This is a genomic window from Metabacillus sp. YM-086 (assembly GCF_048059995.1).
Classification (GTDB): domain Bacteria; phylum Bacillota; class Bacilli; order Bacillales; family Bacillaceae; genus Metabacillus; species Metabacillus litoralis_B.
Genome location: NZ_JBLUOI010000008.1, coordinates 57672 through 115342 on the forward strand (window position 1 = coordinate 57672; position 57671 = coordinate 115342).

The 57671-nt window shown below is 35.6% G+C and carries 45 protein-coding genes (1 of these 45 only partly in view); 37 read left to right on the top strand and 8 right to left on the bottom strand.

What is annotated here, in order from left to right; genetic code table 11:
* The 3 genes from fba to ACEWK1_RS05555 form a co-directional block, all read left to right on the top strand.
* On the top strand, positions 1-774 hold the 3' portion of the coding sequence (fba, locus tag ACEWK1_RS05545; protein WP_247339283.1) for a class II fructose-1,6-bisphosphate aldolase. The gene continues 99 nt to the left of window position 1, outside the view; only the last 774 of its 873 coding nucleotides appear in the window; the start codon falls outside the window, past its left edge; it ends in the stop codon at positions 772-774.
* A 61-nt stretch (positions 775-835) separates the two neighbouring features.
* Positions 836-2572, top strand: coding sequence for a solute:sodium symporter family transporter (locus ACEWK1_RS05550; RefSeq protein WP_379053539.1), 1737 nt, complete (start codon positions 836-838; stop codon positions 2570-2572).
* A gap of 135 nt (positions 2573-2707) precedes the next feature.
* Positions 2708-3097 (top strand): tautomerase family protein, encoded by a 390-nt coding sequence (locus ACEWK1_RS05555; RefSeq protein ID WP_247339285.1) that lies wholly within the window; start codon positions 2708-2710, stop codon positions 3095-3097.
* Between the two features lie 50 nt (positions 3098-3147).
* On the opposite strand, the gene ACEWK1_RS05560 is transcribed toward ACEWK1_RS05555, so the two are convergent.
* Positions 3148-3897, bottom strand: coding sequence for a DeoR/GlpR family DNA-binding transcription regulator (locus ACEWK1_RS05560; RefSeq protein ID WP_247339288.1), 750 nt, complete (start codon positions 3895-3897; stop codon positions 3148-3150).
* Positions 3898-4367: 470 nt separating this feature from the next.
* On the opposite strand from ACEWK1_RS05560, the gene ACEWK1_RS05565 reads away from it, so the two are divergent.
* The 3 genes from ACEWK1_RS05565 to ACEWK1_RS05575 are packed head-to-tail and all read left to right on the top strand — an operon-like array spanning position 4368 to position 9616.
* Positions 4368-7037, top strand: coding sequence for a response regulator (locus ACEWK1_RS05565; RefSeq protein WP_379053536.1), 2670 nt, complete (start codon positions 4368-4370; stop codon positions 7035-7037).
* Positions 7038-7070: 33 nt separating this feature from the next.
* Positions 7071-7946 (top strand): CheR family methyltransferase, encoded by an 876-nt coding sequence (locus ACEWK1_RS05570; RefSeq protein WP_247347089.1) that lies wholly within the window; start codon positions 7071-7073, stop codon positions 7944-7946.
* Between the two features lie 35 nt (positions 7947-7981).
* On the top strand, positions 7982-9616 hold the full coding sequence (locus ACEWK1_RS05575; protein WP_379053534.1) for a response regulator: 1635 nt from the start codon (positions 7982-7984) through the stop codon (positions 9614-9616).
* 102 nt (positions 9617-9718) lie between these two features.
* On the opposite strand, the gene ACEWK1_RS05580 is transcribed toward ACEWK1_RS05575, so the two are convergent.
* Positions 9719-10573, bottom strand: a complete 855-nt coding sequence (locus tag ACEWK1_RS05580) for a formate/nitrite transporter family protein (RefSeq protein WP_247339299.1) — start codon at positions 10571-10573, stop codon at positions 9719-9721.
* Between the two features lie 315 nt (positions 10574-10888).
* On the opposite strand from ACEWK1_RS05580, the gene ACEWK1_RS05585 reads away from it, so the two are divergent.
* Together ACEWK1_RS05585 and ACEWK1_RS05590 are read left to right on the top strand one after the other, a co-directional pair.
* Positions 10889-11704 carry an alpha/beta fold hydrolase gene (locus tag ACEWK1_RS05585; protein WP_247339300.1) on the top strand — a complete coding sequence of 272 codons (816 nt, stop codon included), beginning with the start codon at positions 10889-10891 and terminating at the stop codon, positions 11702-11704.
* Positions 11704-12903 carry a SpoIIE family protein phosphatase gene (locus tag ACEWK1_RS05590; RefSeq protein WP_247339303.1) on the top strand — a complete coding sequence of 400 codons (1200 nt, stop codon included), beginning with the start codon at positions 11704-11706 and terminating at the stop codon, positions 12901-12903. Before ACEWK1_RS05585 ends, ACEWK1_RS05590 begins: the two co-directional genes overlap by 1 nt.
* A 78-nt stretch (positions 12904-12981) precedes the next feature.
* On the opposite strand, the gene katG is transcribed toward ACEWK1_RS05590, so the two are convergent.
* The 3 genes from katG to ACEWK1_RS05605 form a co-directional block, all read right to left on the bottom strand.
* Positions 12982-15162 carry a catalase/peroxidase HPI gene (gene katG, locus ACEWK1_RS05595; protein WP_379053532.1) on the bottom strand — a complete coding sequence of 727 codons (2181 nt, stop codon included), beginning with the start codon at positions 15160-15162 and terminating at the stop codon, positions 12982-12984.
* Positions 15163-15485: 323 nt separating this feature from the next.
* The gene (locus ACEWK1_RS05600) at positions 15486-16247 is read right to left on the bottom strand and encodes a hypothetical protein (RefSeq protein ID WP_212138158.1); all 762 of its coding nucleotides are present in this window, start codon (positions 16245-16247) and stop codon (positions 15486-15488) included.
* Complete coding sequence (locus ACEWK1_RS05605; protein WP_212138157.1) at positions 16219-16791, bottom strand: RNA polymerase sigma factor; 573 nt, start codon at positions 16789-16791, stop codon at positions 16219-16221. The genes ACEWK1_RS05600 and ACEWK1_RS05605 overlap by 29 nt, the downstream gene beginning before the upstream one ends.
* A 253-nt stretch (positions 16792-17044) precedes the next feature.
* On the opposite strand from ACEWK1_RS05605, the gene ACEWK1_RS05610 reads away from it, so the two are divergent.
* The 3 genes from ACEWK1_RS05610 (at position 17045) to ACEWK1_RS05620 (ending at position 20157) form a co-directional block, all read left to right on the top strand.
* Positions 17045-17536 carry a DUF1456 family protein gene (locus ACEWK1_RS05610; protein ID WP_212138156.1) on the top strand — a complete coding sequence of 164 codons (492 nt, stop codon included), beginning with the start codon at positions 17045-17047 and terminating at the stop codon, positions 17534-17536.
* Between the two features lie 10 nt (positions 17537-17546).
* On the top strand, positions 17547-18254 hold the full coding sequence (locus ACEWK1_RS05615) for a M48 family metallopeptidase (protein WP_416635760.1): 708 nt from the start codon (positions 17547-17549) through the stop codon (positions 18252-18254).
* A gap of 382 nt (positions 18255-18636) precedes the next feature.
* Positions 18637-20157, top strand: coding sequence for a glycine betaine uptake BCCT transporter (locus tag ACEWK1_RS05620; protein WP_247339317.1), 1521 nt, complete (start codon positions 18637-18639; stop codon positions 20155-20157).
* Positions 20158-20213: 56 nt separating this feature from the next.
* Here the strand turns inward: ACEWK1_RS05620 and ACEWK1_RS05625 are convergent, their stop codons facing one another.
* On the bottom strand, positions 20214-21707 hold the full coding sequence (locus ACEWK1_RS05625; RefSeq protein ID WP_247339319.1) for a peptide MFS transporter: 1494 nt from the start codon (positions 21705-21707) through the stop codon (positions 20214-20216).
* Positions 21708-21827: 120 nt separating this feature from the next.
* Between ACEWK1_RS05625 and ACEWK1_RS05630 the strand changes: the two genes are divergently transcribed.
* From ACEWK1_RS05630 to ACEWK1_RS05655, 6 genes are all read left to right on the top strand, one after another.
* On the top strand, positions 21828-22676 hold the full coding sequence (locus ACEWK1_RS05630) for a glycosyl hydrolase 53 family protein (protein WP_247339325.1): 849 nt from the start codon (positions 21828-21830) through the stop codon (positions 22674-22676).
* A 339-nt stretch (positions 22677-23015) separates the two neighbouring features.
* Entirely contained in the window at positions 23016-24308 is a 1293-nt protein-coding gene (locus ACEWK1_RS05635) for an ABC transporter substrate-binding protein (RefSeq protein WP_247339326.1), read from the top strand.
* A gap of 83 nt (positions 24309-24391) precedes the next feature.
* Entirely contained in the window at positions 24392-25243 is an 852-nt protein-coding gene (locus ACEWK1_RS05640; RefSeq protein WP_247339328.1) for a carbohydrate ABC transporter permease, read from the top strand.
* A gap of 1 nt (position 25244) precedes the next feature.
* Positions 25245-26087: a carbohydrate ABC transporter permease gene (locus ACEWK1_RS05645; RefSeq protein ID WP_379053525.1), complete on the top strand. Its 843-nt coding sequence runs from the start codon at positions 25245-25247 to the stop codon at positions 26085-26087.
* A gap of 42 nt (positions 26088-26129) precedes the next feature.
* Positions 26130-28220: a beta-galactosidase gene (locus ACEWK1_RS05650; RefSeq protein ID WP_379053523.1), complete on the top strand. Its 2091-nt coding sequence runs from the start codon at positions 26130-26132 to the stop codon at positions 28218-28220.
* Positions 28221-28316: 96 nt separating this feature from the next.
* Positions 28317-29156: an AraC family transcriptional regulator gene (locus ACEWK1_RS05655; RefSeq protein WP_247339332.1), complete on the top strand. Its 840-nt coding sequence runs from the start codon at positions 28317-28319 to the stop codon at positions 29154-29156.
* Positions 29157-29203: 47 nt separating this feature from the next.
* On the opposite strand, the gene ACEWK1_RS05660 is transcribed toward ACEWK1_RS05655, so the two are convergent.
* Entirely contained in the window at positions 29204-29539 is a 336-nt protein-coding gene (locus ACEWK1_RS05660; protein ID WP_379053521.1) for a hypothetical protein, read from the bottom strand.
* A gap of 271 nt (positions 29540-29810) precedes the next feature.
* Here ACEWK1_RS05660 and ACEWK1_RS05665 point away from each other — a divergent pair, with 271 nt between their 5' ends.
* The 19 genes from ACEWK1_RS05665 (at position 29811) to ACEWK1_RS05755 (ending at position 53886) form a co-directional block, all read left to right on the top strand.
* Positions 29811-31787: a methyl-accepting chemotaxis protein gene (locus ACEWK1_RS05665; RefSeq protein ID WP_247339336.1), complete on the top strand. Its 1977-nt coding sequence runs from the start codon at positions 29811-29813 to the stop codon at positions 31785-31787.
* A gap of 202 nt (positions 31788-31989) precedes the next feature.
* Positions 31990-32703, top strand: coding sequence for a GntR family transcriptional regulator (locus ACEWK1_RS05670; protein WP_247339337.1), 714 nt, complete (start codon positions 31990-31992; stop codon positions 32701-32703).
* A 230-nt stretch (positions 32704-32933) separates the two neighbouring features.
* Complete coding sequence (locus ACEWK1_RS05675; protein WP_247339339.1) at positions 32934-33773, top strand: ABC transporter permease; 840 nt, start codon at positions 32934-32936, stop codon at positions 33771-33773.
* Positions 33774-33809: 36 nt separating this feature from the next.
* Positions 33810-34913, top strand: coding sequence for an ABC transporter ATP-binding protein (locus ACEWK1_RS05680; RefSeq protein WP_247339341.1), 1104 nt, complete (start codon positions 33810-33812; stop codon positions 34911-34913).
* Positions 34900-36060, top strand: coding sequence for an extracellular solute-binding protein (locus ACEWK1_RS05685; protein ID WP_379053514.1), 1161 nt, complete (start codon positions 34900-34902; stop codon positions 36058-36060). The genes ACEWK1_RS05680 and ACEWK1_RS05685 overlap by 14 nt, the downstream gene beginning before the upstream one ends.
* Positions 36057-36929 carry an ABC transporter permease gene (locus tag ACEWK1_RS05690; RefSeq protein ID WP_247339345.1) on the top strand — a complete coding sequence of 291 codons (873 nt, stop codon included), beginning with the start codon at positions 36057-36059 and terminating at the stop codon, positions 36927-36929. The genes ACEWK1_RS05685 and ACEWK1_RS05690 overlap by 4 nt, the downstream gene beginning before the upstream one ends.
* Before the next feature lie 22 nt (positions 36930-36951).
* A complete protein-coding gene (locus ACEWK1_RS05695; protein ID WP_247339346.1) occupies positions 36952-38229 on the top strand; it encodes a hypothetical protein in 1278 nt (425 codons plus the stop codon).
* 21 nt (positions 38230-38250) lie between these two features.
* Positions 38251-39798: a CehA/McbA family metallohydrolase gene (locus ACEWK1_RS05700; RefSeq protein WP_247339354.1), complete on the top strand. Its 1548-nt coding sequence runs from the start codon at positions 38251-38253 to the stop codon at positions 39796-39798.
* Between the two features lie 319 nt (positions 39799-40117).
* Positions 40118-41356, top strand: a complete 1239-nt coding sequence (gene sstT / locus ACEWK1_RS05705; RefSeq protein ID WP_247339357.1) for a serine/threonine transporter SstT — start codon at positions 40118-40120, stop codon at positions 41354-41356.
* A gap of 186 nt (positions 41357-41542) precedes the next feature.
* The gene (locus tag ACEWK1_RS05710) at positions 41543-43906 is read left to right on the top strand and encodes a polyprenyl synthetase family protein (RefSeq protein WP_247339367.1); all 2364 of its coding nucleotides are present in this window, start codon (positions 41543-41545) and stop codon (positions 43904-43906) included.
* Between the two features lie 85 nt (positions 43907-43991).
* Positions 43992-45464, top strand: a complete 1473-nt coding sequence (locus tag ACEWK1_RS05715; protein WP_379053510.1) for a protein adenylyltransferase SelO — start codon at positions 43992-43994, stop codon at positions 45462-45464.
* A 259-nt stretch (positions 45465-45723) separates the two neighbouring features.
* Positions 45724-46290 carry a TetR/AcrR family transcriptional regulator gene (locus tag ACEWK1_RS05720; protein WP_247339369.1) on the top strand — a complete coding sequence of 189 codons (567 nt, stop codon included), beginning with the start codon at positions 45724-45726 and terminating at the stop codon, positions 46288-46290.
* 42 nt (positions 46291-46332) lie between these two features.
* On the top strand, positions 46333-47784 hold the full coding sequence (locus ACEWK1_RS05725) for a DHA2 family efflux MFS transporter permease subunit (RefSeq protein ID WP_247347091.1): 1452 nt from the start codon (positions 46333-46335) through the stop codon (positions 47782-47784).
* 174 nt (positions 47785-47958) lie between these two features.
* Complete coding sequence (gene rlmD, locus ACEWK1_RS05730) at positions 47959-49323, top strand: 23S rRNA (uracil(1939)-C(5))-methyltransferase RlmD (RefSeq protein ID WP_379053577.1); 1365 nt, start codon at positions 47959-47961, stop codon at positions 49321-49323.
* A 222-nt stretch (positions 49324-49545) separates the two neighbouring features.
* Positions 49546-49875, top strand: coding sequence for a PadR family transcriptional regulator (locus ACEWK1_RS05735; RefSeq protein WP_098797660.1), 330 nt, complete (start codon positions 49546-49548; stop codon positions 49873-49875).
* Positions 49862-50428: an HAAS signaling domain-containing protein gene (locus tag ACEWK1_RS05740; RefSeq protein ID WP_247339371.1), complete on the top strand. Its 567-nt coding sequence runs from the start codon at positions 49862-49864 to the stop codon at positions 50426-50428. Before ACEWK1_RS05735 ends, ACEWK1_RS05740 begins: the two co-directional genes overlap by 14 nt.
* Positions 50425-51318 carry a DUF4097 family beta strand repeat-containing protein gene (locus tag ACEWK1_RS05745; protein WP_247339376.1) on the top strand — a complete coding sequence of 298 codons (894 nt, stop codon included), beginning with the start codon at positions 50425-50427 and terminating at the stop codon, positions 51316-51318. Before ACEWK1_RS05740 ends, ACEWK1_RS05745 begins: the two co-directional genes overlap by 4 nt.
* Positions 51319-51501: 183 nt before the next feature.
* Positions 51502-52509, top strand: a complete 1008-nt coding sequence (asnA, locus tag ACEWK1_RS05750; RefSeq protein WP_247339377.1) for an aspartate--ammonia ligase — start codon at positions 51502-51504, stop codon at positions 52507-52509.
* 159 nt (positions 52510-52668) lie between these two features.
* Complete coding sequence (locus ACEWK1_RS05755; protein ID WP_247339379.1) at positions 52669-53886, top strand: sensor histidine kinase; 1218 nt, start codon at positions 52669-52671, stop codon at positions 53884-53886.
* A gap of 37 nt (positions 53887-53923) precedes the next feature.
* Here ACEWK1_RS05755 and ACEWK1_RS05760 read toward each other — a convergent pair whose 3' ends face one another.
* Positions 53924-55981: a methyl-accepting chemotaxis protein gene (locus tag ACEWK1_RS05760; RefSeq protein ID WP_247339380.1), complete on the bottom strand. Its 2058-nt coding sequence runs from the start codon at positions 55979-55981 to the stop codon at positions 53924-53926.
* A gap of 704 nt (positions 55982-56685) precedes the next feature.
* Between ACEWK1_RS05760 and ACEWK1_RS05765 the strand changes: the two genes are divergently transcribed.
* The gene (locus ACEWK1_RS05765) at positions 56686-57648 is read left to right on the top strand and encodes a calcium/sodium antiporter (protein WP_247339381.1); all 963 of its coding nucleotides are present in this window, start codon (positions 56686-56688) and stop codon (positions 57646-57648) included.
* Positions 57649-57671 lie beyond the last annotated feature (23 nt).

A 57671-nucleotide genomic window follows, 5' to 3' on the forward strand; every position in this document is an offset into this window, starting at 1 on the left:
CTGGAGGCCTCAGAGGAAGAACAGGCTCCGGTTATTTTAGCTGCTTCTGATCGACTGGTCGATTACCTTGGTGGCTTCAACGTAATCGACACTTGGGTTAGAACGCTGGTAGAAGTAAAGAAAATTAATGTCCCTGTAGCATTGCATTTGGACCATGGCAGAAGTGTAGAAAGGTGTAAAGAAGCAATTGATGCAGGATTTACATCTGTTATGATCGATGGTTCACATCATCCAATTGATGAAAATATCGAGATGACGAAACAAGTCGTTGAGTATGCTAAGGCTCGTGGGGTATCGGTTGAGGCTGAAGTTGGAACCGTTGGTGGTAATGAAGACGGTCTAATCGGTGGAATTAACTATGCAGATCCAGAAGAATGTGTAAGGTTAGTTAAAGAGACTGGGGTTGATGCATTGGCAGCTGCCCTTGGTTCAGTTCATGGTCCCTATCAGGGAGAGCCGAAACTTGGATTTGATGAAATGAAACAAATTGCTGAAATGACTGGGATTCCGCTAGTTTTGCATGGTGGTTCTGGAATTCCATTACATCAAATCCAAAAAGCAATTGAATATGGGCATGCCAAGATTAATGTGAACACAGAATGCCTACAGGCTTGGACAAGGGCAATTCGAGAAGTGTTAGCAACTAATTCTGAGCTATACGATCCACGTGCCATCCTTACTCCGGGAAAAGAAGCAGTAAAGTTGACAGTGAAAGCGAAAATAAAAGATTTTAGAACAAATAACAAGGCTATTTTAAGCAGTATTAATACTTAATTCAAAAGAGGCTATTTAAAAATGAATGAATATCCTCAACAACTTAGGAGGAATAAAGCTTATGATTTGGCTGATTTTTCTTAGCTTCTTAGCTTATACAGTATTTGTGATGTGGTTTTCCTGGTATAAGACAAAAGGGACAGACATGTCGACCACAGATGGTTACTTCCTTGGTGGCCGAAGTCTAACAGGTATTGTCATCGCGTCTTCATTGATCTTAACTAATCTTTCAACTGAACAAATTGTTGGATTAAATGGTCAAGCATTCGGAGAATCAATGGCGGTAATGGCATGGGAAGTTGCCTCTCCACTGGCATTGATTGTAATGGCCCTTATTTTACTACCGAAGTACTTAAAAGCAGGGCTTACAACAATTCCAGATTTTCTTGAACGACGTTATGACTTAAGAACAAGACAAATTGCATCTCTTTTATTCTTAATTAGTTATGCTGTTGCCTATCTACCAGTTGTTCTGTACTCTGGTGCACTAGTATTAGATAGTATCTTTTCATTAACATCGATTACCAATTTAAGCCCATTCATGCTTGTTCTTGTTATTTCGGCTGCTATTGGAGTTATAAGTTTAGGATACACAATTCTTGGCGGCCTCAAAGCAGCTGCTATGAGTGATACAATCAACGGAATTGGGTTAATTATTGGTGGTCTACTTATTCCTATCCTTGCTTTAGTTGCACTCGGTGGAGGAAACTTAGCTAGCGGTGTCAGTGAATTGCTTCATGCAAACCCTGGAAAACTGAACGCTATTGGCGGGACTGAGTCTTCTGTACCATGGCCAGTGTTAATCACAGGGATGCTTTTCAACAACATTTTCTATTGGGCAATGAACCAATCGATTATTCAACGTACATTTGCTGCGAAAAACTTAGCAGAAGGTCAAAAAGGAGTTTTGTTTGCAGGGTTATTTAAGGTATTTGGAATGACATTTTTAGTATTGCCTGGTATTATTGCTTACCTACTTTATGGAAATTCATTAAGCAATAATGATGCCGCATACCCAACACTTGTTATTGATGTTCTTCCGGTAGCATTATCAGGATTTTTAGCAGCAGTATTATTCGGAGCAATTTTAAGTTCATTTAATAATACTTTAAATAGTGCGATTACTCTATTCTCACTTGATATTTATAAACCAATCTTTAAACCACAAGCTCAAGAAAGAGAACTTGTAAAAGCGGGTCGAGTCTTTGCTTTTGGACTAGCCATTGCGTCGGTTATTGTAGCTCCGTTTATCATGTATGCGCCTTCAGGATTATATGCATATTTACAGGAAATGAATGGTTTTTATAACTTACCAATTATTGCAATGATCCTTGTAGGCTTTTTCAGTAAACGTGTACCAGCGTATGCAGGTAAGGTGGTCATCGTTGTTCATATTGTACTATATTCACTATCAAAGGTCTTCTTAAGTGATGTTAACTTCCTTTATGTACTATCAATTCTCTTAGCTGTTGACATTTTTGTCATGTTGGTATTAGGAAGATTGAATCCAAGAAAAACACCATTTGTGTTAAATGATGCGAAGAAAGTTGACCTAACTCCATGGAAACATGCAAAAACATTTTCAGCTTTTCTTGTCATTATTATGCTAGGAGTTTATGCTTTCTTCTCTCCTATAGGGATTGCAGACTCAAGTTTGGCAACGTATTCGGTATCGCAAGTTGTCTTTTTGTTAGTAAACCTGGTGATTATTGGGTCAGTTGCTTGGTTCTGGTATAGAACCAATAAAAAATTAGATAGTGCTGATAGCAAAGACGAGGATCAAAAAAAAGTCGTTTAATCTTTTAACCGAAAAGAAAGCGGTAACGGTTATCAGTCTTTTCTAAAAATAAGAAATCATAAGAAAATAGGTTGGGATTGTTCTCTCAATCTATTTTCTTCAAGGTTAGGCTTAAGATAAAAAGGGGGTTTAAATATGCCTTTAGTTCGGTTCGATTTGATTGAGGGAAGAGACGAACATTCTGTAAGAAAGCTTTTAGATGCTGCTCACCACGCCATGGTACAAGCCTTTGGAGTACCTGAAAGAGATCGATATCAAATTGTCACTCAGCATCCGGCAAGTGAAATGATGATTGAAGATACAGGTTTAGGATTTGAAAGAAGCAAAGATGTCGTTGTCGTAAGCGTGACAAGTAAACAAAGAACGGAAGAACAAAAACAGAAATTTTATCAATTATTGGTTAAGGAATTAGGGGAACAATGCGGAATAGAACCAAATGATATTATGATCTCTGTTGTGACAAATGGAAATGCTGATTGGAGCTTTGGTTATGGTAAGGCTCAATTTCTAACAGGAGAGTTATAAGAATTAAAAGCGGACCAATTAGCTTGGTCCGCTTTTATGATGAGTGCCTCTTAATAATTAAGGATAATATTATGCTCAAGTGCAAATAGTTGATAATTCTCATTTGGCTCTTTATCTGTAATGAGGTAATGGATTTCATCTAAGTTGCAATAAGTAGTTAAAGCATATTTATCAAACTTACCATGGTCGACTAATAGAAAGACTTGAGAACACTTCTTCACTGCGGAGCTTTTAAGTTCACTCTCAAGAGGGGCTGAGTTTGTGACCCCATTTGAAATTGAGATTCCTGTTGATGCCATGAAGGCTTTATTTATATTGTAGGTTTTAAAGAGATCCAATCCTTTATAACTTGTAAAGGACTTTGTTTCTCGTTCAAGCATTCCTCCGGTAGAAAAAATGTTTAAGTTCTTATAAGGCATCGATTCTACGATAAAGTCCACATTGTTTGTTACAACTGTTATATTCTTCTCTTTAACAAAATGGAACATTTCAAATGTTGTTGTACCTGAATCTATAAAGATAATATCTCCATCATTTACATAATTGGCAGCTAGTTTAGCAATGTGTGTTTTTTCTGTTTGATTGCGGACCTTTCTATCATTGAAGGATACTAGTGTGGAATGGTTAACTGCAACTCCACCGTATACCTTTTTCAAGTCGCCATGTTCGACCAGCACTTGAACATCTCTTCTGATAGTGTTTTTTGATACACCAAATACCTCAACAAGTTCATCCAAAGAAACAGTTTCATGTTTCAATACATACTCTTGTATTTGGTGTATCCTTTTGGTTTTTAACATCTCGATTCCCCTTTAGCACAGTGATGTAAGCGCTTATATATGTTATTAATTATTATATCAACAATTAACCAATACTTCACCACTTTTATATAATAAACTAAAATAAATTATATGTCGCGACATAAGACTTGTGTAAATATATTTAAGGAAAGGTTTTCTGCAAGACAGGTTAACACAAACAAAGAGCTAATATACCTTCTCTTTAGTAATAACAAAAACTTACATACATTGTTCATTGCTGTGGGTATGTGACTGGTAAATAGAACGTTTAGAAAATTCAATTATACTTTTTTTATACTTTATACAAGTTGAGTGTGAATTTGGTAAATTTTTCTCAGTTTTATACCAAAATATGATACTTTCACCCAAAAAACTTACCATCAATAGGAAAAAAGATGTCCTATTAGTGATATTATAGTAGAGGACTAATTTTTATAAAAATTATAGCGAGAGTGAGGTAGCAAAGCTTCGTGAACTTTAAAACAACTTTATACATCGGTTTTGGAGTTGTGATTATTGCAATGGGGATTATCGCAAGTATTATTATTAATACATATCAAAACCAAACACAGCAGATGAATGAGCTTGTGAATGATCGTTATATTAAGATTGAACATGCGAATACTATTCGTTATGAAATGAGTTCTATTGATTTAGATAACGTGAGTGAAAGAAACGAAATAGATCAACAGTCCATTCAATTGTCCGAGAAGGCTTTTCAAAGGGCAAATCAGAAATTAGTAGAGTTAGAGAAGTTGATTGAAATTCAACAGGCAAAGGATATATTTGCAAAACTCGCCAACAACTATGATTCTTTTCGATCTAGCTATGATGAGTTAATATCGAATCAAGCAAGTGAGAGCAACTTGAACTTATTAGAGCGTGTAAAAGAAGATAAAGCAAATCTACTTATTACTATTGAAGACCTAATCGACTTTCAAGAAAAGGTCATGCAGGATACTTTAAAACAAACAGAGGAAGCATACAGCAATGTGTTAAAAAACATCATTATTTCTGGGGCAATCGGTCTTGTCTTTGCTTTAACAATTGCGTTTATCGTAGTAAATAATATAACAAAACGGTTACGAAAGTTTAAGAGTGTATTAGTCACATTAGCAGATGATCATTATGGGTATACGAGAGTGGATATTCATTCGAATGACGAAATCGGTCAAATTGCAAACGCTTATAATGAATTAGTGAGTACTCTAGAAAAACAAGAACAAATTGAACAGCAATATCGAATAAAAATAGAAGATCAGAACTGGTTAAAAACAAGCATTGCCGAATTATCTGTCCTCATACAAGGGGTTAGTGATTTAAACTTAGCAGGCGAACGGTTCATACAGAAACTCTCCCAAACCATTGGGGCTAGTTATGGTGTCCTATATTTATTACATAAGGATGAAGAAAGTCCTTATCTAGAAAAACTTTCTTCTTACGCGTATACTACACCAAAAAGTAATCAACTTGCACTCAACAGAATTAGTTTTGGTGAGGGCTTAGTTGGTCAATGCGCAAAATCAAAAGAGATGATTTTGTTAGAAAACATTTCTGATGACTACATTCAAATCTCGTCAGGGCTAGGTCATACAAATCCAACGAGAATTGTCATTGTGCCTATTGTTCTTGAGGATGAGTTGTTAGGTGTGATGGAGCTTGCAACACTTCAACCAGTTACAGATCTTCATCGGGATTTCCTTGTGCAGGCAAATGAAATGCTGGGAGTTACCTTTAACAGGATTTTTAAGCATCAACAGGTAGAAAAGCTTTTAGAGGAATCACAGATCTTAAATGAAGAACTTCAAACACAATCTGAAGAATTACAGTTGCAGCAGGAAGAATTGCGCACGATGAATGATGAAATTGAAGCACAATATCGAAGTGCTGAGTTAAAAACAAAAGAATTAGAAGAGATAAAAGATAGACTTGAGCAAAAGACAAAAGAGATTATAGCGAGTTCAACATATAAATCTGAATTTCTAGCAAACATGTCTCATGAGCTTAGAACACCTTTGAACAGTTTATTAATCTTATCGCAAATGTTGCGGGAAAACAAAGAACAAAATCTTACGGATAAACAACTAGAGTATGTGAATACAATTTTTACATCTGGTCATGATCTCCTTCAATTGATTAATGATATTTTAGATCTTTCAAAAATTGAATCTGGGAAAATGGAGATCGTTGAGGGAGAAGTATTGATTACAGATATCGTCAATTCTCTTCAGCGTCAGTTTATGCCTATCGCTAAGATAAAAGGTTTAGAATTTACGTTTGAATATGATGTGAATTTACCAGATATTATTTTTACAGATGAACAAAGATTAAATCAGATCTTAAAAAACCTTTTATCAAATGCTTTTAAATTCACTGAAAAAGGACAGGTGCAATTACAGATTGCTCCATCGACTCAAAAGAATGAAAAATTCATCGCATTTTCGGTCACTGATACAGGAACAGGGATTGCGAAGGACAAGATTTCTGCTATTTTTGAAGCCTTTACTCAAGCTGACGGGACAACGAGCCGTAAGTATGGTGGAACAGGTCTTGGTCTATCGATCTCTCAGGAGCTTGCTAGACTTATAAATGGGACAATTTCCTGTGAAAGTATAGTGAATCAAGGAAGTACCTTTACTCTCTATATACCTCAAGGTGAAGAACTGAAACAAAATGAAGTAGAAAATGATGTGACCGTTTCAATACCGGCAGATTCTAAGGATGCCTCCGATCATGAAGTGGCTACTACGAAGGAACAGCCTCTACTGATTGGTAAAAAAGTGCTAGTTGTAGACGATGATATGAGAAATATCTTTGCATTAACAAGCTCTCTAGAAGCAGCGGGTATGGAAGTGAGCTTTGCAGAGAATGGTAGAGATGCAATTAATATTTTGCAAGAAGAAGAGAATCCAGATATTGTTTTAATGGATATTATGATGCCTGAAATGGACGGGTATGAGGCAATGAGGGTGATTAAAAGTATGAGGGAATATGAAAACCTTCCAATTATTGCTTTAACCGCAAAGGCTATGAAGGATGATCGACAAAAGTGTATTGATGCCGGTGCATCTGATTATATCAGTAAACCTGTTAATCTTGAGCAATTGTTTTCAATTATTCGAGTTTGGTTACATCATTAACTAATTTTCTTTTTAGGTGATGCTATGACATATATGAAGGAAGACCAACATGAATCAGCTTCAACAATGACTACACCAGAAGACTGTACAGATCTAGAACGTATTGAAATACAATTACTCTTAGACGGAATTTTCTTGAAGTACGGGTTTGATTTTCGACACTATACATTTAGCTCTATTCGGAGGAGAATTTGGCATCGTATAAAGGTGGAAAAGCTTCAAACAGTAACGGCTTTACTAGATAGAGTTTTACACGATCCTGCAACAATGGAGCAACTATATGCGGATTTTTCAATCAATGTTACTGAAATGTTTCGTGATCCTACTTTTTTTAAAGCCTTTCGAGAAAAAATTGTTCCGGTACTAAAGGATTTGCCTTCCATTCGGATCTGGCATGCAGGATGCTCGACTGGAGAAGAAGCCTACTCCATGGCTATCCTATTACATGAAGAAGGACTTTATGAAAAAACAAGAATTTATGCAACTGATATGAATGGCAAGGTCCTTGATAAGGCTCGAACAGGGAAATTTCCGTTATACCGAATGAAGACCTATACGAGTAATTACATCAACTCTGAAGGGAAAAATGCATTTTCCGAATATTATACAACCAAGGATGAGTATGCTTGCTTTCATTCCTATTTAGCAGAGAATATCGTTTTTGCACAACATAACCTTGTGACTGACGGATCTTTTAATGAGTTCCACGTAATCATATGTCGCAACGTCCTCATTTACTTTGACCGTGATTTACAAGAGCGTGTTCATCAGTTGTTTTATGACAGTTTAGCCACTTCAGGAATACTGGGTCTTGGAAATCGAGAAGGCCTTTCTTATTCAAATTATGATAACCGATATATTGATCTAGATAAAAAAGAGAAGCTTTACCAGAAGAAAAGTCTTTCTTAGATAAACATAAAAAATATGATAAGGGCGAGGTGCTTATGGAAAATCCAATTATTAACATCTTAATGGTAGATGACAGACCAGAGAATTTACAAGCCCTTGAAGCTGTGTTAGGCTCTTCTGGTTATCAATTAACAAAAGCCTACTCGGGAGAAGAAGCACTAAAATGGCTGTTAAAAAAAGAATTTGCCATCATCCTTCTCGATGTGCAGATGCCTGGTCTTGATGGTTTTGAGACTGCTAAGCTAATACGGGCTCGAAAAAAGTCAAAGGAAATTCCTATTATCTTTATAACGGCGCTCACTCAAACACAGGATTATGCAATTAGTGGATATGACGCAGGTGCAATTGACTTCTTGTTTAAACCATTTAACCCGTATATTTTAAAGAGTAAAATTGAAGGGTTTGTTAAAATATATGAAACGAAGTGGCAGCTTCAGATGCAAAACGAGCTCTTACAAAAGCAGTCAAAGCAATTAGATGAGGCGCATTCAAGACTTGAACAATTAGTAGAGCTGCGAACACAAGAGCTCCGTAAAACAAATGAAACTCTACAAAAGGAAATAGAAGAAAAACAGCATATTCTTCAATTAGCACAAGCTAATGAAGCTAAATACAGGCTTCTTGTTGAAGATTCACCTGTGGCTATTATTCTTCATGAATTACATAAAGAAAACTGGACATTTATCAATGAAACAGGAATGAAAATGCTAGGCGGACTTCATGTAAAAGATGTTCTTTCAAGAACGCTATATACCTTTGTTCATCCTGATGAGCATGAAGTGGTAAAGCAGCGGATTGAACGGGCACTTCATGGGGAGAAAGTTGAGGATAACGAATTAAAGCTAGTGCGTCTTGATGGGGAAACGATTCTTGCGGCGGTTACAATTATACCGTTTGAATATCTGGGGAATCCCGCAGTACATATTGTTGCAAGAGACATTACAGATATGAAAAAGACAGAAGAATATATTTCTCAATCAGAAAAACTGTCTGTAGTAGGAGAGCTTGCTGCTGGGATTGCACACGAAATTCGAAATCCATTAACAAGCTTAAAAGGTTTCACACAATTATTAGAATATAAAGATGATACACTAAATCCATATATACCGATTATGTTAGAAGAAATTGATCGTATTAATACAATTGTAAGTGAACTATTATTGTTAGCTAAACCAAATGCGGGAGACTTCAGGAAAGTCAAAATGACTGATCTTCTACAAAATGTAGTGATACTTATGAATGCACAAGCAAATTTACAAAACACTGAAATTAAATTTCATACTCTTGTAGGTGAGGAGCAGGATTATATAGATGGTTTAGAAAATAAACTCAAGCAAATTTTTATTAACCTCTTAAAAAATGCAATGGAAGCAATGAAAACAGGCGGCGAAATCAATCTCAACATGATGATAGAGGATAACCTATTAAGAATTCAGTTTTGTGATCAGGGCTGTGGAATCTCAGAAGAGGACCTGGCCAAAATCGGGCAGCCTTTCTTCACAACAAAGGAAAAAGGAACTGGATTAGGTTTAATGGTTTGTAAAAGTATTATAGATAGTCATCACGGACATATGGATATTGAAAGTGAGGTTGGAGTTGGAACAACCATTACGTTAACATTTCCGTTATGTGATGTTTATAGTGAGATGATGGTAGATAGTAATAATTAATTGACAACAACCTTTCTCAATCATACTAAAGACGAGCAGATAGTAGGCGTAATATTCCTGTTAATCTGCTCGTCTTTTTAAATAATGTAAGCTGGGCTACTATTATTTAATTTTATTTTGAATCTCGTCATTATACGCAAATGAGAATAGCAAGGCGACCATGATCGCTCCACCAATAATGTTTCCAATACTAGCAGGTATCAAATTATAAAAAAATTGATACCAATCATATGTATCATTACTGAAAATTCCAATACTAAAGTATCCCATGTTTGCTGCACTATGTTGAAAATTTCCGGCAACAAATAAGATGACGGGGAGTAGTGTACCGATAATTTTACCGGTAATATCACGGGCAGCGGTTGTTAGAAAAGCGGCCATACCAATGAGCCAATTGGCCAGGATACCTGAAATCATAATCTCAAAAAATCCCCATGTCCCATCTGATAAAAAGCTCATTTTATTATGATTGATGTAGTGATTTAGATCTTGAAAGAACTCCGGGGAGAGTGATTTCGATAAAACAATAAGTGTCCCAACAAATAAAGCTCCTATGATATTACCGAGGTAAGTCGCTAGCCAAAATTTTAAAATCTTTAAGCTCATAAGGGAAGGTTTCTGAAATAAATAACTTGGTAATAAAACGTTGACCTCAGTAAAGAGAATCGCTCCTGAAAGGAAAACCATCGCATACCCTGTTGCAAATCCCACACCTGCCATCAAATGAGATACTCCCTTTATGTCAATTCCCATTGAAAGCAAAATAGAAAAAGCAGCACCAAAAGCCATAAATGCCCCGGCCTGTAGGGATAATATAAATTGGGAGCTCGTTTTTCGATTAAGGTGGTCTCGTCCCTTTTGACTAAAATTATGTACAATTTGAGCTGGGTTAAAGTATTGTCGAGATGGCTCGTGGAACGCTTCATTATCTTGTTTCTTAGTGTTGTTTTCAATCATTTTTTGTCGCCCCTTTGTCAAAGGTTGTTTCTACCTTATACCCGTTTGGGCGTTATTTTAACTTTTTTTTCTTTTGTGTAATGAAGTTGAAATATAAAATCATCTAGTTTCTATTTAAAAATGGTAAGAAAAAAGGTATACAAACGAACTGATTATCATACCAAACAATGTTGTAATTGCAGGACATCTGTTTTTAAATAGGGACAGTGTACCTGTCCCTATTTACGTTCTAAAATATCAACCATTAAATCCCAAACTTTATCATATGAATGTTATGATGAGAGTAGCGATATTAATAGTAAGGAGATATTAATGATGTCAACAGATGCTCTAACTCGAAACAATGTTACAGTTAAAGGGAAAGGGAAGCAGCGGGTGATCTTTGCACCTGGTTTTGGCTTTGATCAAAAAGTTTGGGAAGCTGTTTCTGAATCATTTGAAGACGATTTTCAAGTGATTTTATTTGATTATGTTGGCTTTGGAAATTCAGATCTATTGGCTTATACCCCTAAGAGATATAGTTCTATATATGGATATGTGGAAGATTTGTTGGCCATATGTAACGACATGGATTTAAGTGATGCCATTTTTGTGGGACACTCAGTTGGTGGAATGATCGGTATGTTAGCATCTATTCAACAGCCGGAGTTGTTTTCGAACTTGGTCATGATTGGGCCGTCACCTTCCTTCTTGAATGAAGCGCCGGAGTATAATGGAGGGTTTGATAAAGAGGAGCTTGATTCTCTGTTAAATCTGTTGGTGAAAAATTACTTTGAATGGACTACAACCATTTCTGAAACGATTATGAATGGTTCAGAACAAACAGAAATGAAGATGGAGATAGAAGACCACTTTCGCAAGAATCATCCTAATATTACATACCGCTTTGCTGAGGTTTGTTTTTTTACAGATTACCGAGAGCATTTACCGAACGTTTCGGTTCCGACTTACATTATTCAAAGTGCAAACGATGTTTTTGTTCCCAAAGAAGTTACCAACTATATGAAAGATAAGATTCCGGATTGTGCAGTTAGCTATTCAACAGCTATAGGTCATTGTCCGCATATTAGTCATCCAAAAGAAATTTCCCATTTAATAAAAAGTCATTTGAATACCGATGGTTATATGTAATGGAAACCAATTTAAATCACATACCAGGCGGTTATTTGACTCTTTCACCTAATTTTAAGATTTTGTCAGTTAATCAAACATTACTGCGATTCATTCACTATGATACTGAACAATTGATTGGACAGAGTATTCGATCTATCCTTTCGAAATCCGCACAAGCATTCTTTCAATTTGCTTTTTACCCGCTTATTATCCAAAATAAACGAGTAGATGAAATGTTTTTAGAGTTGATATCTCATACCGGTGAAGAAATACCAGTACTTATGTATGCCACCAAAGAAAATGGAATCATTACATGTATGTTTGTGCCCAACAAGAAAAGAAATGAATACGAAAATCAATTACTGGAAGCAAAGAGGATTGCTGAGGAAAGATTAGTAGAAAAAGAGAAGAGTAATGCTGATTTAAAGAAAGTTTTACTAAACCTAGAAGAGAAACAAAATGAAATAGTAAAGATGGGTAAAGAAAATGATAAATATAAAACAGATACCCAGAGGGAGCTAAAGTTAGCCAAAAAAATACAAGAGACTACTTTAACGGAGGCGATAAATAACAAAGATCTTCAAATTGAATCTTATTATCGCGCTTCTAATGAATTGTCTGGTGATATATATGGATTTTATCAAATAAATAAAGATCAATATGGAATTATCTTACTGGATGTAATGGGTCATGGCATATCTTCATCTCTCATTACAATGTCACTAGTTACTCTGTTTCAACAATTAATATCAAAAGGATTACCATCAGAACAAATCATGAAAGCTTTAGATGATAAAATGCACAGTTTATTTGAAAATGAGGAGGATGCCTGGCATTATTGTACAGCTATATACATTTTCATTGATATAAAGAAACAAACCATTGAATACATAAATGCTGGCCATCCACCTGCAATTTACCTTGATTCTAAGGGAGGACAAAGAGAACTGAAAACACAGGGACCACCAATTGGAACGTTTAAGGATAACCAATTTAGAAACTCTGTTTTTTCATATACAAAAGGAGCAAGAATCCTTCTATATACGGATGGGGTTTCTGAGCCTCTTGAACAGGACCGTTTAAGTTTACTGTTAAAACAACATGTCTCTACTCCTTTACATGTCTTTAAAGAAAAACTATTAAAAACACTCCAAGATGAAGGAAACGATTATGACAAAAGTGATGACCAATGTTTTATCTTAATTGATCTAAAATAAAAAGCACTCAAAAATCCATTGAAGAGGAATTTTGAGTGCTTTTTTTATATAAAACTACTTAAGGATACTTAACAATGTTTACTTAAGATCAAAACGATCCGCATTCATTACTTTAACCCAAGCAGAAATGAAGTCTTTAACAAATTTCTCTTTGTTATCTTCTTGAGCGTAAACTTCTGAAATTGCACGTAGAACGGAGTTAGAACCGAATACTAGATCAACTCTAGTTGCTGTTCGTACTACTTCACCTGTATTGCGGTCACGTCCTTCGTACACACCTCCGTCTAGTGGCTTCCATTCTAAGCCGATGTCAAGCAGGTTTACGAAGAAGTCGTTAGTAAGTGTACCTACACGGTCAGTGAATACACCGTGCTTTGTACCACCGTAGTTTGTACCTAGAGCACGCATACCGCCGATAAGAACAGTCATTTCTGGTGCAGTAAGTCCTAGTAGTTGAGCTCTGTCTACAAGAAGCTCTTCAGGGCCAACACTGTACTCTTTCTTTTGATAGTTACGGAAACCGTCAGCAACAGGCTCTAACACATCAAAGCCCTCTGCATCAGTTTGTTCTTCTGTTGCATCGCCACGTCCTGGAGCGAAAGGAACTGTTACATCAAAGCCTGCATCTTTTGCAGCTTTCTCTACTGCAGCAGTACCACCTAGTACAATTAAGTCAGCTAGGCTAACTTTTTTCTCAAGATGACCTTGAATGTCTTCAAGTACAGAAAGAACTTTTGAAAGTTGTTCTGGTTGGTTTACTTCCCAATCCTTTTGTGGAGCAAGGCGAACACGTGCACCGTTTGCACCACCGCGATTATCAGATCCACGGAATGTGCTTGCAGAAGCCCAAGCAGTTGTAACTAATTCGCTGATTGTAAGTCCTGAGTCTAGAATTAGTACTTTGATTTTTTCTACTTCTTCTTCTGTTAATTCATAATCAACAGTTGGGACAGGATCTTGCCAGATAAGATCTTCTTCTGGAACCTCTGGACCAAGATATCTTGATTTAGGACCCATGTCACGGTGTAGAAGTTTGAACCATGCGCGAGCAAATGCATCAGCAAACTCATCAGGGTTTGCATGGAAACGACGTGCAATTTTTTCGTAGGCTTGGTCATGACGCAATGCTAAATCAGATGTGAACATAACCGTTGGAACTTTTTTAGATGAATCTGCTGCATCTGGTGCAAGATCTTTTTCATCAGGATCTACAGCCATCCATTGGTATGCTCCGGCTGGACTCTTAGTTAACCACCATTCATATCCGAATAATAAATCAAAGTATCCATTATCCCATTGAGTTGGGTTAGCTGTCCAAGCACCTTCAAGACCACTAGTGATTGTGTCGCCACCTTTTCCACTTCCATGAGAGCTTAACCAACCTAAGCCTTGTGCTTCAATTGGAGCTGCTTCTGGTTCTGGACCAACATGTGCAGCATCTCCTGCACCGTGTGCTTTACCGAAAGTATGTCCACCTGCAATAAGTGCAACAGTTTCTTCATCATTCATTCCCATGCGTCCGAATGTTTCGCGAATGTCGTGTGCACTTTTTAGTGGATCGGGTTTACCGTCTGGACCTTCTGGGTTAACGTAAATAAGTCCCATCTGAACAGCAGCAAGCGGATTTTCAAGCTCACGGTCTCCAGAGTAGCGGTTATTTCCTAGCATTTCAGTTTCAGTACCCCAGTAGATGTCTTCTTCTGGATGCCAAATGTCTGCGCGTCCTCCACCGAAACCAAAAGGCTTTAGACCCATTGATTCAAGTGCAACGTTTCCTGTTAAAAGCAATAAGTCAGCCCAAGAAATCTTGTTACCATACTTTTGCTTAATAGGCCATAGCAATCTACGTGCTTTATCAACGTTGGCATTGTCAGCCCAGCTATTTAGTGGAGCGAAACGCTGGTTACCTGTTGAACCGCCACCACGACCGTCACCAGTACGATATGTACCAGCAGCATGCCATGACATACGGATAAACATTGGACCATAGTGACCATAGTCCGCAGGCCACCAGTCTTGGCTGTCTGTCATTAAGTCATGAAGATCTTTTTTTAGAGCTTCATAGTCTAGCTTTTTAAATTCTTCAGCATAATTAAATTCTTCTCCCATAGGGTTAGATTTTTTATCATGCTGATGAAGAATATTTAAGTTTAACTGGTTTGGCCACCAGTCTTGATTTGTTGTTCCACTAGTTTTAGGACTAGTTGCGCCGCCGTGAAATGGGCATTTTCCAGTTCCTGTTGATCCAAAAGATTCCATTTTTCTATTCTCTCCTTTTTGTAAAGTAAATATTAGTTAATCATTTATACTAAATTATAATAATTCTTACATTATCATTATAATAACATATTCAAAAAAATGAAAGAAATAAATTTGTAGAATACAAATTTTTTTAGACAAGCCCCGTTTCAATGGGATTTTTTGAAGAAAATAGTAGTGATGCACCAATTCATAATATATGTTTCTATTTAAATAAAAGAAGTCTGACCTTACTGAAAAGGAAAATAAATAATTGAGAATATAGAGGGGGATGGGAGAAATAACTATGGGGCTCCTAGTTACTAGAAGCCCCATTTCCTATATTAATTTTCTACATACTGTTTAGCGAACGAAATGAGGTCTTTTTCTCCTAGTGTTCCATAAAAAACTAAGTGGATGACTTGTTTATTTGCTGTCATATATTCTACATGGAGTTTGCGGTATCCTTTGATGCTGCTTTCGCCGAGTGTAATAAAGCCAATTGCATAATCTGATAATGAAACTTGTTTGTAACCAAAGTAATGACTTTCAATATCGTTTGATTCCCCTCTAGCCGCTGCTGTCTTGATGGAATCATAATATTGGGCTACATACACATTGTGACTTCTTTTCTCATAAACATCCCACAAAATAAATGTAGCTGGATAATATCCTTCTGGTGGCTGATCCGTTGAAACCCCTATTGAATTTTTAAGCGGTAGTAGCTCTTTGGCTGGCCGAAGAATTTGGTAATCTGCAACTGAGTAGGCTTCTGTTAAGTTGTATGTTTTTTTACCCTGTTCAAGTGATTGTTGTAATATTTCAGGTGGTGTCAGTACGTTTTCTCTAATTTGACCGATTTCGTAAGTCTGATATGTTATCCCTTCGTTCCATGAGAAAAAACCTGACATTTTTGCGCTTGTAATACCTCCTGCAAAGAAAAGGACAAGAACTGCCGAAGCAACTGATAACTGAATTTTATTCAATCTCCACCATCTCTTAGGTGCTACTTTGCTGAATATCCGTTCTTCTAGATGCTCTGGAGGAGTACTATGCAATTTAACGTGATTCATAGCATTAAGTAATTCTTTTTCGGTAGATTTCATATCCGTCACTTTCCTTTCTACTATTTTCACTTTCTATTAACACACGTAATTTTTTTAATCCTAAATGAATGCGAGATTTCACAGTACCTACAGGAATCTTGAGAATAATGGCTATTTCTTCTTGTGTTAAATCCTGATAATATTTTAAAACTAAAACAGATTTTAATTTGTGTGGTAACTTTTCTAGAAAATACAAAGAATCCAGCGAGTGTTCATCGTAGTTTTCCTCAACCTTTATTGAGTCTACATGATATTGTTCTTCTACTTCGCTTTTAAAAAGGCGCATCCATTTTTGCTTTCTTAAAATATTATTGGCAACATTTATAACAATTCGATACATCCAAGTGTCAAAGGCAAACTCTTCTTTATATAAATGATGTTTAGAAAAGATGCGTATAAAAGCTTCTTGAGTGATATCTTCTGCTAGACTGTGGTTATTTGTATAAATAAGTGCAATATCATATACTTTCTTTTTATAAAGATTATAGATTTTATGAAAAGCTAGTTGATCTCCTTCTCTAAAATTTTGATATAAATTCTCCATCTCACTCACCTCCTATAAGTAATACACCCTGATCAATCAAATTCGTTCACTAATTTTAAAATAAATGATGAGTTAAGCATGATATACGTTCCTATTGGTCTGACACTAGTTGAGGTAATTATATAACAAATCCTGCCAATTCCTTGATAAAGGATAAAAATGAATGGAAGGATTTTTAATATAGCCTTCTAATATGGTATAAATAAGGGTAACAAAAATAACAGATATTATATTGAAAATAGGAGCTTACATAATGGATAATAACGATATTTTGATTCGGCTAAGATATGCATTGGAAATTAAAAATAAAGAAATGGCAGAGATATTTAAACTTGGTGGTGTAGAGTTATCAGTACCAGAAGTGATAAAGGTTTTGACAAAGTCTAGCGAAGAAGAAGAAAATGAGGATCAGATAAAATGTACTAACAGTATGTTAGATTCTTTTTTGAATGGTTTAATTATCTCTAAGAGAGGAAGACAGGAACCTAAACCAGGACAGAGCTCAGTAGATTTACCCTCAAATAAAATTGAAAACGTTAATAATCTGCTTTTAAAGAAAGTGAAAATCGCCATGTCATTAACGACAGAGGATATGCTTGATCTATTCGAGCATGCGGGAATTATGGTAACAAAAGCAGAGCTTGGAGCGCTATTACGAAAAGAAGGACATAAGAATTATAAGGAATGTGGAGATAAATTCGCCAGAAACTTCTTGAAGGGGTTAGCCTTTAAATACAGAGAATAATGGTGATAGCATGAAACATACATACTTAGGTAAGACAATCTATTTTGAGATTTCATACAAAAATCGGGCTTCATTAGGAATTTCTGTTGATGGTTATGGAAATATTGAGGTACTGGCTCCGAAAAAAACACCTGACGAGAAGGTGTATCAGGCATTAGAAGATAAGTGGGATCTTATTCAAGAAAAGGTTCAGGAAATGAACGACCGGTTGAAGGGACCACAGAATAAGGTTTATGAGAATGGAGAAAGCTTTCTTTATTTAGGAGAAACGTATCCAATAGAGATCGTACAGGATAAAAATCTAGCGCAAGATTCAGTGGTTTTTGATAAAGAAAAGTTGATCATCTATGTAAAGCAACATGATGCTGAAAAAAATAAACAGGTATTAAAAAGATTTTACTATCAACAGTGTAAACAATTAGTGGAGCAAAGTGTTTCTTTCAATCAACGCTACTTTAAAACCAAGCCACGCTCTATCCGTATTACGGACAGTAAAACAACGTGGGGAACCTGTGATAGCAAACATCAATTAACCTTTAATTGGAGGCTCGCTATGGCACCGACTGACGTAATCAACTATGTAGTTGTTCACGAAATGTGTCACATGGTTCACCTAAATCACGATCGATCCTTTTGGCGCCTTGTAGGAAAGATTGTACCTGATTTCAAAGAAAAAGAACGTTGGCTGGCTTTAAGTAATTGGAAAATGACTGTTTAAAAGGTAAAATAAGTAAAAGGCTAAATTCACATAGGATTTAAGCCTTTTTTATTACTTTTTAGTGATGTAGGGGCTTCAATATCAGAGGGTTTTAAAAACGAATAAATCATAAGAACAGAAAGAGCTCTACATTTTGTGTTAAACTGTAAAGGTTGATCATTATTTGTCGATGAATGTAGAAGTTTCTAAAGATGTTTTGGTTAGCTGAGAAAAGGGTATATAATCATTACTTTTCTGCTATAAGGGTTAAAGTAAACGCAGGAATTTTCAAAGTTCAGACTGACAAATAAGAAAAGAAAATATTCTAAGAGTGTCATAGGTAGAATATGAGTTTAATAGGATTTTTCTTGGAATTTAAATTGAATAAAGAAAGGAACATTCGATGAAGAAAATATCAAACGTATTTTGGATTACTGTGGCCATTGTCCTAGCAGCAGTAATATTTGGTGTTTCAGCACCAGAAAGTTTTGAACAGGCTGCAGGCAATCTACAGGCATTTTTTACAACAGCCTTTGGATGGTATTATCTAATATTGGTAACGATTATTGTGATTTTTTGTGTTTTTCTTATTTTTAGTCCTGTTGGAGCAATTAAATTGGGTAAACCAGATGAAAAGCCCGAGTTTTCAAAAGGATCATGGTTTGCCATGCTGTTTAGTGCTGGAATGGGGATCGGTCTTGTATTCTGGGGAGCGGCAGAGCCTCTTTCTCATTATATAAATCCTCCATTAGCAGAAGGAGCTACAGCAGCTGCTCATAAAGAAGCTATGAGATACACTTTTTTCCATTGGGGTATCCATGCTTGGGCAATATACGCCATAGTGGCCCTGGCGCTAGCCTATTTTCAATTTCGTAAGGATGAACCAGGTCTTATTTCAGCCACTCTAAAACCTGTATTAGGGAAAAGAATGGAAGGGTCTTTGGGGACGGTTGTAGATGTACTTGCGGTCTTTGCTACAGTGATAGGGGTTGCAACAACGCTTGGGTTCGGGGCAGCACAAATTAATGGCGGTTTGTCTCTCTTATTAGGAGTCCCTAATAATTTCACCGTTCAATTTTTAATTATTTTAGCAGTAACAGTCTTATTTATGATTTCAGCATGGTCAGGATTAGGTAAAGGAATAAAATATTTAAGTAATACGAACATGGTTTTAGCCATCTTGTTATTTATATTAATGTTTATAGCAGGACCAACAATACTCATCTTAAATATGTTTACTGATACAATTGGTGGATATATACAAAATATTATTTCTATGAGTTTTCGAATCGCTCCACTTAATGAAGAACATCGCTCTTGGATTAATGGCTGGACTATTTTCTATTGGGCATGGTGGATTTCCTGGTCTCCTTTCGTTGGGATCTTTATTGCTCGTGTGTCAAGGGGTAGAACGATTCGAGAATTTATAATTGGTGTTTTACTACTGCCAGCACTCGTAAGCTTTTTATGGTTTGCTGTATTCGGTAGCTCTGCGATTGAAATTCAAAATGCCGGAAATGTAGACTTAACAAGTTTTGCGACAGAGGAAGTCTTATTTGCGATATTCAATGAAATGCAATGGTCAACACTTCTCTCAATCGTAGCAATAACACTTATTTGTACATTCTTTATTACATCTGCGGATTCAGCTACATTTGTACTAGGAATGCAAACAACATATGGCTCGCTTACACCTCCTAATTCCGTGAAACTAACGTGGGGAGTTGCACAGTCTGCTGTAGCATTAATTCTTTTGTATAGCGGAGGACTTCAAGCGCTACAAAATTCATTAATTGCTGCTGCGTTTCCATTTTCAATTATTATTGTTTTAATGATGGTATCTCTGTATCGTTCATTATCAAAAGAAAAAAAGGAACTTGGTTTATATTTCAAGCAAAAGCCAATTAAGAGTAAAAAACTTTAATAGATAGAAAGGGTGCAGTTCATGATGAACTGCACCCTTTTCTATATTATTATTTGTTATCGTACACCCTTCATAAAGACCTGGATCTTTGGTGAGAGTAGGAAAAGAAGGATTGCAAGAAGGATTGCTACTCCACCTATCGTACCAAAGTAAAGATTCTCAGTTTCTGGAGTATAGAACCCAACAATTTGTGCATTAATAGCTTGAGCAGCTGCACTAGATAAGAACCATAAACTCATTGTCTGTGCTGAAAACGCATTAGGTGCTAACTTAGTCGTTGCTGATAATCCTACAGGTGATAAGCATAGCTCACCAAGGACAACAATGAAATAACTTAGAACGAGCCATAAAGGACTAACTAATGCTTCCTCACCAGATAGGTATCCTGGTACTAGAATGACGATAAAAGATAAACCTGCAAACAGTAACCCAAGTGAAAACTTTTGAGGAACAGATGGTTGGCGGTCCCCAAGCTTTACCCAAAGACCAGCAAACACTGGTGCTAAGATGATAATAAACAATGGGTTTAATGATTGAAACCAGGCAGGTGAAATTGTAAATCCTAGAAATTCTAAATTAGTTCGTTTATCTGCATAATGGGCAAGGATAGTAGATCCTTGTTCCTGAATAGCCCAGAACATAACAGCAGCAATAAATAATGGAATATAAGCGATAATTCTAGAACGCTCAGTTTCCGTTGTTTTCGGGCTACGGTACATAATAATGAAATAAATCGTAGGAATTAGAATTCCTAAAATACCTATGAGTGCAATAAATGTCTCGATAGTAAGGATCCTCATTGAGATCGTAACACCAATTAAAATCGCTAATACAACTGCACTTAAGCCTATTGTAGAAAAGACTTTCTTCTTTTCAGAAGCCGATAACGGATTTGGAACAACTGTCCCAGCAAGGCCTAAGTTTTTCTTTTTTGTAAAAATAAAAACTAGTAATCCGAAAAACATCCCAATAGCAGCAATACTAAAACCTAAGTGAAAGTTATGCTTTAATCCAACTTCTCCAACAATTAGTGGAGATAGGAAAGCTCCAAAGTTAATACCCATGTAGAAAATACTAAAGCCTGCATCACGGCGATTATCGTTTTCGCTGTAAATATCACCAACAACGCTTGATACATTTGGCTTTAGTAAACCTGTACCAATTACGATTAGCACCATGGAAACAAAGAACATCGACACACTACCAGGTATTGCCAAGGCAATATGACCAAGCATAATAAATATGCCGCCATAAAAAATAGACTTAGATGTTCCAAATATCCTGTCAGCCAGCCAGCCGCCTATAATTCCTGACATATAAACAAGTGCACCGTAAATAGACATAATCGCCAAAGCGGTGTTTTCGTCCAGTCCTAATCCGCCTTTTGAGACTTCATAGTACATATAGTAAACGAGAATAGCACGCATCCCATAATAAGAAAAACGTTCCCAAAACTCAGTGAAGAAAAGAGTGAACAAACCTTTAGGATGTCCAAAAAATCCTTTTTGTGGTACGCTTGCCACAATTTTCTGTTTATTTAAATCTGACATTACTATAACCTCCTTATTCTATTAATATAGTATAATTTGTCAATTTGTTTTGTCAAAAGACAGAAATTTCATAAATCTCACTATTTTAATTTATTTTAAATGATTTTCTGGAAAAATTGTTTGTTTAGATGGTGGTTCGATCAATTTTTTAGCAATGGTGGAAAGACCGATGTAATTGGTGTATCTTTCTATCCATACTGGGATGGTCAACCTTATTGGGAAATTACAGATGAATTGTCCTATAACTTGAATGACATTGCTTCTCGTTACAACAAGGAAGTTATGGTTGTAGAGGTAGGTGGGGATGAAAGTAATCCTAACGATTCTTATTGGACTATTAACGATACAATTAATGTAGTGAAAAGTGTACCGAATGGAAAAGGGATTGGGGTATTTTATTGGGAGCCTCAGTCACACTCAAGCGTTCTACCTGATGGTTATCCATTAGGTGCAACCAAAGAGGTAGCAACAAACGTCTTACAATATACTACAGCAATTGATGCTTTTCTTGATGCGGTCTCTAGTCAAGGAATGAACCTTGTTATAAATCCTGGATTTGAAACTGATGGAGCTACACAGACACCTTCAGGCTGGTCTACTTGGTCAAATTCAAATGATAATGCTAATTATACTGAATTTGGAGGACACTCTGGAAGTTACAGACTATCTCATTGGAAGAGTACTCCTTATCAGGTTAGTACCTATCAGATTAAAACAGGGTTAACGAACGGGACTTATACAATGAAAGCATGGGTAAAGAGTGGTGGAGGCTTTAACCAAAGTCAAATGTATGTTAAAAACTTTGGAGGAACAGAAAGAAATACGGCAATACCAACAACGAATTCTTGGACTCAGCTAACTATAACAAATATTAATGTTACAAATGGTCAAGTAGAATTTGGGTTTTGGACAGATGCTAATGCAAATAATTGGATTAATGTGGATAATGTTGAGTTCTATAAAGATTAATAAAGGTATTCGTATTTACATTTGAAGTGTAAGGAGGTGTCGAAATTTTCGGCTCCTCTTTTTTTGCGGTGTAGGGACATGGTACCTGTCCCTATTGTCCCTTTTCATAAGGTTCATATAAAAATATGAAAGGCTTTTAAAGTTGGTTTATAAGAATCTTAAATAGGATATCTTTAGTTTCATATTCTTATATTATTTAAACAGAATCTTATATTTTAATCTAAATGTAACCGTTTTATAATAAGGTCAACCTTATTAAACAAGGGGTAATGAAACCTACATGAGGATAGGTGGTTACCTTAAGTTTTTTATAGTTATAACAAAGAGGGGGAAGAAAGTATGAAAAAATTATCACCATTATTTAGTTTTATGTTAATTGCAATTCTTTTACTTGGTGGTTGTAGTAGTGGGTCTTCAGGATCATCTCAAGAAGGAAAAGGAGAAGGTGCGGAGGCATCCAACGAAGAGCTTACAATTTGGGCAACAAATATCAATGTACCAGTATTAGAAAAAGCTGGTGAGTTATATAAAGAAGAACACCCAAATTTTAAATTAAATGTTGTTGAAATGAATAATACGGATATTGATCAAAAATTGAAGATTGGTTTGCAAGCTGGTGGAGAAGGTTTACCAGATGCAATGTTAAATGTTGATGATGGTTTATCAGGTTTATTTAGTAAGTTTCCAGATTCATTTGTGAACTTATCTGAAAAAGGCTTTGACGATCATAAAGATCAATTCCCAGAATATAAACTTGGGAGTGTAACTCATGATGGAAGTATCTATGCATTCCCGTTTGATGCTGGCCCAGTTGGATTATTCTATCGCACAGATTTATTTGAAGAAGCTGGTGTAGATGCTAACTCAATTAAGACGTGGGATGACTACATTGAGGCAGGAAAAAAGATTAAAGAAAAAACAGGCGTAAGCATGTTAAGTTATGACGCTAATGAGTCTACAGTTTACACAATATTATTGAGTCAACAAGGATTAGGTTACTTTGATAATGATGGAAATGTTGTATTAGGTTCTGAAGAGTCAGTTAATGCTTCTACATTAATGAAAGATTTAGCTGAAAATGATTTATTACTTGGAACAAATGGCTGGAGCCCATGGGTTGCTTCACTTGCAGATGGACAAACTGCAACAGCAATGGCTGGTGCTTGGTTAATTGGTACGCTACAACAACAAGTTCCTGATTCAGCAGGAAACTGGGGAGCGATGGCTCTTCCAACTTTCGGTGAGGATGGAGCAGGAGCTGCTAACCAAGGAGGTAGTTCATTTACAATTACTTCAAATAGTCCAAATGTTGATTTAGCTTATGATTTTCTTGAATTTTTCACAACTTCATTTGAAGTTCAAGAACTTGCTATGGAGGGTGGATTATTCCCAACATACGCACCAGTTTATGAATCTGAGTTATTTAGTCAACCTCTAGAATACTTTGGAGGCCAAAAGGCATGGGAATTCTTTGCTGGTCAAATGGAAAAAATTCCGACTGTAAATTATACAGAAAATGATGTTGTTGCTCGTGAAGAAGCTATTAAATCTCAAGCAGAAGTTGTTAATGGTTCAGATGTGAAAGAATCACTTAAAGGTGCAAAACAAAGAGTCGAAACTCGTCTTCAATAATATTAAAAAGTAAAGAAGTTATCAAAAGGGATATTTTCTTTTGATAACTTTCCTTTTATCTGTATGGTAATGGAGGATTTGATATGTCATCTAATAGGTATACACCTTATCTGTTCTTAGCTCCAGCACTCATATTGTTCCTAGTTTTCACGGCTTACCCTATACTGTCTTCTTTATTATTAAGCTTTCAAACTTTAGAAAATGGAACATATGTATTTTCTGGACTATCAAACTATGCACGTTTAATGAAAGATACTGTCTTTTTTGAAGCGTTAAAGAACACTTTTATATTTTTAATCATTCAAGTACCGATTATGTTAGGTTTAGCGTTAATTCTAGCAAATGCTCTGAACAGTAAGTTGCTCAAATTTAGAGGTTTTTTCCGTGTTGGTTTTTTTATGCCTGCTGTAACCTCTTTAGTTGCATACGCTATTTTATTTTCAATCATGCTGCAAGATTCGGGATTGATTAATCAGTTTTTATCTTATTTTGGGGTAGACCAAATTAAGTGGCTATCTCATCCATTTTGGGCAAAGGTTTCTATCATTATGTCCATGACTTGGAGATGGACTGGATATAACATGGTTATTTATTTAGCCGCCATGCAAAACATACCAGATGAGCTATATGAAGCAGCTTCCTTAGATGGTGCCGGTAAAGTAAAACAATTTTTAAATATTACTGTCCCACAACTAAAGCCGGTCATTTTATTTACAGCGATCATATCCACTATTTCAACACTACAGTTATTTGACGAACCATTTAACTTAACGAAGGGCGGACCTGCTGACTCTACATTAACATTAGGATTGTATATTTATCGGGTAGGTTTTAGTTATTTTGAGTTTGGCTACGCATCTGCTGTTGCCTATGTCATTGTACTGATTGTAGCAGCTTTATCAATATTTCAGCTAAAAATAATGGGAGATGAATAAAATGGCTGAGACTAACCGTAAAAATAAACAGCGATTACAGAAGTTTTTCTTATATTTTTTACTTATCATCTTTCTAATCGTATCCATTTTTCCGTTTTATTGGATGTTTATTGGATCGACAAATCATACGAGTAAGATGTTTACGAACCCTCCGACATTAACAGTTGGTAATGAATTTATGACGAACTTAACAAATTTAAATGATGCTATAGGAATTAGTCGTGTTGTGTTCAATTCCTTGTTCGTATCGTTGGTATTTGTTTTCCTTTCTTTAATTATTAGTACATTAGCTGCATATGCATTATCAAAGTTTTATTTTAAAGGGAGAAATGTTATCTTTTTAGCCTTTATGTTATCAATGATGGTTCCGTATCAAGCAACGATCATACCGTTGTTTAGAATGATGACACAATTTGAATTACTTAATACTTATTTTGCTTTGATTGCACCACAATTGTGTTTTCCATTTGCGATTTTCTTAATGAGGCAAAACTTTTTGGCTTTTCCAAGCTCATTAATTGAGTCAGCCCGTATTGACGGCGCAGGAGAGTTGAGGATTTTTTTAACAGTCGTTTTACCTTCTATGAAGCCTGCATTAGCGGCTACAGCCATATATCTATTTATGATGCAATGGAATAATTTTATGTGGCCGTTAGTTGCAACAACATCTGAAGAAATGTACACCATCCCAGTTGCATTATCGAGTTTAATAGGTATTTCAATGATTGACTATGGACAGATTATGGTAGGAATCACCATTGCGACAATACCAATCATAATCTTTTTCTTGTTGCTGCAAAAACAGTTTATTTCTGGAATGCTTGGTAGTGCGGTGAAGGAGTAGTGCTTAACTTAATACAGAATTTTTAGCATGAGGAGACTTAATATGGTAAATAGATATCCAACCATCCATGAGCGAGTAAAAGGTTTTATGCATGGTGGTGATTATAATCCTGATCAATGGCTGCGATATCCTGAAATCATTCAGGAAGACTATCGATTAATGAAACTTGCAAATTGTAATACTTTTTCTTTAAATATTTTTGGATGGAGTGCTATCGAACCAGAAGAAGGTGTCTATAACTTTGTATGGCTTGATCGAATTATGAATGATTTGGCAGAGCGAGGCTCCAATGTAATATTGGCAACTCCTAGTGGAGCACGACCAGCCTGGTTGTCACAGCAGTATCCAGAAGTGTTGCGTGTTGAAAAAAATCGCAAGCGAAATTTACATGGGTTAAGGCATAATCATTGTATAACATCACCCGTTTACAGAGAGAAAACACAGCAATTAAATAGACTATTAGCGGAGAGGTATAAAGATCATCCTGCCCTTGTGATGTGGCATGTATCCAATGAGTATGGTGGGGAGTGTCACTGTGATATGTGTCAGGAGGCATTTAGAAATTGGCTTAAGAAACAGTATAATCATGATTTAGATGAACTAAACCATGCATGGTGGGCAGGCTTTTGGAGTCATGCTTTTAATGATTGGTCACAAATTGAGTCACCTGCTCCGCATGGAGAAAATCAAGTGCATGGACACAATATAGACTGGAAACGGTTTGTCACTGATCAAACGATTGATTTTTACAAAAATGAAATTATACCACTAAGAGAGATCACTCCAAATATTTTAGTTACTACTAACTTTATGGGGAATTATCCGGATATGGGGCCATATCTCGGTTTGGATTATAATAAATTTTCAAAAGAAGTTGATGTTGTTACATGGGATAGTTACCCTGCTTGGCATGGAGATTATCAAGAAACATGGGAGCTTGCAGCAGACGTTGGTTTTGTTCATGATATTTTTCGTTCTTTGAAAAATGGAAAGCCATTTTTAATTATGGAATCTACGCCAAGTTTAGTGAATTGGCATGAGGTGAACAAAGCTAAGCGACCTGGCATGCATTTGTTATCATCTTTGCAATCAGTTGCTCATGGTGCCGACTCCATTTTATATTTTCAATGGAGAAAAGGTCGAGGAGGATCTGAAAAATTTCATGGAGCGGTTGTAGACCACCTTGGAAATGAGAATAATCGAGTATTCCGTGAAGTAGCTGAGCTAGGAGATCATTTATCTCGAATACAAGAAGTGGTAGGAACATCTGTAAAGTCGGAGGTAGCAATTGTTTTTGATTGGGAAAATCAATGGGCTATAGATGATGCGCAGGCTTTAAGAAAAGCGAACAAAAAATATATTAAAACTTGTCAATCTCATTACCAATCCTTCTGGAAAAAGGGGATACCTGTAGATGTGATCTCAATGGATAAAGATTTTTCTCAGTATAAACTATTAATCGCCCCAATGTTATACATGGTTAAGCCAGGTGTTGCAGAACGAATTGAAGAATTTGTATCAAATGGTGGGATATTTGTAGCAACGTACTGGAGTGGCATAGTCAATGAAAACGATCTTTGTTTCTTAGGTGGCTTCCCAGGTCCTCTTAGAAATGTACTTGGGATCTGGTCTGAAGAAATTGATACACTATATGAAAATGATTATAATGAAATTACATTCTTTTCTGATAACACTCTTGGTTTACATGGTACCTATCAAGCTAAAGATTACTGTGAAGTGATTCATACGGAAGGGGCTCAAGTTTTAGCTGAATATGAGCATGACTTTTATGTTGATACACCAGCTGTTACAGTGAATCAATTTGGTAACGGTCAAGCTTACTATCTGGCATCAAGAAATCAAAGTGATTTTTATGATGCATTCTACGGGAAGTTAGTAGATCAACTAGGAATAAATTCAATAGTCGGTGAAGATCTTCCAAATGGTGTAAGTGTACAAGTGCGAACGGATGGAAGCGAAGCTTATATTTTTGTTATGAATTTTAACAATACAGTTAAAAAGCTTACTTTAGTAAATGATCATAAATATTATGATTTACTAACACAAAAATATATAAATACAACTTTTGAAATTAAACCATATGGTGTTTATGTTTTAAAGAAAAATAATTAGAGATTATTAAAAAGTAAGAACTTCTATGAACTAAGCTTCCTATTAGTTCTTGCTTTTTGTTTATTTTGTAATCGGTTACTTTTGGGAGGGGCTATTATGAAGCAAGGTAAAATTCGCTATACATTCTCTTCCTTTGATAAATCATTACCTTTGTTTATCGAGAGTATTGGCTATAATCCCCAAGAAGAAGATTTTGCTCGACCAGAAGGATATCCATATTTTCATTGGTTGCAAACAGTGAAAGGAGAAGGTACTTTTTCATTTTCAGGAGAAAGACATTTATTAACTCCTGGAAGAGGGATTTTATTAACGCCTTTTACTCCTCACTCTTATTATTCCACACACACAGAGTGGTCAACTTTATACATAACATTTGGAGGGGCTTCAGCTGAGTCTATATTGAATTCCTTGGATATAAATTTTAATGCGTTATATTCAGAATCAAAAGACTTACCGTTTTCTAAACAGGTTGAAGGGATACTAAAAAATGTCGAAAGAGATACAGAATTTTCGAAGTTGGATCTATCTAGTGATTTATATAGTTTTATTATTATGCTAAAGAAATATGGCAAACTTAAAAATCAACAATCATTATCAAATAATTATGATAAGATCAGGCCTGTTGTTGAGTGGCTAGAGCATGTTTATCAAGAAAATATTGGGCTTAATGAGATGGCTAAAAAGGCAAATATGAGTCCGCAGAATTTAAGTGCCTTATTTAGAACCACGTTTGGTACAAGCCCATATTCTTTTTTAATTAACCTTAGAATTCGTGAAGCAAAGAAGAAATTAGTTTCTAATTCAGAACAGTCACTAAAGGAAATTGCCGGTTCAATTGGTTTTAATGATGTAAGTCATTTTGTGGCCACGTTTAGAAGAGTGGAAGGAATAACCCCAAAGAAATATCGAAACTTATACAATGAAAAGTTAATGTAGAAGAACATAATTAAAAGGAGGAAAGGTATTTAAGGCCTTTCCTCCTTTTACGTTTGGAGGATTCGTTTCATCTGTACAATTTTTGTGCTTGTAATATCATTGCATTTTGGTAAATATCGCTTTAGGAATGGTAGAATAGCGTTTACATATTCTTCAACATTTTTATTTTGATGATCCTCTGGAATGTATAAACAGAACTTTGCCAATACATTTGTTTCAAGTGCTTGATTTTTCGGATTTATTTGTGGGGCTGAAATGGAAACAATTTTTTCTGTGATAATTTCGTTCGAAAGGTTCATCAACATGCTTGTAACGAATTGTTCATAATTTTCTTTTGTGTTTAATCTTAGAACACACTCTGCATAGGTAATTACTTCAATCATCAAGATCCCCCCCGGCACTTTGTCTATTAGTTTATTATACTATAGATTGGTTCATATTCTAACAAAAAAAGAAAAAGTGATAACGTTTCTCACCTCGTTTTCATTTCGTGAGGAAGTATGGAAATGGCATTTACAAGCCCCTAAGGTATATAAAAATATTTCCTATATGATGAAAAAGTATATTAAAATAACAGGCTAATTATCCGATAAATAACATAGGTTCAAATGAGTCTTTTTACTTATATTTTATGGAAACTAGGAGAGTACAACAATGAGATTAGCGATAAAAAATACAATTGTTATAAGTGTGTTAATTACAATTTCTATGATTAGCATCTCGGTATTTGGCTATATGAAGGCAAAGGATATCATTTATGACAGATTTGAAGACCAGGCATATAGTCAGCTTGAGTCAGTTAAAGCAAATATTGATATTTGGATTAAAGGAAAGCAGGAAACGATGCAGTACATAGCCGAAGCGGGTGGATTAAAAGCGGGAAATGTGGAAGAAGCTGACTCGCTAAGTACTAGAATCGCAGAAAGATTGGATAATCCAGATGCATTTGCTTTTATGGATGCTGCTGGTTTTCTTTATCTGGGAGGAGCACAAATCCCAGTTTCAGATTATGAACATTATAAAGGTGGAATGAGTGAGCTTACAAAAACATATAATCCAGTTCCATCTCAATCACCGAGCTTAAATGGAGCTCCAATTGTTTTATCATCATCACCAATTTACGGAAATAACGGAGAGGTTGTTGGGGTTGCTTCAGGTGGCCATCAAATTGAAAGTTTAATGAGTATAATCTCAAACGTATCTTTAGGTGAAAGCGGATATGTGACGATCTTTACAAAAGATGGGACAATTGTTGCGGGTCAAAAGAAAGAAGATGTGCTAAATAAAAAAATAGCAGACTATAAAAATAGCGACTTAGACAAGTTGGTTGAAACAAGCATGAATGGCGAAACTGGTGTAATCGAGACTGATTTTAATGGTGAAAATAGTTTGGTTTTCTATAGTAAGGCATCAGAAATGGACTGGGGAATCATGATTTCAGTACCAACAAAAGAAGCTTATGCTGATGCACAGTCACTGTTGAATTATTTCATTATTATTACCCTTATCTTTATCGTGATAAGTGCTGTCATTAATTATTTTATTAATAATAAGTCTTTAAAACCGATAAAAGAAGTTAATGAAAAAATTGAAGAGCTTGCCAATAATGAGGGAGACTTAACGCAAAGATTAAATATAAATAGAAGAGATGAAGTAGGTAAATTAGCAACTAACTTTAATGCATTATTAGATAGTTTACAAGATTTAATGGGTGGTATTCTTAACAAGGGAAAAGTTGTTTCTGAAAGCACGTTAATTTTATCAGAGAGAGCTGAAGAAATGGTGCAAACATCTGGTATTGTAACGGAAAATGTGCAACAAGCAGCAGAGGTTTCAACTGAGCAAGAAACAGGGAATAAAAAGAATCTTGAATCTATAAATGATATCACAAAAGGTGTGTCGGACATTAAAGACCACTCTTCTATTGTTTCAGTTAAAACTAAGAATGCATATAAAGAAGTTGAGCAGGCAAATGAACAGATAAAAACATTGATGAATCAAATGACTGATATTCAGCAGTCTGTTCTTAGTTCATCTATGATTGTGAAGAAATTAGGTAATAGATCTTCTGAAATTGGGAATATTGTTGAGATGATTACTGATATTACGTCACAAACTAATTTACTCGCACTAAATGCTTCAATCGAGGCGGCTCGAGCAGGCGAACATGGAAAAGGTTTTGCCGTTGTTGCAAATGAAGTGAAAAAACTAGCAGAACAATCAGCTCAATCAGCAAATCAAATTTCTGAGTTAGTAAATGAAATAGTAGCTGAAACTTCAAATGCTGTAGTTCAAATAGAATCGAGTACAAATCAGTTTGGAACAGGAATGCAAAAGCTAGAGGGAGTAAATGACAGCCTGCAGCTTGTTCACCAATCCTCTGAAGAGAGTTCATATGAAGTTGACAAGATTTTCATTGAAATTGAAAATCTGCTTTCGAAAGTTAAAGATGTGGAACATGTTATTAAAGACAATTCTCAGAAATCAATGGAGTCATCAAACTATATTCGCGAAGTTGCTGCTTCTTCAGAAGAACAGCTACTATCTATTCAAGATATTACGACTTCTATTGAAAAGACAGCCCAATTTGGCGAAGAATTAAGAGAGTTACTGAATCGATTTAAGATATGAGTTTGTTAAAAGGCACTTGTTGACAGGTGCCTTTTTAATATCGTGTATTAGTTGCCTTCCTTTAAGTAGTCAAATATGTTATTGCTCGGTATAACAAAATAACCATATAATGAAACATGTATGAAAGAACTGAAGACGATTAAAGAGAAAATATTGTCTGATGAAACTGAGAATCCTCATGATGGATAGAGGGAGGGATAGAGTGAAGCCTCTTTATATATCGATTAAAGAAAAGATTGAAACAGATATTCAAGAAGGGATATTGGAATCAGGAGATCGCTTACCTTCTGAGGTTGTGTTAGCGACAGAGTTTAAAGTGAGTCGTGAAACTGTGAGATCTGCTATCCGTTTGCTTGAGGAAGAGGGAAAGGTTTATGTAAGGCATGGTGTGGGAACATTCGTAGTTAACCCTCTCCCTAAAACGCCAAATAGTTTAGAAAAACTAATGAGTGTTACTTCCATGATAAAATATGCAGGCTTAGAGGATGGGGAGAAACGAGAGAGAATCAAAGTTTTAGAACCAACTGTTGAGTGGCAAGATCTTCTTCAACTTAATGAAGGTGAAGAGGTGATTATTCATGAAAGAATACGAACGGCAAATGAAGAACCAGTTGTGTTTTCGCAGAATATCTTAGCTGAATCACTTGTTAACAAGAAAATGATCAATCAAGGATCTATTGGTTCTTTATTTGATTACTTGAAAAAAGAGTGTAAGATTGATATTAGTAGAGCAACAACAGAGATTGTTGTTCCGCTTCATACAGATCGTAATTGTCAGAAACTCCTAATTCGTCCTGAAACAACAGTCTTGTTATTAAAGCAACTTCATTACGACTATCAAAATCGTCCAGTTCTTTATTCTTTGGACTATTTTAGAAATGATGTTTTTAAATTCACTGTAAACAGAACTCGATAATAATATATAAACCTAATGAATGGGGAAAACCGGTCGATTATCTAATTGATCGGTTTTTATTTTTAAATTTATTTGAGAGGTATAGACAACCTGAAGTTAACAGTATAATAGAGTGCAAATGTTTACAATAAAATTACAATTTATATAAAAATAGTTAATATTCATTTGGTAATTTATATATAAGAGGTATAGACCTTTTAATGATTTAACTTGAGTACCTTTTAAAGGGAATGAGAGGAGATGAGACATTGTGGTATTTTAAAACGCTTGGTAAGAGAAAAATTGTAGAATTCATTCTACTTGCAGTTTTCCTGCTATTCTTTTTTGGTCCTTTATTAAATCTACTGTTACTGGCGTTTTCTGGAGAATGGCAATATCCAGATAAATTGCCAACGTCCTGGTCGCTTGAGTGGTGGAGTTTTGTCTTAGCGGATGAATCAATCCTAAGATCGATGTGGTTGTCATTTCTTATTGCAACGCTTGTTACAATGATTTCACTAATTATTTGTATTCCTGCAGCTTATGCTTTTGCTCGGATAAGCTTTCCGTTACGGAGGTTTTTCCTCTTCTCCTTTTTGCTAACAAATGCTTTTCCGAAAATGGGATTATACGTTGCAATTGCTGTCTTGTTTTATCAATACGGATTAATGAATACATTCATCGGCATCATATTAATTCATTTAATTAATACTCTCATGTTGATGACATGGATTCCTTCGGCTGCATTTGAGAATGTTCATCGTTCACAGGAGGAGTCAGCTCGCGATGCTGGAGCATCACCATTTAAAGTGTTCTGGTATATTACCTTACCGATGGCTAAGCCGGGAATAATTGTGGCTTCAGTATTTACTTTCTTATCTTCTTTAGATGAAGCACAAGGAACCTTACTCGTAGGAATCCCGGATTATAAAACGATGCCAGTTATTATGTATTCCATCATAGCAGATTATCCGAGTACAGCAGGTGCGGTGTTCTCTGTTATCTTAACTCTACCTACGATTATCCTGCTTTTGGCTGCTAGAAAATTTGTCGGTGCAGACTCATTTGCTAATGGAATGCGCCTTAAATGATGATCTGAAATGTACAAGAGGAAGGAAGGTAATGGAGTGTCAATATGCTTATCAATTACTAATTTAAGTAAGGTTTACCCTACAGGTGAAGGTGTTAAAGGTTTTTCCTTGGATATTAAAAATGGAGAGCTGGTTACGTTGCTAGGCCCCTCAGGATGTGGTAAATCTACTGTTCTTCGTAGTGTTGGGGGATTTATAGATCCTAATGAAGGATCCATCAAAATTGATGGGAACGAAGTAAATCATCTTCCTCCTGAAAAAAGACCAAGTGCTATGGTTTTCCAAAGCTATAATTTGTGGCCGCATATGACTGTGTTTGATAATCTTGCATTCAGTTTGAAACTTAAGAAAATCAAGAAAAATGTCATCATAGAGAAGGTGAAATGGGCTTTAAATCTAGTTCAACTTCCAGGCTATGAAAAGAAGTATCCGACTGAGTTATCGGGAGGTCAGCAACAAAGGATTGCACTTGCGCGTGCGTTGCTTCTTGAGCCTAAGGTGCTTTTACTAGATGAACCATTTTCAGCTCTTGATGCAAAATTAAGACATGAATTACGTGAAGAATTAAGAGAGATTCAAGCAAAACAACAACTTACAATGCTTTTTGTTACTCATGACCAAGAAGAAGCACTTTCAATTTCTGACCGTATTGTTGTGATGAACAAAGGGAAAGTTGAACAAATTGATTCCCCACAAAATATATATAACTATCCTGCTTCTATGTTTGTTGCTCAGTTCATAGGTAAGATGAATTTTCTTAAGGGGTATGCTCAAAATGACAAAATTAATATTGGTTCTCTAGCTTATCCAAATCTTAATCAATATAAAGGGAATGTTACTGTAGCAGTGAGACCAGAGGATATCGTCATTGCTAATGAGGTAGAGAACGGTCTTGTAGCTACTATTGAAAAAGTAATGATGTTAGGTCATTACGCAGAAGTGAGCTTGAAAACAGATTTTGGGAAGCTGAAAATGTTTGTTGATCGAAGTAATATGAGTCAGTTTAAAATGCAACATAATATTCGGATAACTTTCGCTACAATACAAGCTTTTCCTGAAGAAAATGACTTACATAATAATGAATATACCAAAATACAAAATCTAACAAAAGAGGAGATTAAAGTATATGAAAAAGTCTAATTCATTTAAAAAGATCGTAGCAGGAACTATGTTAGCTGTAAGTGCTCTTTCATTAGTTGCATGTAATTCTAGTGAAACAAACAATACTGTTGGGGATGGAGCGGAACAAGTAACAAAAATATCTCTATATAGCTCAGGTTCTCAAAATGTCGAGACTTTTTGGGAAACAGTGATTCCTAAATTTGAAGAATCACATAAAAATATCGATGTGGAATTTGTATTTGTTCCCTCTGGTACTGGTGGACAGGCAACGATTGATCGAATTATTGCTGCTAAAAAGGCAAATAAAGATTCAGAGGTTGATATTTATGAGGGAGCCTTAGCTGATATTATTCGAAGTGAAGATGAAGGTGGGCTATTTTATGAGCTTTCAACAGACTCTGTACAAAATCTAGAAAATGTTCAAGAAGAAAATATGGCAGGGACCCAGAATCTAGCAGTTCCTTATCGTGCTTCATCCGTTGTTCTTGCATACAATTCCGAAAAGGTGAAGGATGTACCGAATACAGCAGAAGAATTGAATACGTGGATAAAAGAAAATCCGGGTCGCTTTGCTTATAACGATCCAAATACAGGGGGAGCGGGTAGCTCGTTTGTACTTACTACTGTATATAACGAACTTGATGAGAGTGCTATGAATGTCCAAGATGAAAGCATTATGAAAGAGTGGGACAAAGGCCTTCAAGTTTTAAAGGATATGGCTCCATACCTTTATAAAGAAGGAGTTTATCCTAAGAAGAATCAAGGAACTCTAGATCTTCTAGCAAATGGTGAAGTGGATATGATTCCAGCTTGGTCTGATATGGCTCTAGAGCAAATGAATTCTAAATTACTACCCGATACAACGGAACTAAGACAAATTGAACCAGCATTTACAGGTGGTCCTGCATATTTAATGGCTGTAGACAATGGTGATGAAGAACGTAAAGAAGCTTCAGAAACATTCTTAAATTATGTTCTCACTCAGGATGTACAGGAGTTAGTTATTGATAAAATGTATGGTTATCCAGGTATTAAATGGGATCTTTTATCAGAAGAAGATCAAAAGAAATTCGAATCTGTTAGTGGTGGATATCGTACGTTTAACGGTGGAGAGCTAGGAAGTGAATTAATGAAAGTATGGCAAAAAGAGGTTGCTAGTCAATGAGTAGGGAAGTTGCCTTAAGAGAGGGTTTTGCGATTAGCAAAAAAACAAAATTAGCAATGTTAGGAATTGGGCTAGTTATGCCCTCTTTCCTAACTTTGCTGGTTTTGGTCATCTATCCGGTGGCTCTTGCTATAATGGAAAGCTTTCAGAATGAAGAGGATGCTTTCTCACTTGAAAACTATCAATATATTTTCACAGAACCATTAATTCTGCAAAATATTCAACATACGTTAATTGTTACGTTTATTTCTTGCGTATTAACTTTGGGAATGAGTTATATACTAGCTATTTATTTAACCTTTAGTAATAGCTTTGTTTCAAAAATCATAAATAAACTTTATTTTATTCCTTTATTTATTCCAGGAGTTATCTCTATCTATGGATTTATAAACTTTTATAGAGATAATGGGTGGGTTGCTAGAATGATTGGTGAAAATAATATGCCATCGATTATATACGACATGAAAGGCTTACTGATGATTAATGTGTGGTTTAATATTCCTTTTACAACGATGCTGTTAATATCTGCATTGCAAGCTATTCCTCATTCAGTTATTGAAAGTGCAAAGGATGCAGGCGCATCAAAAGTAAGGTTGTTTATTCATTTTATCTTTCCTCTTTCTTACAAGACAATGCTTGTTACTTTAACTTTCCTTTTTATGGGCTTAATTGGCAGTTTTACTGCGCCTTTCTTAATTGATCGAAATGCTCCGCAAATGCTGGGTGTATCCATGCAACAGCATTTTTCTGTATACAATGAGATAGGTCAATCTAGTGCACTTGCTGTCTTTATGTTTTTATTGTGTTCAATAGTAGGCTATATATATATTCAGAATAATATGAAGGAATCAAAGAAAGACATGTTTTAATATTGACTGGGGAGTGGATAGGATGACTGTGATGAACCCTATAAAGATGAAGCATTTAGAAAATGACAAATCGAGCATTAGAATTGAGGAAGAAGGATATTATGTTATTAATCTTAAAGCCTCAGCTACTACCTCTTGGAAGCAAGAAAACAATGAATCACTCATGTTGAGGTTATATGTGAACGAAAAACATCATCAAGACATTGTTTTATTTTATGGAAACCAAGCCTTTACATATAAGCGCCTTCTTGGAAAGATGGAGCCTGGAACATACGACGTAGAATGGGCTTGTGAATCTCCTCGTAACAGTCAAGCGGTTGCTGAGATTGAGAGCTTTACATTAGAGAAATTACATTTATCTGACCGGGAAACTCTTGCAATTCAGTATGCTCCGAAGCTTTATGGTCGAGCTGTATACGGTCAATTTGATAACCTATATACTGATACTCCTTTGGAAATGATTTATTTTTTTGATGAGTGGGAACAAGGAGTTGTTATTGAGTATCATATGGTATTTAGCCATGAAGATGAGGGTACCCCTGCAGTTCTATTAATGTCAAAGTGGGGACGGTTATTAGATATTGAATATATGGCAAGAGTTTACCTGAATGATCGTCAAGAAGTTGAATATGTTGAATACCAAGGAGCAGAACATAAAGTTAAAACTTACAAGGGTTCCTTAACAGAAGGAAACCAAATTATTCTTCAAACCGCAACATGTAATGGGAACTTTACCGATGATATTACGAGTTGTTATCATTTTTCTTTCATTCCGAGTTATGAATGGAAAAGGGAGCAAGAAGCCCGTGAAGTCGTGATGGAACGTTTTCCGTATATTAACCATGTCATGCGTTGGGAAGCTGAGAGACAGTTGAAAAACTCTCCGTTGTTTTATAATAGAATCCCGAATGTTAATCAATATATTTATATTCAATCCTCGGTATGGGGAATTAAGCTTGGCTTACCGAGTGTAGATATTCTTTGCAGGCTTAAAGGAGAGATTGGTTGGTATTCTAGTTCCTTAAATCATAAAAAGTTTGGCTCCTTTTCTGCAGCCTACACAGGGCCCTACAATCATTTTGGTATAGCGGTTCTTTTACCAGAGGGCAAATCTATTAAAAACATAGCAGAAATCAAGATCTCTCTTATAAATGAAACACTGCCTAAAGTAAATGTAAAAGATTTGAAGGTTTTAGCTTACGATGATAATGGAGACGTTACTAAATATATTGATCTTCATTTTGATGAGATTTTAGATGCTGTTGAATCGGAAAAAGTTATTTGGCGCTCAGAGAATTAAGGAAGGTGTATAATCAACACGATGAGAGAAGAAGGGCAAGATATATTATTTGAAATTCATTCAAGCATAACAAATAAGAGCACACAATCACATATAAAACATACATTCTTTGTTCCGGATCATACGGAAACACTATACATTGATTTTTCTTTTCATCCCTCCCATGAAACAAATGATGTTAACAATAAACAGCTATTTGAGGAAGCAGAGCAATACTATGCAACAAAGTTATCACGAAAAAGTGGAGACCAAGTAAAAAACTTACTCACGTTATCGGTTGATGATCATGATGGATTTAGAGGGGCAAGACATTATCATTCACCTACCCAACATGTCATCATTAATGATGACAATTCAACTCCTGGTTTTTTAAATAGAAGAAATCCAACTGGTTTATGGTCAATAACAGTAAGTGTTCATGCGTTGGTAACTGAAACCTGTGAGTATCGAATGAGTGTGTATAGAGAGTATCAATCAGCTGCTAATACCTCAATTCCTTGGAGACATAAGCCTTTAGCTCACCGTATAGAAGACAATGATATAAATATTCCGATTTATCCCCAAATAGAAGGTACTGCACAGTGGGTTCCATCTGAACTGCACACACATACTTTACATAGTGATGGTAAGCAGTCGGTAATAGAGATGGCTGAGGTTGCGAAAGAAATGGGTCTTAAAGCAGTCGTTATGACAGATCATAATACAATTAGTCCGTTTGAGGGAATTGAACAAGCAGAAGCACATACCGGTATTCATATCCTTTATGGGTTGGAATGGACAACTTTTTATGGGCACTTACTAACGATAGGGTATGAAAAACCGACCTATACTGATTGGAGAGTAATAGGACCTCTAGATATTAAAAATGGTATTACTGAAATTGGTCAGCATGGTGCCTTGGTTGGTATTGCACACCCGTTTAGAATAGGTAATCCAATCGGAACAGGTTGCCATTGGGAGTTCCCTTTCGAATCAATAAACGAATTTGATTTTATAGAGGTTTGGAATTCCACAAGGCCAGGATCTAAAGTGTATAATCAGCGTGCCTTACAATATTGGACAGACTTATTGAATAAAGGATATAGAATAACGGCTACTTCAGGAAGAGATTGGCATCATAACGAAGAAAATAATCCTATACCAGCCATTACATATGTGATGATGCCCGAAGTCTATGAGGATAAAGAGATGTTTAGAAAAGCCTTTTTATCTTCAATCAGATCTGGACGAGTTAGTATATCATACGGAAAACCACTTGATCTTACGGTGAAACAGGAAGGAACTGTTTATAAGATTGGTGATGTAATGAATAAAGTTGAAAATAAACCAATAATTGTACAGGTTCATACTGAAGAATGGGAAGTAAATGATCGTATTGATGAGAAGAGTGCTTTCCTGGTAATTGTTTCAAGTGAAGGGGAAATACTACAGGGTAGTCCAGGTATGTTACGACTGGATACCGAGATAAATAATGAACATGTAAAATGGATTCGAGCAGAATTATATGCTTCGATTGATCATGAAAAGCCGGAATTGGTTGCATTTACGAACCCTATCTATATAAGGTGAAAGGTTTAAGGCGGTATCTATTTAAAGATGCTGTCTTTTTCGTTTTTAACCAAGATAATTTTCTTGATATAGCAAGCGTTTACGTTATCAAACGAAAATATAAGAAAGTGAAAGTTAATATTTAATTGAATATTTTGATGTTTAAGACTTTTTAAAATTAAACAAAAAGTATTGTAATATATCAAAAAACTCACTATAATACTACTTATCGAAAAGACAGTTGTCTTTGTGCAGTGGAATATATTTCTGGAAGTCCATTTTAAGAATAACAAGTTAATAGATTTTAAAAGGATTTTCAATTTTATAGTGGGGGATTATTGTGAAAAATTTATTAAAAAACTGGAATCGGTTGAGTCTAGTTAAACAAATCATTATCGGCTTACTCATTGGAATTATCTTGGCTGTTACAATTCCAGATGTAGCACAGCCTGTTGTTATTTTAGGTTCGTTGTTTGTAGGTGCTTTAAAGGCGATCGCACCTGTTTTAGTTCTTTTCTTAGTTATGTCAGCGATCACTCAGCATAAAAGTGGTCAGCAAACAAATATGAAGTCGATCGTAGTGCTTTATCTTGTTGGAACATTTTTAGCTGGATTAGTAGCAGTTATTGCAAGTTTCATCTTCCCGGTCGGCTTAACACTTGCGAATAGTCCTGAGGGTTTCACAGCTCCAGGTGGTGTGTCAGAAGTTCTTAAAACGTTGCTTTTAAACATAGTTGATAATCCGGTGAATGCGATCGCAAACTCAAACTATATTGGGATCTTAACGTGGGCAATCCTAATTGGTTTAGCATTAAGAAGTGCACCGGATACAACAAAAACAATGATTTCTAATTTCTCAGAGGCAGTATCAAAAATTGTAACATGGGTGATTAAGTTTGCTCCGCTAGGTATTATGGGACTAGTATTTGAATCAATTTCAACAAATGGAATTGACTCGTTATTAAGCTATGGAAAATTACTTGCTGTTTTACTAGGTTGTATGGCTTTTGTTGCATTAGTTGTTAACCCAATTATTGTGTTTTTAGCTATAAGACAAAATCCGTATCCACTAGTTTTGAAATGTATAAAGGAAAGTGGAATTACAGCTTTCTTTACTCGTAGTTCTGCAGCAAATATCCCTGTTAATATGAAATTGTGTGAAAACCTTGGCTTAAATAAGGATAGTTATTCAGTATCGATCCCATTAGGAGCAACAATCAATATGGCTGGGGCAGCAGTAACAATTTCTGTATTAACATTAGCTGCAGTTCATACTTTAGGTATTGAAGTGGATTTTGCTACAGCCTTAATTCTTAGTGTATTGTCAGCTGTATGTGCTTGCGGAGCGTCCGGAGTTGCTGGTGGATCTCTATTACTCATTCCTCTTGCATGTAGTTTGTTCGGAATTCCGGCAGAAATTGCGATGCAAGTGGTTGGTGTAGGCTTTATCATTGGTGTTTTACAAGATTCTTTTGAAACTGCTCTTAACTCATCAACTGACGCCATTTTTACAGCAGCAGCTGAATTCAAGGAATGGCGTAAAGAAGGCAAGAAAATAGATATTTCAAAAGTAGCATAAAAATAGAAAGCACCTCATTGTAGCAAAAGAGCTAGCAGTGAGGTGCTTTTTTAATTGGGGTTCCTTTTACCTCTGTGCGACGGTCATAAAGATCATACATTTAGCTTATATTTAAATATACTGATAATATGATAGATATAGATAATAACTGAATCGAAAATGAGTTTAAACTGAGGGAATGAATACATGAATGAAAAAATAATGTTTGATACTGATAAAACTTATCAGAAGGCGGAACGAAAGGCTTTAGATTATTACCATTCACTTTATGAGCAAATCACCCGCAAAACCTATATTCCTGCTTTAACAAAAGATTTTCAAACCTGGAAGCAAAACCATGTTTTCCGGAAATCACTATTCTCTGTTTTTACACGTAAAAATAACAAGCCAGAGGCACAGGATTATGACTTATATATTCAATGGCTCAAATATACAGGCAAGCTAACTCCCTACTTAGAACGCAGCATTTCTTACCTTTTTATGCGTGATCTAGGAAAAGATTTAAGTTCAACTAAAACACAGGAAAGAGTGAACCGAGCAGTTAAAAGTTTAACAAAACATCTAACGAAAAAAACAGATAAGCCAGATACGTTCAACATGGCTGGATTATACCGAATAGCTCAAAAAGAAAGCATTGAAACGACCATGATCTGGCTCGTCAACAAGTTAAAGACAGTAACATCAAATATTCCTGAGGAAATTGACCCTGAGCAAGCACGGAGAAAGTTAATAAAAATCATTGCAGGGGTTGTCATGCATGTTGTGGAAGAAATGGATGATGGGGTTAAACCTACTGAACGTGCTCTTAAACTCGATCAAGCCATTCGCTTAGGGTATTGTTATGGTTTAACCTATCCTTTTATTGATGATTTGCTTGATGTAAATCTGCTAACTCTTGAGGAAAAGAAGAGATATTCAAACTTGATACGAACAACACTTATCACTGGTTCTGTACCAGATTTGGGGCAATGGGACGGAAATAATGCCGGGTTACTACAATATATTCATTCAGAACTACGAGAAGCCTTTGAATATATTAAAGGAAATCAGCAATCGGAAAATGTGCAGTCATTTTTGGAGCAAGCATATATATTTTTTCAATCACAGGAAGTGGACCGTGTAAAGGACCTTTCTAACCCAGATTACACAAATGAAGACCTTTATATTCCAGTTATTCTAAAATCCGCATCTTCGAGATTAATTGTTCGTTCGGTTCTCAGCGCCTCTGAAGACATAGGTTTCAATGATCGAACGTTTTATTATGGAATTTACAATCAGCTTGCTGATGATTTTGCTGACATGTTTGATGACTTAGAGGAAGGTGCTGTTACTCCTTATACGTATTATTTGAAATATCATGTTCAACGTCCTGACCTTATTAATCCGTTTGAATTATATTGGACAGTTATATCAAACTTAATCCACAACGTATACAAATCAGATTTCAAGACATGTGAGGTAATCCTTAATCGGGCAATAAACGGTTTAAAACGATATAAAAGTAAAATGGGAACGGAAAAATATAATGAAGTGATGGAGTTATTTTCAACCAATTCTTCAAGTTTTACACAGCTTATTCAGAAGATGGTGAAAAAAGCAGATGATGTAGAATTCTTTGATAAGCTATTACGCGACCATATGTTGAATAATATGAGAAATGAGCGGAACGAACAGGAAGAATTTTTAGAAACAATTAAATTTGTTCGTAATCAACTAAATGATACATTGCATGTTTCTCAGAGTGATGGAGAGGTGAATAGTTCCATTGTTGAGGCTGCAAACTATAGTCTTGAAGGTGATGGAAAGCGATTGAGGCCAATTGTGACTTGGGTAATGGCAATAAAGGTATACGGTTTAGATCAATCTGTGATTATGCCATTACTTAAATCATTAGAATACATGCATACAGCATCTTTAATCTTCGACGATCTCCCATCACAGGATAATGCATCCATTCGAAGGGGGCGTCAAACACTGCATCAGGCTTATAATACTGCCATTGCCGAACTAACCGGTCTTTTTTTAACTCAGAAAGCTACCTGGGAACAAGCATCGCTTACAAAATTTGATCCAAATACTGTCCTGAAATTAATACAATATTCCTCATATATGACATCCGAGATGTGCAAGGGACAGGCAATGGACTTAGAATCGAAAGGCAAGCCGTTATCTCTAGATCAATTAAATTTAATGTGCTTTTATAAAACTGGAATGGCATTCGAAGCATCTATTATTATGCCGGCGATCCTAGCACATGCTGATGAAACAGAGATAGAGGCATTAAAGAAATATGCGTATCATGCGGGTATTGCTTTTCAGATTAAGGATGATTTACTCGACTTTGAAGGAGATCCTGCACTGCTTGGAAAAACAGTTGGAAAAGATAGAGAAAATCAAAGTTCAACATTTGTGTCGATCTTGGGCCAAGAAGAAGCGAGAAAAAAGATGTGGGAACATTACTGTCAAGCAATCGAAGTTCTACAGAAAGTACCACGAGACATTCCTTTTCTAAAGCATTTTTTGAATTATATTATCAACCGAGATCATTGAGGATAATAACGTTTATAAAAGTAGACAATATGGATATGTTTAAACAACGAAAAGAAAAATATATATAGGGTAAAAAGGAGATCACATGACAAAGGAACAAGACTTAAAAACAGGTTGGAAAATAGATAATAGCTATGCTCGCCTGCCAAAAAAGTTTTTTACTGAACAAAAGCCAACTCCTGTTAGCAATCCTGAGTTAATCATACAGAATGATCAGCTAGCATCATCGCTAGGTCTGAATGTCGAAGAGTTACGAAGTCATGAACAAGTAGAGGTTTTTGCAGGTAATCGAATTCCAGAAGGTTCAACACCTCTAGCACAAGCATATGCGGGACATCAATTCGGTCATTTAAACATGTTGGGAGATGGTCGTGCAGTTCTGCTTGGGGAACAAGTAACACCTCAAGATGAGCGGGTTGATATCCAACTTAAAGGCTCAGGAAGAACACCTTATTCACGAGGTGGAGATGGAAGGGCTGCACTTGGCCCAATGCTTCGAGAATACATTATTAGTGAAGCGATGTATGCCTTAGGAATACCGACTACGAGAAGTTTAGCCGTAATAACAACTGGTGAGAATATTCTCCGAGAAACAGAACTTCCCGGTGCCATTTTAACTCGTGTTGCTGCAAGTCATATTCGTGTGGGAACGTTCCAATTTGCTGCACAATTAGGAACAGATGAGGAGCTTCAAGCTCTCGCTGATTATACAATAGAGCGTCATTATCCGGAGATTGAAAGAGATGATAACAGGTATCTTTCATTGCTTCAACAAATGATACATAGGCAAGCTTCATTAATTGCAAAGTGGCAACTCGTTGGTTTTATCCATGGAGTAATGAACACTGATAATATGACAGTTAGTGGAGAAACGATTGATTATGGTCCTTGTGCCTTTATGGATACGTATGATCCTGAGACTGTTTTTAGCTCAATTGATGTTCAGGGCCGTTATGCCTATGGTAACCAACCATTCATAGGTGGATGGAATTTAGCACGATTTGCCGAATCTCTTATACCACTTCTTCATGAAGATCAAGATAGGGCCGTTGAAATTGCTCAAGAAGAAATATCTAAATATATGGACATTTATGAAACAAATTGGCTTAGAGCTATGAGAGCTAAGTTAGGTCTTTTTTCTGAAGAAAAAGACGATAAAACATTAATAGATGACCTTCTTACCTTAATGCACAAGCATAAGGCAGATTATACAAATACCTTTGTTGCCATAACGTTCGATAAATGGGATGAAATGGAGCTTTTCCGTTCCTCTGAATTTGAACAGTGGAAAGAGCGTTGGCATGAAAGATTAACCAAGCAAAAAGAATCTAAAGAAGAATCACAAAAGCTAATGAGGGATCATAATCCAGCAGTAATTCCTCGTAACCATCGTGTGGAAGAAGCATTGGAAGCGGCGGTAAAACATGGGGATTATACTGTAATGGAAAGATTATTAGATGCTCTTACCAAACCTTTTGCACACACTACACAACAGGAAGAATACTGCAGTCTTCCACCTAAATCAGGTCAGCCTTACCGGACTTATTGTGGGACTTGAGCGGTGAGAGTAGAGGAATTGATAGGAAGCTGTCATTTAGATGCTTATGTACAACAAAAGTGATATAGAAGGTAGAAGAAATGTCGTTCATCGGGCTTATGAACGACATTTTCAATGTAGATAGCTTTTAAAATGAGTTTAAGTTATCCTATCAAATTATATTTCAACTAAATAAGCAAAAAGATTTGACATTACCAATACTACTCTAATAATATTATCTAGACCGGTTGTTATAATTTTGTGAGGTGCAGACGTAAAAATGGCAAAAAAGGAGAGTACAAAGGATATTATCCTTAAAACAGCAACATGCTTATTTCAGCGCCAAGGCTATCATGGAACTGGATTGAATCAAATTATTGAGGAAAGTGGGGCACCAAAAGGCTCCATCTATTATCACTTTCCAAATGGTAAAGAGGAAATTGCCTTGGAGGCTATTCATCAAATGAAACGGGATATATTGGAGCGGGCACAGGAAGATTTGAGTGAGGGAGAAACAGCTGCTGAAGCATTTCAATTTTATATTAATAAGATTGCGTCTATTTTTGATCACCCTAAAACAATGGAAGGATTATCAATAGGACTTATTGCTTCAGAAATATCTTCAACACACGAAAATCTACGGTTAGCATGCGAGGCTGCATTTATGGATTGGCAAGCTTTGTATGTTAATAAGCTTAAAGCACATGGTATGGAAACAGAGAAAGCAGAAGAATTAGGCTTAACAATAACTGCATTGATTGAAGGAGCCTGCACACTATCTGCTACGCACAAAAATGGGGACCCTCTACGTGTAATTGGAAAACAGTTGCTGTTATTGTTGTCATAAAGAGAGAAGAAAGAAACCTAGTAGGAGGAAACAAATATGGAAATGAATGCACAAGCAAATGGTAAGGGAGTAACTGATACGAGTGAGTTGAAAGTTGTTCCGATTATCATTTCTTTTGTTGTTGCTGGTTTTATTGGTTTGTTTAGTGAAACAGCCTTAAACATGGCATTGAATAATTTGATTACAGGCTTTGGTATTAAAGAAACCACTGCTCAGTGGTTAACGACTGGTTATTTGCTTACACTTGGAATTTTAGTACCAGTTTCAGGACTTATTTTACAATGGTTTACGACGAGGCAGTTGTTTATTACATCACTTATTGCTTCAATAATTGGTACATTTATTGCGGCAATTGCGCCAACATTTACAGTTCTTATGATTGCCCGAGTAGTTCAAGCGGTAGGAACAGCATTGCTTCTTCCTTTAATGTTTAATACAATTTTATTAATTGTTCCACCATATAAGCGTGGTAAAATTATGGGGATTATTGGGCTTGTAATTATGTTTGCCCCTGCGGTAGGTCCTACTATTTCAGGATTAATACTTAAGACGTTATCATGGCATTGGATCTTTTGGATTTCATTACCATTACTCATTGCAGCACTTATTTATGGTATTATTTTTATGCAGGATGTAACAAAGCCAACCAAGCCTAAAATTGATATTTTATCAATTATCTTATCTACTATAGGATTTGGTGGTATTGTATTTGGATTTAGTAATGCAGGAGAAGGTGGCGGTTGGGGAAGTCCAACTGTTATTGTTTCAATGGTTGCTGGAGGAATTGCCTTAGTCTTATTCACTATTCGACAATTAACAATGCAACAACCTATCTTAAATTTACGAGCTTTTAAATATCCGATGTTTACAGTGGGCTTGCTAATGGTTGTTGTATGTATGATGGCCATTCTTTCTTCTATGATTTTATTGCCACTTTATTTACAAACGTCGTTGGCTCTAAGTACATTTGCAGCTGGTCTTCTATTACTTCCTGGTGGAATTATAAATGGTATTTTATCACCTGTAATGGGAGGACTATTCGATCGTTTTGGACCTAAATGGCTAACTATAATAGGAATAACTATAGTAACAGGCTCAATGTTTGGTTTTTCAACCATATCAATGGAAACATCTTCAGCCTTTATTATAGGACTTCATATTGTCATGATGGTTGGAATTTCAATGGTTATGATGCCTGCGCAGACAAATGGATTAAATCAATTACCACCTGAGCTATATCCAGATGGAACAGCTATAATGAACACACTACAGCAAGTAGCCGGAGCAATTGGAACAGCTGTTGCTATTTCAATCCTATCATCTGGAACAAGTAACTTTATGGAAACAGTTGAAGACAAACAAAATCCATTAAACCAAGTACTTGCCTTCACTGAAGGTATCCAAGATGCTTTTGTATTTGCGATTATCTTGTGTATTGTAGGGGTTGTTATTTCACTCTTTATTAAGCGTGTGAAGGTGGAGCATCAAATGTAGGCCATAGAGGTGCCTGTCACCACCCGAATTTTCTTGTTTCACATGTGAAACAGTGTGATCAACTGCTACCCAGCTCTGGGTAGCAGTTTTCGAGTTTGAATAGGGTTAAGAGAAAACTAGAGTAATAAATAAAAATAAAGGGAGGAAATTTTGACCTTGACTAAAGCAGAAACAATGATTGCTGAAATACGTCATTTAGATGACAGGGGTTCAGGACAAGCTGTTATTTGGCGGGAAAACGAACTTGGTAATCCGAAGAAATTAAAACTAACTATTCCACAAACGCTTCCAGGGGAGAAGGTACGTGTAACGGTTGATCAACCAGAAAGAAGAAGAAGAAAGGTTCTACCTGAGGAGATCCTAGAAGCTCATTCTGATAGATTGGCACCACCTTGTCCTCATTTTGATAAATGTGGTGGATGTGTGTGGCAGCATTGGCAATACACAGCCCAATTAAAACAAAAAACGGAGCATGTAAAACATGCAATCGAGGAACAAGGATTTAATCCTGAGCTAGTTAAAGAAACAATTGGGATGGATCAGCCTTGGCACTATCGCAATAAAATGGAGTTTACATTTGCTCCTGATGGATCTCTTGGGTTACATGAGCAAGGGAATTTCCGTAAAGTAATCTCGCTTGAATCATGCTTAATTGCAAGTAAAGAAATGGTCGAGGCTGCTATGGAAGTAGCAGTTTGGGTAAAAGATTATCAATTAAAAGGCTACAATAAAGATACCCACGAAGGATTGCTTCGTCATTTAATGGTTCGACAATCTTTCGTAACCGGAGAAATGATGCTGGGGCTTTTTGCAACAGAAGGACCAAATGATACCCTTCAAAAGGCTGTGAAAGATTTGGTTTCTAGAATTGAGGCAAAGTATCCGCAAGTAAAAAGCTTGTTATGGCTTGAAAATACACAATGGGCAGATCGTACACAGTCTGAAAAAAGTCATACATTAGCAGGACGAGACTTCATTTATGATGAAATGGATGGCTACCGTTTCCGTCTGTGGTTTGATACATTCTTTCAAACAAACCCAACTCAAGCTCAAAAATTAGTTGATTTAGCCATCGAAATGGGCCAACCAAAAAAATCAGAAAGCATGATTGATCTTTTTTGTGGAGTTGGGACATTCTCTCTTCCATTTGCAAATAGAGTCGGAAAGCTTGCGGGTATTGAAATTGTAGAGAGTTCTATTGAATCAGCTAAAAGAAATGCAAGTGACAATGGAATATCTAATACGTATTTCTTAGCTAAGGATGCAAGAAAAGGAATTGATCAAGTACTAGAAACGTTTGGAAGCCCTGAACTTCTCCTTTTAGATCCTCCTAGATCAGGTGCTGGTGGAAAAGTAATGAGAAGAATTGGGCGTTCTAAACCAGAACGAATTGTGTATGTATCTTGTAATCCTGATACATTTGCAACTGATATAAAAGAACTTGAACAATTTAATTATGAGTTAATAACAGTACAGCCTGTTGACCTATTTCCTCATACTGTTCATGTTGAATGTGTAGCGTTATTAGAACTAAAATAAAAACTGTTTTATTATTTGAGGTGGATAACCATTGTGGTTGTCTGCCTTTTTTGTGGTGCCTGTCACCACCCGAAATTTGTAGAATCATGTCATTTCAAAAAAATATTATCCAGTACCTTGCAATGTTCACTAGGGTGGTATATTATGTTAATTGTAGTTATCGATTAATGTTTACTACCTTATATAGTTCAGTACCAGGTTATACTGCTTAGGAGGAATAGAATGAATGTCCAATTTAAAAAAGGAGCATTGGAGCTATGTGTGTTAATTCTAATTTGTAGAAAAGATCAATACGGTTATGAATTGGCTCAAAATATATCGAGTAAAATTCAAGTGGCAGAAGGAACACTATACCCACTATTAAGAAGATTAACAAAAGAAGAATATGTGACAACTTATCTAGCTGAATCATCAGAGGGACCTCCAAGAAAATACTATTCACTAACTGATAAAGGTAAGGGGTATATGAATATTCTTATAGAAGAATGGACTCAATTTTCAAATGCTGTGAATGAATTTATTTTGGAGGGTACCAAAAGTGAAGAAAAATAACTTTATGGGAAAATTAGAAGAGCTTTTATCAAGTGTTCCAGAGGTAGACAGAAAAGAGATGCTATATGATTATGAAGAGCATTTTACAGTTGGCTTGGAAGATGGGAGAACAGAAGCTGAAATCGTCAATGAATTAGGTGACCCACATTCTATTGCAAGGGATTTGCTTTCAGAATACAAGTTAACAAGGGTGGATCAGCAAAAGCAAGGAACTAAAACATTAAATATCATTTTAGCAGCTATTATGATTGGCTTTTTAAATCTAGTTTTTGTTCTAGGTCCTGCATTAGGGATCTTTGGCGTTTACATTGGATTAGTTGCGGCATCATTTATACTTATTATCTCACCTTTAGCAATAATTGGTTCTGTTATCTTTAACGGACTTGAAGATCTCGCAATGGTTTTCTTTCTATCTATGATTACATGTGGATTAGGTATTTTATTAGGGATTGGTATGTTAAAAACGGGGAAGTTCCTATCCAAAACATTTCTTAAGTATATGAACTTTAATAAAAAAGTAATTTACGGGGGAAAAGGGGTAAAAGCGGCATGAAAAAAGCGGTTATGTTTGCATTTTTCTTAATTGTTGTTGGTATTGCAGGTTCTGTTGTTACAGCAGCTACAACGGATGTGTTTTCACCTGAAATGAAAGATATCCTACAAGAGGAAGAAGTAAAAGGGACAGAAATTCAGCAAATAGAGGTTGGTACATCCTCAACAAATATAAAAATGGTTCCTTCAAAGGGAGATTCTATAAAAGTAAAATTAACTGGGAAAGTTAGTGAGAAACTGAAAGACAAATATAAGCTGGTTGTTACTGAAGAAGGTGATAAAGTAAATATTGATGTGAAAAATCAAGACTTATACTTCTATGTTGGATTTTCCTTTATCGAACTGAATTTAGAAATTGAAGTACCGGAAAAGGAGTATCAGTCCTTGGTTGTTAAAAGCTCTTCGGGAGATATAGACATCTCTCAACTTAAAGTAGAAGAGTTTAGTACAGAAGCTAGCTCTGGTGATATTACGATTGATCAAATTTCAGTTAGCAAAAATAGTAAGATGGAAGCTAGTAGTGGAACAATACATGCGAAGAATTCATCAGCGAGTGTTTTTAATTTAGGAGCTAGTAGCGGTGACATTATTATCCAGAATATTGATGGTCATGTTGAAGCTGAAACATCTTCGGGTAGTATTGAGCTGAATAACAAACAGGTTACGGGGAATATAAATGCATTGGCATCAAGTGGTGATGTGATTGTCCAGTTTGATGAATCTCCTAAGTCGCTTACTGTTGACTTTAGAGGAAGTTCAGGAGATGGAGTCATTGAACTGGAAGGTTTCAGCTATGAAGACAAATCAGAGAATATCATCAACGGAAAGATTGGTAATGGAGAGTATGAACTTAAGGTAAGAACATCATCAGGTGATTTTCAATTAAAATAAGATTCTTCACAAAAAGGATGCTACTATGTGGCATCCTTTTCTGGTCTTTTATCTCTTAAAATAGGCTTTTATTAAGGTTCACAATCCTACTTGACTTTCATACTGTAAATTAGTTAATACCCTAGGGATTTAAAAATAAGCAAAGAACAGCGCTGTTGCTTATTAGCTTTGGAGGCCTATAAAATGAGTAAAACGTATGTTTCATCGAGTTATTGTTCGTTACTTAGTTTATTAGAAACAGAAAAGGCAATAAGGAAGCTTAAGGATTTTTTTATTATGAACCTTTCTCAATCGTTAAATATCATGAAAGTTTCTGCACCGATCGTAGTTAAAGCAGGGAATGGAATAAATGATAATTTAAATGGAATTGAACGTGTTGTTTCCTTTGATGCATTAGATTCCGACTGCAACATTGAGATTGTGCAATCATTAGCTAAGTGGAAAAGGATGGCTGTCGGTCGCTATGATTTTCAACCAGATGAAGGTTTATATACAGATATGAATGCGATTAGAAGAGATGAAACTTTAGATAATACTCATTCTCTATACGTTGATCAGTGGGACTGGGAAAAAGTGATTTCTGAAGAACAAAGAAATGACCATAAGTTAAAGGAAGAAGTCCAAAAAATTTATCAGTCTATTAAGCAAACAGAACATTATATATACAGTTTATATCCACAGCTTACTCCAACTTTACCTAACAATATTGTGTTCATTACAGCTCAAGAGCTTGAACATCTATATCCTCAAATCTCCCCGAAAGAAAGGGAGGATGAGATTGCTAGAAAATATGGAGCTGTATTTATTATGGGCATTGGAGGAGATTTGCTTTCAGGTGAAAAGCATGATGGGAGATCGCCGGATTATGATGATTGGACCTTAAATGGCGATATTATCCTTTGGAATCCTGCATTAGAAAGAGCGTTTGAAGTATCTTCAATGGGGATTAGGGTTGATCGGGATGCTCTTATAAATCAATTAAAAGCATCTAACTGTGAAGAGCGCAAATCACTAGACTATCATAAAGCCATCCTGAATGGAAAACTTCCTTCTACAATTGGAGGAGGAATTGGGCAATCAAGATTATGTATGTTCTTATTAAAAAAAGTTCATATCGGTGAGGTGCAAGCTTCCGTATGGAGTGAGCAAATAATAAAAGAGTGTGAAGATCATAATATTCCATTACTATGAATGAATAACGTACCTTCACGGGTGCGTTTTTTTATTATTAACTTTTTAATGAGCAAGGGATATAATGTTGTATTGACCGTCTTTATCGACTAATTTAAGTGTTAGTTAACATCTTTAAGGAAATACTTAATGAGGTCAAATAATTAAAAAGGTGTTTTTATGAAGGAACTTAAATTTAAAATAAATAAAACTTTATACTATATTTTAATCATAATAATTATTCTTGTTATGGTAACAGGGGTGATGGTTGGAAATACTCATCTTGATACACTTAACTTGGGGATATTATTACATATAATTCTTGTTACTATGCTATCGGTTTGTTTAATTCTTTACCCGAGGTTTGAAACGCATTATTTCAGAATGTTAATCATGATAATAGCATCTGCTTATTTCTATGGTCTTTTTTTCTTATACCCTGAAACCTGGTCAACCTTTGTATTAGTTTGTTTAATTCCAGCAATCTCAATTTTGTTTTTTGATCCAAGACTTTTTTATTTCTCACTTTTTTTAAATGTAGTGCTGACTTCAGCAACATTTACTTATATCGTTTTTATTGATCAAGGAGAATTATATCCTCATATAGAACTTGATATAGTGGGAAATGTTATTAATTTTGCAGGTATACAAGCATTTCTCTCTTTACTATTTTACATTTCTTATTTCAGAATCAAGCAATTAAAAGGCTATTACGAACAAGTTCAGCAGTCCGAAAGATTAAAGACGACAGGTCAACTTGCTGCGGCAGTAGCCCATGAAATTAGAAACCCTTTGACCGTAGTAAAGGGATTTCTACAATTATATAAAAAAGAGGAATCATTCGATGAACAGGTAAAAAGAAATTTTGCCTTGATGATTGATGAATTGGATGCAGCTGAGCATGTTATTTCTCACTTTTTAACGATAGCTAAACCTAACAAAGAGGTAAAACTAGAGAAGGTTGATGTGAAAGATGCTTTACAAAGTGTGGCTGATTTATTAAATTCTTATGGTCTTTTAAATGATAACAAAATTGATTTACATGTAGAAGAGAATTGTTATATCGCTATTAACTTAATAGAATTTAAACAGTTAACAATCAATTTAGTAAAAAACGCAATAGAAGCTTCTAGTCATGGTTCTGGGATTACTGTCATAGGTGGAAAGGTGAAGAATTCAGTTGAAATAAGGATTGTTGATGGAGGATTAGGTATGTCTGAGTCGGAAATTAAGGATCTCGGCACACCTTTTTATTCACTAAAAACGAAGGGTACAGGATTAGGGCTGATGATTTGTTTTAATATAGTTGAAAAGTATAACGGGACGATTGAGTTTAATAGTGTTAAGGGCAACGGAACAACTGTTACCATTCGTTTTCCTTTCGTTCGTATAAATTAAAAAGGAGGGTGAAGACAATCACCCTCTTATCTTGACATTAAATTTGGAATCGTCTAATTTGTTCTGAGAGTTGATCAGATATCTGTGATAATTCACCGGCTCTATTTGATACTTCTTCCATTGAGCTTGTGGATTGCTGTGAAGAAGCTGCTGTTTGTTCGATACCTGCCGCTGCTTCTTCTGAGACAGAGGCAATTTCTTCAATAGAATTGTTCATTTCACGGCTGTTATCAACAATTTCTTTTAAATTAGTCGAAATGTGTTTAATATTTGTGACCATTTCTAATACAGATTCAGAAATGGTTTCAAATGTTTTACCTGTTAACTCAATTTGTCTAGAACCCTCATCAACCTCTTTATATCCTACCTGAAGTGACTGTACAACATGAGAAGACTCATTTTGAATTTTATTTACGATGTTTGTAATATCAACGATAGATGCTTTTACTTGTTCTGCTAGTTTTCTTACTTCATCGGCTACAACGGCAAATCCTTTTCCGTGTTCACCTGCTCTAGCAGCTTCAATCGCAGCATTTAGAGACAATAGATTTGTTTGTTCTGCAATTTCTTGAATGACTAGAACTAATTTTGAAATTTCTTTTGATTGTTGATCTAGACCTTGTACTTTATTGACAGCATCCTTAACAATGCTGTCAATTGTCTGCATTTGATTAACAGACTGACTCATTAATAGGCTTCCTTCTTTTGTCATAGACAGAACTTCGTTTGATGTTTCAGAAACATTTTCACCACTTATATTTGCTTCTTGTATTTTTCCAACGAAAGTTTCCATCATTTCTAATAAGTTTGTTGAGCTTGTAGCTTGGGATTCTGCTCCAAATGAAAGCTCCTGCATAGTTGTGGCAATTTGCTCGCTTCCCTCTTTTACTTCGTTTGCTGAATGGGTTAGCTCAATACTTTGATTTGATAAATTTTCTGTCACATGTGTAACGCTCTCAATCATTTCCTTTAAGCTTCTTTGCATTCCATTTAAAGCAATAGCCAATTGGCCAATTTCTGTTTTATGATTGAAATTTAATTCATTGTTCGTTAAATTTCCATTAGCTATCTCTTGGATATGTTTCAGGATCTTCTTAATCGGCTCAGTAATGGAACGACTAGTAAAGATTCCGAATAAAATAAGAGCAACTGTTATAACTAGTAAAACAACAATGTACGTAATTAACTCAGTTTTTGCACTGTTTTGAAGCTGATTGGATTGATCTGTAAGGGATTCAGCAATTGCATCTTCAACCTCTTTGAAAAGATTGATTTTAGTTGTCATTTGTGTGTACCAATTCTCACTATCAACTTTAAAATTTTCAGTAGTATTAAATGCTTTTTCCCTCATCTGTTTAACATCTTCTATTACTTGATTGCTTAAATGCTGTTCAAGCAAAGATAATACTTTGTCATTGGTTTCAGCATTTTGAAACAAGGATAAATATGTATCCTGTTGAGCAATAAGTGAGATAAACTTCTGATATTCCCCACTTGAAAATGAATCGCTTGCAAAAACATTACTCATTAAAGCACGTTCAATACCTGTTTTTTCCTTAGCGTTCATAAATAAAACATAAGCATTTACTGATTTTGCAAGATCAGCATTAGGAGAAATTTTTGAAATATAGCTCATAACACTAAGCATTTTTTCGTTATGATGAGTGTAGTAGCTAATCCCTATCGAATCCTCAATTTGTTGATTGCTTACATTTTCCCTGTGCGCTGACAATTGATCTTTAATTTTTATCGCTTCTTGTAGTTCTTTTGTAAAATCTTCACCATATGGTTTTGGATCAAAGCTACCGAGGAATTTATTAAGATCGTTTAGTTTTGTATCTGTTACTTTTCGCTGTTGGGTTACCTCTGAACTGAATTTCTGACCATCACTACCCATGAATACCCCGGTAGCACCTCGTTCTTTTTGCATTTCATGAACAAATGCACTGATTGTTGTTGAAAGCTTGATTAACTCACCTAACTGTGATGCTTCTTTGACTGTTTTACTTCGTTCAATTGTACTAATACCTGCTAGTGCTAATATAACAAGTAGAGGTATTGTAATAAGAATAAATAACTTCCTGCTGATTTTCATTGACTTTCCTCGCTTATCGTAATGATATATGCATATTATAAATGCAATAAAATCATATCTGATTTATGTGTAAAAAGTAACGGGAATAGATTCCTATTATGAGGGTTAACTAGTAATAAGGTACTATTAATTCTTTAGGTGCATCAATAAAATTAGCAGAATAGCTGCTGCAGTTTCCGAATACAAAAAACGAAATCAGCACACTTAAGTTTTTGTCAGCATAAAAATTCGCAAACTCACTGTTATTCCAATTGGGTGCTAAAAATAATATCTAACTACCAGAGGGTGGGTTATGATTCTGAGAGGCGGATAAATAAAGCAACCTTCTTGAATTAAGTAACCATTATATAAATAAGCGGAGTTTTTCTGGTTAGACTGAAGGATAGAACCGATTTTTGGGATATAAGCGGAGTTCTTCCGGTTAAGCAAAGGAAAATGGTCCATTTTCATCTTTTTTGATTAAATAGGCGGAATCTTTCCGTCTATTTAATCTGTTTTTCATGATATTTCCTCAATAAATGGAATTTCTCCACTTATTTTCTGGCGATTGATGAAGATTTGCCAATTGCTTTCTTTTTATTTTTAGTACGACGAATAGCAATGTAAATTCGATTTTTGTACTTCAAAATTGAACCTATTAGTGGCAAATACAACTGTTGTACTAATACAATATTAGTAATAAATAGAAATAAGGAGCTGAATAAATGTCCTATCTTTTATTAATCTTAGGTATTGCTTTACTTATTAAGGGTGCAGACTTTTTTGTCGAGGGTGCATCAAGTATTGCTCGTGCTTTACATGTGTCACCATTACTAATTGGGTTGACGATTGTTGCTTTTGGAACTAGTTCACCGGAAGCAACTGTTAGTATAATTGCTGCATTAGAGGAAAACGCAGGAGTTGCAATAGGGAATGTAGTGGGGAGTAATATTTTAAATATCACCTTTGTTGTTGGAATTACAGCACTTATAAACCCCCTAAAGGTTGAGAGTGAAACAATTCGAAAGGAAATTCCCTTTACATTATTAGCGAGTATAGCACTCCTGATTTTAGTAAGTGATATGACGCTTCAATCCTTAGAAGCTAATTTCATTACAAGAAGTGACGGATTTATATTCTTGTTATTTTTTGCTGTGTTTTTATATTACATTTTTGAGGTAGCGAGAAATAGTCGGGAAAAGATAAAAGAAGAAGCTTCAGTATCTAAAACAAGTTCACCTTCATGGGGGAAAAATAGTATTTACACAATAGGTGGCTTAGTAGCTATTATTATCGGGGGAGACTTGGTCGTTGATCATGCCACTGTTATTGCTTATTCATTTGGGATGAGTGAAACATTAGTCGGTTTAACGATTGTAGCGATTGGTACATCATTGCCTGAGTTAATAACTTCAATCACAGCTGCTATTAAAAAAGAAGGAGATATTGCACTTGGTAATATTGTTGGAAGTAATATTTTTAACATATTATTTGTTCTTGGTGCAGCCTCTGTTATTTCTCCTTTAGCAGTAGATAGCAAGATATTTGTTGATCTTATCCTTATGATTGTCTTAACGCTTATTTTACTTGTGTTCTCAAGAACAAGCTTTAGAGTTGGCCGTCGAGAAGGGACGTTTCTTGTAGTTGCTTATATTCTCTATATGATTTATATCATAATAAGAAACTAAAGAGGGGATTGATCCCCTCATTT

Coding starts and splice junctions, on each gene's coding strand:
- ACEWK1_RS05725 (WP_247347091.1), top strand. CDS start 46,333: ATGAATGCACAAGCAAATGGTAAGGGAGTAACTGATACGAGTGAGTTG.
- ACEWK1_RS05760 (WP_247339380.1), bottom strand. CDS start 55,981: ATGAAAATCAGCAGGAAGTTATTTATTCTTATTACAATACCTCTACTT.
- ACEWK1_RS05685 (WP_379053514.1), top strand. CDS start 34,900: ATGAAAAAGTCTAATTCATTTAAAAAGATCGTAGCAGGAACTATGTTA.
- ACEWK1_RS05550 (WP_379053539.1), top strand. CDS start 836: ATGATTTGGCTGATTTTTCTTAGCTTCTTAGCTTATACAGTATTTGTG.
- ACEWK1_RS05700 (WP_247339354.1), top strand. CDS start 38,251: ATGAGAGAAGAAGGGCAAGATATATTATTTGAAATTCATTCAAGCATA.
- ACEWK1_RS05715 (WP_379053510.1), top strand. CDS start 43,992: ATGACAAAGGAACAAGACTTAAAAACAGGTTGGAAAATAGATAATAGC.
- ACEWK1_RS05580 (WP_247339299.1), bottom strand. CDS start 10,573: ATGATTGAAAACAACACTAAGAAACAAGATAATGAAGCGTTCCACGAG.
- ACEWK1_RS05650 (WP_379053523.1), top strand. CDS start 26,130: ATGGTAAATAGATATCCAACCATCCATGAGCGAGTAAAAGGTTTTATG.
- ACEWK1_RS05605 (WP_212138157.1), bottom strand. CDS start 16,791: ATGGAGAATTTATATCAAAATTTTAGAGAAGGAGATCAACTAGCTTTT.
- ACEWK1_RS05625 (WP_247339319.1), bottom strand. CDS start 21,707: ATGTCAGATTTAAATAAACAGAAAATTGTGGCAAGCGTACCACAAAAA.
- ACEWK1_RS05600 (WP_212138158.1), bottom strand. CDS start 16,247: ATGAAATCTACCGAAAAAGAATTACTTAATGCTATGAATCACGTTAAA.
- ACEWK1_RS05710 (WP_247339367.1), top strand. CDS start 41,543: ATGAATGAAAAAATAATGTTTGATACTGATAAAACTTATCAGAAGGCG.
- ACEWK1_RS05620 (WP_247339317.1), top strand. CDS start 18,637: ATGAAGAAAATATCAAACGTATTTTGGATTACTGTGGCCATTGTCCTA.
- ACEWK1_RS05615 (WP_416635760.1), top strand. CDS start 17,547: ATGAAACATACATACTTAGGTAAGACAATCTATTTTGAGATTTCATAC.
- ACEWK1_RS05610 (WP_212138156.1), top strand. CDS start 17,045: ATGGATAATAACGATATTTTGATTCGGCTAAGATATGCATTGGAAATT.
- asnA (WP_247339377.1), top strand. CDS start 51,502: ATGAGTAAAACGTATGTTTCATCGAGTTATTGTTCGTTACTTAGTTTA.
- ACEWK1_RS05655 (WP_247339332.1), top strand. CDS start 28,317: ATGAAGCAAGGTAAAATTCGCTATACATTCTCTTCCTTTGATAAATCA.
- ACEWK1_RS05590 (WP_247339303.1), top strand. CDS start 11,704: ATGGAAACCAATTTAAATCACATACCAGGCGGTTATTTGACTCTTTCA.
- ACEWK1_RS05660 (WP_379053521.1), bottom strand. CDS start 29,539: ATGATTGAAGTAATTACCTATGCAGAGTGTGTTCTAAGATTAAACACA.
- ACEWK1_RS05575 (WP_379053534.1), top strand. CDS start 7,982: ATGGAAAATCCAATTATTAACATCTTAATGGTAGATGACAGACCAGAG.
- ACEWK1_RS05720 (WP_247339369.1), top strand. CDS start 45,724: ATGGCAAAAAAGGAGAGTACAAAGGATATTATCCTTAAAACAGCAACA.
- ACEWK1_RS05690 (WP_247339345.1), top strand. CDS start 36,057: ATGAGTAGGGAAGTTGCCTTAAGAGAGGGTTTTGCGATTAGCAAAAAA.
- ACEWK1_RS05640 (WP_247339328.1), top strand. CDS start 24,392: ATGTCATCTAATAGGTATACACCTTATCTGTTCTTAGCTCCAGCACTC.
- ACEWK1_RS05755 (WP_247339379.1), top strand. CDS start 52,669: ATGAAGGAACTTAAATTTAAAATAAATAAAACTTTATACTATATTTTA.
- ACEWK1_RS05635 (WP_247339326.1), top strand. CDS start 23,016: ATGAAAAAATTATCACCATTATTTAGTTTTATGTTAATTGCAATTCTT.
- ACEWK1_RS05585 (WP_247339300.1), top strand. CDS start 10,889: ATGTCAACAGATGCTCTAACTCGAAACAATGTTACAGTTAAAGGGAAA.
- katG (WP_379053532.1), bottom strand. CDS start 15,162: ATGGAATCTTTTGGATCAACAGGAACTGGAAAATGCCCATTTCACGGC.
- ACEWK1_RS05735 (WP_098797660.1), top strand. CDS start 49,546: ATGAATGTCCAATTTAAAAAAGGAGCATTGGAGCTATGTGTGTTAATT.
- ACEWK1_RS05665 (WP_247339336.1), top strand. CDS start 29,811: ATGAGATTAGCGATAAAAAATACAATTGTTATAAGTGTGTTAATTACA.
- ACEWK1_RS05555 (WP_247339285.1), top strand. CDS start 2,708: ATGCCTTTAGTTCGGTTCGATTTGATTGAGGGAAGAGACGAACATTCT.
- ACEWK1_RS05765 (WP_247339381.1), top strand. CDS start 56,686: ATGTCCTATCTTTTATTAATCTTAGGTATTGCTTTACTTATTAAGGGT.
- ACEWK1_RS05745 (WP_247339376.1), top strand. CDS start 50,425: ATGAAAAAAGCGGTTATGTTTGCATTTTTCTTAATTGTTGTTGGTATT.
- ACEWK1_RS05695 (WP_247339346.1), top strand. CDS start 36,952: ATGACTGTGATGAACCCTATAAAGATGAAGCATTTAGAAAATGACAAA.
- ACEWK1_RS05570 (WP_247347089.1), top strand. CDS start 7,071: ATGAAGGAAGACCAACATGAATCAGCTTCAACAATGACTACACCAGAA.
- rlmD (WP_379053577.1), top strand. CDS start 47,959: ATGATTGCTGAAATACGTCATTTAGATGACAGGGGTTCAGGACAAGCT.
- ACEWK1_RS05645 (WP_379053525.1), top strand. CDS start 25,245: ATGGCTGAGACTAACCGTAAAAATAAACAGCGATTACAGAAGTTTTTC.
- ACEWK1_RS05560 (WP_247339288.1), bottom strand. CDS start 3,897: ATGTTAAAAACCAAAAGGATACACCAAATACAAGAGTATGTATTGAAA.
- ACEWK1_RS05675 (WP_247339339.1), top strand. CDS start 32,934: ATGAGAGGAGATGAGACATTGTGGTATTTTAAAACGCTTGGTAAGAGA.